45 protein-coding genes, 2 pseudogenes and 1 riboswitch (2 of these 48 only partly in view) are annotated in these 57,671 nt (G+C 65.9%); of the genes and pseudogenes, 25 read left to right on the forward strand and 22 right to left on the reverse strand.

Annotated features, from left to right (window positions below):
• Positions 1-2,237 carry the 5' portion of an FUSC family protein gene (locus J3489_RS05995; RefSeq protein WP_206996793.1) on the reverse strand. Its footprint begins 283 nt before the window's first position, so the window shows 2,237 of its 2,520 coding nt (coding positions 1-2,237); its start codon is at positions 2,235-2,237; the stop codon falls past the left edge of the window.
• Positions 2,238-2,474: 237 nt separating this feature from the next.
• On the opposite strand from J3489_RS05995, the gene recC reads away from it, so the two are divergent.
• Genes recC through arfB form a run of 4 tightly spaced genes read left to right on the forward strand, consistent with a single transcriptional unit; the run spans position 2,475 to position 12,425 of the window.
• The gene (gene recC / locus J3489_RS37430; protein ID WP_242539806.1) at positions 2,475-5,942 is read left to right on the forward strand and encodes an exodeoxyribonuclease V subunit gamma; all 3,468 of its coding nucleotides are present in this window, start codon (positions 2,475-2,477) and stop codon (positions 5,940-5,942) included.
• Positions 5,939-9,757 (forward strand): exodeoxyribonuclease V subunit beta, encoded by a 3,819-nt coding sequence (gene recB, locus J3489_RS06000; RefSeq protein ID WP_242539807.1) that lies wholly within the window; start codon positions 5,939-5,941, stop codon positions 9,755-9,757. The genes recC and recB overlap by 4 nt, the downstream gene beginning before the upstream one ends.
• Positions 9,754-12,006, forward strand: coding sequence for an AAA family ATPase (locus tag J3489_RS06005; protein ID WP_206996795.1), 2,253 nt, complete (start codon positions 9,754-9,756; stop codon positions 12,004-12,006). The genes recB and J3489_RS06005 overlap by 4 nt, the downstream gene beginning before the upstream one ends.
• Before the next feature lie 14 nt (positions 12,007-12,020).
• Positions 12,021-12,425 (forward strand): alternative ribosome rescue aminoacyl-tRNA hydrolase ArfB, encoded by a 405-nt coding sequence (gene arfB, locus J3489_RS06010; protein ID WP_206996796.1) that lies wholly within the window; start codon positions 12,021-12,023, stop codon positions 12,423-12,425.
• 47 nt (positions 12,426-12,472) lie between these two features.
• Here arfB and J3489_RS06015 read toward each other — a convergent pair whose 3' ends face one another.
• From J3489_RS06015 to thiC, 5 genes are all read right to left on the reverse strand, one after another.
• Positions 12,473-13,753, reverse strand: coding sequence for a sensor domain-containing phosphodiesterase (locus J3489_RS06015; protein ID WP_206996797.1), 1,281 nt, complete (start codon positions 13,751-13,753; stop codon positions 12,473-12,475).
• A gap of 297 nt (positions 13,754-14,050) precedes the next feature.
• Positions 14,051-14,980: a DMT family transporter gene (locus J3489_RS06020; protein ID WP_206996798.1), complete on the reverse strand. Its 930-nt coding sequence runs from the start codon at positions 14,978-14,980 to the stop codon at positions 14,051-14,053.
• Between the two features lie 247 nt (positions 14,981-15,227).
• Positions 15,228-16,829 (reverse strand): L-lactate permease, encoded by a 1,602-nt coding sequence (locus J3489_RS06025; protein ID WP_206996799.1) that lies wholly within the window; start codon positions 16,827-16,829, stop codon positions 15,228-15,230.
• 262 nt (positions 16,830-17,091) lie between these two features.
• The gene (locus J3489_RS06030; protein WP_206996800.1) at positions 17,092-17,535 is read right to left on the reverse strand and encodes a hypothetical protein; all 444 of its coding nucleotides are present in this window, start codon (positions 17,533-17,535) and stop codon (positions 17,092-17,094) included.
• Between the two features lie 170 nt (positions 17,536-17,705).
• A complete protein-coding gene (thiC, locus tag J3489_RS06035; protein ID WP_206996801.1) occupies positions 17,706-19,637 on the reverse strand; it encodes a phosphomethylpyrimidine synthase ThiC in 1,932 nt (643 codons plus the stop codon).
• Positions 19,638-19,708: 71 nt separating this feature from the next.
• Positions 19,709-19,836, reverse strand: a riboswitch (TPP riboswitch).
• Positions 19,837-19,992: 156 nt separating this feature from the next.
• Between thiC and J3489_RS06040 the strand changes: the two genes are divergently transcribed.
• The 5 genes from J3489_RS06040 to J3489_RS06060 all read left to right on the forward strand — a co-directional run bounded on the left by J3489_RS06040 (position 19,993) and on the right by J3489_RS06060 (position 24,417).
• Positions 19,993-20,490, forward strand: coding sequence for a hypothetical protein (locus tag J3489_RS06040; protein WP_206996802.1), 498 nt, complete (start codon positions 19,993-19,995; stop codon positions 20,488-20,490).
• A 228-nt stretch (positions 20,491-20,718) separates the two neighbouring features.
• Entirely contained in the window at positions 20,719-21,600 is an 882-nt protein-coding gene (locus tag J3489_RS06045; protein ID WP_206996803.1) for a DUF1223 domain-containing protein, read from the forward strand.
• Between the two features lie 66 nt (positions 21,601-21,666).
• Positions 21,667-22,308 carry a cytochrome b/b6 domain-containing protein gene (locus J3489_RS06050; RefSeq protein WP_206996804.1) on the forward strand — a complete coding sequence of 214 codons (642 nt, stop codon included), beginning with the start codon at positions 21,667-21,669 and terminating at the stop codon, positions 22,306-22,308.
• 17 nt (positions 22,309-22,325) lie between these two features.
• The gene (locus tag J3489_RS06055) at positions 22,326-23,123 is read left to right on the forward strand and encodes a molybdopterin-dependent oxidoreductase (protein WP_206996805.1); all 798 of its coding nucleotides are present in this window, start codon (positions 22,326-22,328) and stop codon (positions 23,121-23,123) included.
• 382 nt (positions 23,124-23,505) lie between these two features.
• Positions 23,506-24,417: an EamA family transporter gene (locus J3489_RS06060; protein WP_206996806.1), complete on the forward strand. Its 912-nt coding sequence runs from the start codon at positions 23,506-23,508 to the stop codon at positions 24,415-24,417.
• A 101-nt stretch (positions 24,418-24,518) separates the two neighbouring features.
• On the opposite strand, the gene J3489_RS06065 is transcribed toward J3489_RS06060, so the two are convergent.
• The 10 genes from J3489_RS06065 to J3489_RS06110 all read right to left on the reverse strand — a co-directional run bounded on the left by J3489_RS06065 (position 24,519) and on the right by J3489_RS06110 (position 36,177).
• Positions 24,519-25,727 (reverse strand): MFS transporter, encoded by a 1,209-nt coding sequence (locus J3489_RS06065; protein ID WP_206996807.1) that lies wholly within the window; start codon positions 25,725-25,727, stop codon positions 24,519-24,521.
• A gap of 176 nt (positions 25,728-25,903) precedes the next feature.
• Positions 25,904-26,731: a phosphodiesterase gene (locus J3489_RS06070; protein WP_206996808.1), complete on the reverse strand. Its 828-nt coding sequence runs from the start codon at positions 26,729-26,731 to the stop codon at positions 25,904-25,906.
• Between the two features lie 42 nt (positions 26,732-26,773).
• The gene (locus J3489_RS06075) at positions 26,774-27,835 is read right to left on the reverse strand and encodes an ABC transporter ATP-binding protein (RefSeq protein ID WP_206996809.1); all 1,062 of its coding nucleotides are present in this window, start codon (positions 27,833-27,835) and stop codon (positions 26,774-26,776) included.
• Between the two features lie 33 nt (positions 27,836-27,868).
• A complete protein-coding gene (locus J3489_RS06080; RefSeq protein ID WP_242539832.1) occupies positions 27,869-28,729 on the reverse strand; it encodes an ABC transporter permease in 861 nt (286 codons plus the stop codon).
• A gap of 61 nt (positions 28,730-28,790) precedes the next feature.
• Positions 28,791-29,615: an ABC transporter permease gene (locus J3489_RS06085; RefSeq protein WP_206996811.1), complete on the reverse strand. Its 825-nt coding sequence runs from the start codon at positions 29,613-29,615 to the stop codon at positions 28,791-28,793.
• 75 nt (positions 29,616-29,690) lie between these two features.
• On the reverse strand, positions 29,691-30,743 hold the full coding sequence (locus J3489_RS06090; protein WP_374193431.1) for an ABC transporter substrate-binding protein: 1,053 nt from the start codon (positions 30,741-30,743) through the stop codon (positions 29,691-29,693).
• Between the two features lie 155 nt (positions 30,744-30,898).
• Positions 30,899-31,921, reverse strand: a complete 1,023-nt coding sequence (locus J3489_RS06095; protein ID WP_206996813.1) for a substrate-binding domain-containing protein — start codon at positions 31,919-31,921, stop codon at positions 30,899-30,901.
• A 31-nt stretch (positions 31,922-31,952) separates the two neighbouring features.
• Positions 31,953-33,362: an MFS transporter gene (locus tag J3489_RS06100; protein ID WP_206996814.1), complete on the reverse strand. Its 1,410-nt coding sequence runs from the start codon at positions 33,360-33,362 to the stop codon at positions 31,953-31,955.
• A 672-nt stretch (positions 33,363-34,034) separates the two neighbouring features.
• Positions 34,035-34,892, reverse strand: coding sequence for an MBL fold metallo-hydrolase (locus tag J3489_RS06105; RefSeq protein WP_206996815.1), 858 nt, complete (start codon positions 34,890-34,892; stop codon positions 34,035-34,037).
• 361 nt (positions 34,893-35,253) lie between these two features.
• The gene (locus J3489_RS06110; RefSeq protein WP_206996816.1) at positions 35,254-36,177 is read right to left on the reverse strand and encodes a LysR family transcriptional regulator; all 924 of its coding nucleotides are present in this window, start codon (positions 36,175-36,177) and stop codon (positions 35,254-35,256) included.
• A gap of 302 nt (positions 36,178-36,479) precedes the next feature.
• Between J3489_RS06110 and J3489_RS06115 the strand changes: the two genes are divergently transcribed.
• The 7 genes and pseudogenes from J3489_RS06115 to J3489_RS37440 form a co-directional block, all read left to right on the forward strand.
• Positions 36,480-37,040: a cytochrome b gene (locus J3489_RS06115; protein WP_206996817.1), complete on the forward strand. Its 561-nt coding sequence runs from the start codon at positions 36,480-36,482 to the stop codon at positions 37,038-37,040.
• 8 nt (positions 37,041-37,048) lie between these two features.
• Positions 37,049-37,609 carry a YceI family protein gene (locus J3489_RS06120; protein ID WP_206996818.1) on the forward strand — a complete coding sequence of 187 codons (561 nt, stop codon included), beginning with the start codon at positions 37,049-37,051 and terminating at the stop codon, positions 37,607-37,609.
• 68 nt (positions 37,610-37,677) lie between these two features.
• Positions 37,678-38,256 (forward strand): YceI family protein, encoded by a 579-nt coding sequence (locus tag J3489_RS06125; protein WP_206996819.1) that lies wholly within the window; start codon positions 37,678-37,680, stop codon positions 38,254-38,256.
• Between the two features lie 21 nt (positions 38,257-38,277).
• Positions 38,278-38,883: an FMN-dependent NADH-azoreductase gene (locus J3489_RS06130; RefSeq protein WP_206996820.1), complete on the forward strand. Its 606-nt coding sequence runs from the start codon at positions 38,278-38,280 to the stop codon at positions 38,881-38,883.
• A 41-nt stretch (positions 38,884-38,924) separates the two neighbouring features.
• Positions 38,925-39,830, forward strand: coding sequence for an NmrA/HSCARG family protein (locus J3489_RS06135; protein ID WP_206996821.1), 906 nt, complete (start codon positions 38,925-38,927; stop codon positions 39,828-39,830).
• 48 nt (positions 39,831-39,878) lie between these two features.
• Positions 39,879-39,980 (forward strand): annotated as a pseudogene (locus J3489_RS38540) (pirin family protein); the annotation flags it as partial.
• 51 nt (positions 39,981-40,031) lie between these two features.
• A pseudogene (locus J3489_RS37440) lies at positions 40,032-40,331 on the forward strand (hypothetical protein); the annotation flags it as partial.
• Here J3489_RS37440 and J3489_RS06145 read toward each other — a convergent pair.
• From J3489_RS06145 to J3489_RS06155, 3 genes are read right to left on the reverse strand one after another with little or no spacing between them, the layout of a single operon-like run.
• Positions 40,295-41,824, reverse strand: coding sequence for a glycosyltransferase family 39 protein (locus tag J3489_RS06145; RefSeq protein ID WP_206996822.1), 1,530 nt, complete (start codon positions 41,822-41,824; stop codon positions 40,295-40,297). The pseudogene J3489_RS37440 and the gene J3489_RS06145 sit on opposite strands and share 37 nt — an antisense overlap.
• 28 nt (positions 41,825-41,852) lie before the next feature.
• Positions 41,853-42,047 carry a hypothetical protein gene (locus J3489_RS06150; protein ID WP_206996823.1) on the reverse strand — a complete coding sequence of 65 codons (195 nt, stop codon included), beginning with the start codon at positions 42,045-42,047 and terminating at the stop codon, positions 41,853-41,855.
• On the reverse strand, positions 42,047-43,039 hold the full coding sequence (locus tag J3489_RS06155; RefSeq protein WP_206996824.1) for a glycosyltransferase family 2 protein: 993 nt from the start codon (positions 43,037-43,039) through the stop codon (positions 42,047-42,049). Before J3489_RS06155 ends, J3489_RS06150 begins: the two co-directional genes overlap by 1 nt.
• Positions 43,040-43,364: 325 nt before the next feature.
• Between J3489_RS06155 and J3489_RS06160 the strand changes: the two genes are divergently transcribed.
• From J3489_RS06160 to J3489_RS06180, 5 genes are all read left to right on the forward strand, one after another.
• A complete protein-coding gene (locus J3489_RS06160) occupies positions 43,365-43,691 on the forward strand; it encodes a DUF4148 domain-containing protein (protein ID WP_206996825.1) in 327 nt (108 codons plus the stop codon).
• A gap of 399 nt (positions 43,692-44,090) precedes the next feature.
• The gene (locus tag J3489_RS06165; protein WP_206996826.1) at positions 44,091-44,408 is read left to right on the forward strand and encodes a DUF4148 domain-containing protein; all 318 of its coding nucleotides are present in this window, start codon (positions 44,091-44,093) and stop codon (positions 44,406-44,408) included.
• A gap of 504 nt (positions 44,409-44,912) precedes the next feature.
• The gene (locus J3489_RS06170) at positions 44,913-45,527 is read left to right on the forward strand and encodes a glutathione S-transferase family protein (protein ID WP_206996827.1); all 615 of its coding nucleotides are present in this window, start codon (positions 44,913-44,915) and stop codon (positions 45,525-45,527) included.
• A gap of 247 nt (positions 45,528-45,774) precedes the next feature.
• Positions 45,775-45,969: a hypothetical protein gene (locus J3489_RS06175; RefSeq protein WP_206996828.1), complete on the forward strand. Its 195-nt coding sequence runs from the start codon at positions 45,775-45,777 to the stop codon at positions 45,967-45,969.
• Positions 45,970-46,039: 70 nt separating this feature from the next.
• On the forward strand, positions 46,040-46,507 hold the full coding sequence (locus tag J3489_RS06180; RefSeq protein ID WP_206996951.1) for a metallophosphoesterase family protein: 468 nt from the start codon (positions 46,040-46,042) through the stop codon (positions 46,505-46,507).
• Positions 46,508-46,563: 56 nt separating this feature from the next.
• On the opposite strand, the gene proP is transcribed toward J3489_RS06180, so the two are convergent.
• From proP to argA, 3 genes are all read right to left on the reverse strand, one after another.
• Positions 46,564-48,036, reverse strand: a complete 1,473-nt coding sequence (gene proP / locus J3489_RS06185; RefSeq protein ID WP_206996829.1) for a glycine betaine/L-proline transporter ProP — start codon at positions 48,034-48,036, stop codon at positions 46,564-46,566.
• A gap of 621 nt (positions 48,037-48,657) precedes the next feature.
• Positions 48,658-48,933, reverse strand: coding sequence for an oxidative damage protection protein (locus J3489_RS06190; RefSeq protein WP_206996830.1), 276 nt, complete (start codon positions 48,931-48,933; stop codon positions 48,658-48,660).
• Positions 48,934-48,991: 58 nt separating this feature from the next.
• Positions 48,992-50,371: an amino-acid N-acetyltransferase gene (argA, locus tag J3489_RS06195; protein WP_206996831.1), complete on the reverse strand. Its 1,380-nt coding sequence runs from the start codon at positions 50,369-50,371 to the stop codon at positions 48,992-48,994.
• A 22-nt stretch (positions 50,372-50,393) separates the two neighbouring features.
• Here argA and hrpA point away from each other — a divergent pair, with 22 nt between their 5' ends.
• The 4 genes from hrpA to J3489_RS06215 form a co-directional block, all read left to right on the forward strand.
• Positions 50,394-54,425 carry an ATP-dependent RNA helicase HrpA gene (gene hrpA, locus J3489_RS06200; RefSeq protein WP_206996832.1) on the forward strand — a complete coding sequence of 1,344 codons (4,032 nt, stop codon included), beginning with the start codon at positions 50,394-50,396 and terminating at the stop codon, positions 54,423-54,425.
• A 148-nt stretch (positions 54,426-54,573) separates the two neighbouring features.
• A complete protein-coding gene (locus J3489_RS06205; RefSeq protein ID WP_206996833.1) occupies positions 54,574-55,596 on the forward strand; it encodes a YVTN family beta-propeller repeat protein in 1,023 nt (340 codons plus the stop codon).
• Between the two features lie 100 nt (positions 55,597-55,696).
• Positions 55,697-56,698: a sterol desaturase family protein gene (locus J3489_RS06210; protein WP_206996834.1), complete on the forward strand. Its 1,002-nt coding sequence runs from the start codon at positions 55,697-55,699 to the stop codon at positions 56,696-56,698.
• 198 nt (positions 56,699-56,896) lie between these two features.
• Positions 56,897-57,671: the 5' portion of an EI24 domain-containing protein gene (locus tag J3489_RS06215; RefSeq protein WP_206996835.1), read on the forward strand. It continues 50 nt past the right edge of the window; only the first 775 of its 825 coding nucleotides appear in the window; the start codon lies at positions 56,897-56,899; its stop codon lies beyond the right edge, outside the window.

The raw sequence follows: 57,671 nt of genomic DNA on the forward strand, positions 1-57,671 counted from the left end.
TGCTGCATGGCGTTGCGCAGGAGCGGGGCGGCCGCGGTGATTTGCGAGGCGAGCACGTGGCTTTGCACGAGCAGGTCGTTGAGTTCGGCAACGAAGTGCTGGTGCGCTTTCGGTTCCAGCATCATGCGCTGGAACGCCTGCCCAAGATTGGCAAACGCGACGTGCATGTGCTTGCGCGAGAGGCGGTAGCGGAAATCGCGTTCGTGCGCCGCGGTGGCAGGCGGAGTCGGCGTTGACTTGGGTGCGGCAGCCGATGCCGCGGCAGCCGAAGCCGGCGTTGCCGGCGCGGCATGAGCGGCAGCGGCCGCGGACGCGGACGCGGACGATCGCGAGGTTGCCTGTACGTCCGGCGCGAGCGCGTCCGATGGCGACGCGCTCGCCGCGGCGGCGGCCGCAAGGGTGCCGTGAGCCGGCAGCGCAAGCGCGCTTGCTGCCGTTTCGACCGAGTGAGCCCGGGTTCCATGTCCCGTCGCGACGGTGCCCGCTGCGGCCGCTCCCGCCGGCGCCGCAGCGGCGACCGGCTTGCCTCCCATCCACCAGCTCGCCTCGAGATACTGGCGCGTGGCCGAGATCATGTTCTCGACGAGCTTGCCCATCAGCCGGTACTCCCAATACGGGAACAGGCGGCTTGCGGCGATCGCGATCATGCAGCCGACGAAGGTATCGATCGCGCGTTCGCCGATGATGCGCATGCTGCCCGGCGCGAGCAGATGGAACAGCAACAGGACATACGACGACGTGAACACGACGCTCGCCGCGTAGTTGAAGAGCAAGAGGCTATAGCTCATCACCATCGACGCGAACATGACGACGAGCAGGATCGCCGGGTTTTTGACGAGCAGCATCAGCGCGATAGTCGCTGCGCAGCCGATCGCCGTGCCGACGATACGCTGCGCGTTGCGCTGCTTGGTGAGCGAGTAGCCGGGCTTCAAGATGATGACGCTCGTCATCACGATCCAGTACGCGTTCGTGAGCGGCAGGAGGCGTCCGAGCCAGAAGCCGACCGCCACGGCGATAGTCACGCGCAGCGCGTGCCTGAAGCTCGGCGAGGCCATCGTCAGATTCGAGAAGATCTGCCGGAGCGGCACGCGGCGGCTCGAGATGAAGCGCGAGAGCGTCTGGTCGATACGCATCTCGGTGTGCGTGGGAGCGTCTTCGCTGGAGAGGCTCTTCTTGATCTTGTCGATCAGGCGCGTGGCGCTCCACATGCGCCGGAACGATGCGACCACTGCGGCATAGGCTTCCGGATTCTTGTTCGGCATGTCGTGCTTGCGCATCAGCTCGAGCTCGTATTCGATCGCGCGCAGCTCGGCCTTCACGCTGATGCGCGTATGCGGCGGCTGGTTTTGCAGCACGGCGAGCCCGATCTCTTCGAGGTCGCGCGCTGCCTTGCGGATCAGGTCGCGATAGAAAATCATCAGGTCCGAGCCGCCGAACGTGTTGCGCACGAGCGGGTAGTCGGTGTGCGCGCCGACGAAGAGATCGTGCAGGTCGACCGAATTGATGAACAGATTGAAGAGAATCGTGCGGCGCGGGTCGAGCTTGCCGCTTCTGAGCTTCGGCAGGTTGCGCAGCACGATGTCGCGCGCGGCGTCCTGCATTTCGACGACGGCGATCTGCTTGGCGACGAGGTTGCGGTAGCACTCGTCGAGATCGGATTCGAGATCGTAGAAATCCGCGCGCGCGAGCAGATAGTTCGCGCACGCAAAGACACCTTCCGCGAGCGCCTGCTTTTCGATCCGGTAGGCCTGCCAGCGCGACACGAGCGTCGCCCAGTACGTGTACCAGAGGCCGCCCGCGAGAATCCACAACGCGTTGACGAGCGCCTGCATCGGCGTGAATTTGTCTTCCAGCGTCACGACCATCATGAACAGCGTCGCGAAGCTGATCTGCGGCCAGCGGTTGCCGTACACGACGATGAGCGACAGCACGAACGTCAACGGCACGACGGCGGCCCACAACGCGAGCACGTTGAAGGTGGCGAGGCCGGTGGCGAGGGCGGACAGAAAGCCGATCACGCTGCACGCGAGCATTTCGTTGTGCTTGTACTTGAGCGGGCCCGGCATATCGACGACACACGCGCCGAGCGCGCCGGTGGCGATCGTGAAGCCGAGCTCCTGATTCTTGAAGACGAGCAGGCACAGGACGGGCGGCAGCGAGACGCCAATGGCGATGCGCAGCCCGCCGAAGAAGTACTGGCTATATAAGAATTTTTTGATTTCGACCGAATAGCGCATCGATTTGGGGCTGGCAGACAACGGGGGCGGTAGAGCAAAGGAGCGGGCCTGCGGGGGGCCATATCCGGGACTGGCGACGAGTCTAACGTATTTTGCCGTGGCAAAGACCAGGCCGAAAGGCCGAGTGTTTCAGGCCTGCGCCCTTTGCTATGCTGGCGCTTTCGATCGGCGTGCGCGGCTGCGCCAAGGCGTCCTTCACGCTGTCCTTCCCGCGCCGCACGCTCTTCCAAAGGCCCCATGCTCCAGCTTTTCTATTCGAACCGTTACGAAACTCTGGTTGACGCGCTGCTCGACGACTTGCCGGCGGCGCGGTCCGATCCATGGGGCGCCCAGCAGATCATCGTGCCGAGCGCGGCGGTGCGGCGGCGGCTGGAACTCGATATCGCCGTGCGCCAGGGCGTGTGCGCGAACGTGAACTTCAGCTATCTGGCGCAGTGGCTGTGGGCGCAGATCGGCGGCGTGATACCGGTGCCCGCTCATTCGCCGCTCGCGCCCGACCGGCTCGTATGGCGCTGCTATCGCTTGCTCGGCGGCGACCATGCCGACGCCGGATGGAACGCGTCGCCGCGTCTTTCGACCTACCTCGCGGCCGCCGATGCGCCGATGCGCTATGAGCTCGCGCGCCGCGTCGCGACCGTGCTCGATCACTATCTGACCTATCGGCCGGAGTGGCTCACGCATTGGCAGCAGGGCGGATCGATCTTCGCGGGAGGCGGCGATGCGTCGGGCAGCGCCGAGAGCCGCGGACCGAATCTGCGCGGCGCGAGTGCCGCTGCGCGCGAGGACGAGCGCTGGCAGGCGGCGTTGTGGCGCGCGCTGCTTGCCGAGCTGGGCGGCGGCGCGGATGCCCGCTCGCTTGCAGCGGCCACGCCGCCCGCGTATCGCTTCCTCGCCGAGGCCCGTTCGCTCGATCTCGACGCCGTGATGCGCGCGCGCTGGCCCGAGTCGGTCAGCGTATTCGCTCTGCCGACGATGCCGCCGCTTCATATCGCGCTGTTGCGCGAGCTGTCGCGCTGGATCGACGTGCGTCTTTACGCAATGAACCCGTGCCGCCAGTTCTGGTTCGACATCGTGAGCGTTGGGCGCATCGAAGCGCTCGATGCGGCCGGCCAACTCGACTATCAGGAAGCCGGCCACCCGCTGCTCGCCGAGTGGGGCCGTCAGACACAGGCGCAGCTTCACATGCTGCACGAGCTGACCGAAAGCGCGGCGTCAGCCGAGGCGACGCGCTACGCCGAAAGCCCCGGGTCGACGTGGCTCGCGAAAGTGCAGAACGCGATTCTGGATCTGGAGCCGGAAGCGGCGGCGGCCGACGGCGAAATGCCGGGCGAGCGCGGAATCGAAGTTCACGTTTGCCACAGTCTGTCGCGCCAGCTCGAAGTGCTGCATGACCGTTTGCTCGCCTGGTTCAACGAGTTCGACGATCTGGCGCCGTCCGATGTGCTCGTCGTGTGCCCCGATCTGGCCGCCGCCGGACCGTTGATCGATGCGGTGTTCGGGACGACGGCGGGCGGCGTCGCGAGCGACGGGCGTCGAATCCCGTATCGGATTACCGGCTTGCCGCCGTCGCAGGCGAATCCTATCGCGCGCGCACTGCTCGACTGGCTTGCGCTTGCCGAGCGCAGCGTGGGCGCGCCGGAGCTGATCGAATGGATGCGGGTCGATGCGGTTGCGGCGCGCTACGGCGTCGATGCCGCCGCGCTCGAAACCGCACAGGAATGGCTCGCCGCAGCGGGTGCGCGGCGTGGCCTCGCGCCGGCGGTACCGGCAGACGATGCCGTGCCCGTCGCGCGCCATACGTTTTCGGACGCGCTCATGCGGCTTTTTCTCGGCTACGCGATGCCCGAAGGCGGCGAGCCGGTCGATGCGTGGCTGCCGGTCGAAGGCGCAAGCGGCTCCGAGGGCGAGCTGCTCGGGCGGCTCGCGCGGTTCGTCGACGATCTCGACGGCTTTGCGCGCCGTGCGTCGGAGACCTTGGCGCCGCAAGCATGGGGCGAGCTGCTGCTCGATGCGCTCGCGCGTTTCTTCGATCACGGCATCGCGTTTGCCGATTCGCTCGCCGACGTGCGCGACGCGGTCAATGCGCTCGTCGACGTGATGCGCGAGGGCGCGGAGCAGGTCGAGCTGCCCGCGGCCGTCGTGCGCGCGGCGCTCACCGAAGCGCTCGACGACCCGGCGCGCGGCGGCGTGCCGTGGGGCGGCGTCACGTTCTCGTCGCTCACGAGCTTGCGCGGTTTGCCGTATCGCGTCGTCTGTCTGATCGGCATGGACGACGGCGTGCTGCCGAGCCTCGCGCGCGCTGACGAATTCGATCTGATGGCCGCGTTCGGCAAGCTCGGCGACCGGCAGCGGCGCGACGACGAGCGCAATCTCTTTCTCGACTTGCTGCTCGCCGCGCGCGACCGGCTGTTCATTGCCTACACGGGGCGCAGCATCCGCGACAACGCAGCATTGCCGCCTGCCGCGCTCGTCGACGAATTGCTCGATCATCTCGCGCAGGTGTCGGCGGGGCAAGACGCGACGCCTGAGCAGGTCCAAGACGCGCGGCGCGTGTTCATCGTCGACCATCCGCTGCAGCCGTTCGCGGCGGAGTATTTCGACGGCAAGAGCGGGCTTTTCACGTACGACGCCGAGCGCGCCGTGCTGGCCGAACGCATCGCGAACGGAGACCGGGATCCCGCGCAGCCGTTCTTTGCCGATCCGCTGCCGCTCGAAGCCGCCGAATCCATCGCGTTCGACGAGTTCGAGCGTTTCTGGCGGCATCCGGCACGTGCGCTTCTGCGCGACAGGCTCGGCATCGTGCTCGCGGATGCGCAGGGCGAGTTGATCGACACGGAGCCGTTCGAGCTCGACTACGCAGGGCGCGATGCGCTTGCCGAGCGCCTGTTGCCGGTGCTGCTCGAGGCCGGCGACGACACCGTGGCGGCGCGCGTGCAGCGCGTGGCCGAAGCGAGCCCGGAGCTGCCGGGCGGCGCGACGGGCGCGGTCTGGCGCAGCCGCGAGTTGAGCGCGCTGCGACGGCTCGCCGGCAATGTGCGCAGCGAACTCGCGTCAGGCATCGAGCGTGTGCCGTTCGTGCTCGAACTCACGCCGCGCTGGCCCGATACGGGAGGCGTCGAAATATTCGGCGTCCATGACGCGGCGCTGCGCGAACGCCTCGAAGCCATCCGCGTGCCGCTGGCTTTGCACGGCACGTTGAACCTCCTCACCGAAACCGGACAAGTGATGTTTCGCTATGCCAGCGCGACCGCGCGCGACTATCTGTCCGCGTGGCTCGCGCACCTGGTCTATTGCGCCGTGCGGCCGGACGGACCGCGCCGCACCGTCTGGCACGGCGGCAAAGAGAGCTTCGAGCTGACGCCGGTCGCGGCCCCGCTCGATCAACTCGCGCCGCTCGCCGCGCTGTTTGCCGCAGGTCGCTCGCTGCCGTTGCGCTTTTTCCCGAAAAGCGCTTGGGCCAAGGCCAGCGACAGCGATTCCGCCGCGCTCGGCGCATGGGTCAACGACCGCGTGCGCGGCGAATCGGACGACCCGGCGTTGCGCATCGCGTGGCGCGGCGCGAACCTGTCGCTCGACGAGCCGTTCGGCACGCTCGCGCACCTCGTGTTCGATCCGCTGATCCAGCACCTGAGGAGCGGCATCGACGCCCCCCATGCTCACTTACGTTCGCTGCCCGCTCCCCCAAGCGGACGGGAGGCGTCATGAGCGATATCGGCTTTGCGTCATCCGCGCTGCCCGCCCGCGAACTCGACGTCTTCGCGTGCGAGCTCGACGGCGTGAATCAGATCGAGGCGTCCGCGGGCACCGGCAAGACCTGGAACATCTGCGCGCTCTACGTGCGCTTGCTGCTCGAAAAGAATTTCAACGCCGACCAGATCCTCGTCGTCACCTTCACGAAGGCCGCGACTGCCGAGTTGCACGAGCGGATTCGCGGCCGGCTCGCTGAGCTCGAGCGCGCGATCGACACGGGCAACGACGGCGGCGATCCGTTCGTCGCGCGCCTGTTCGAGACGACGCTCGCGGCCGGCGGCATCGAGCCGGAGGCGGCGAAAAAGCGCGTGCGGCGTGCGCTGCGAACGTTCGATCAGGCGGCGATTCACACGATCCACGCGTTTTGCCAGCGTGCGTTGCAAGAGGCGCCGTTCGCGGCCGCGATGCCGTTCGCGTTCGAGATGGAGACCGACGACGCGTCGCTGCGTTTCGAACTGGCTGCCGATTTCTGGCGCGAGCGCGTCGAGCCGGCGGCCGCGGCGCATCCCGCGTTCGCGTCGTGGCTCGTCGCGAAGCGCGCGGGGCCGGCGACGCTCGACGAGCAGCTTGCGCGCCGCTTGAAGAAGCCGCTCGCGCGCTTGCGCTGGGGCGGGCCGGACGCCGACGCCGCTTCGAGCGATGCTGGGCGCGCCCAGGAACGTTTCGACGCGGCCCGAGCGCTTTGGCAAGCGGAGCGCGACGCGATCGTGACGCTGCTCGGCGAGGCTCAAGCGGTACTCAAACAGACGACGCACAAACCGGACGCGGTAAGCGCCGCGATCGAAGCGTGGTCCGCGTATTTCGACGAAGGCGATTGCCATGCCGCGCCGCCGCGCGCCGCGTTGAAGCTCACTGCTCAGGCGCTTAGCAAGGCGACGAAGGTTAAGCTCGCGCCGCCCGAGCATCCGTTCTTTTCGCTTGCCGATGAATTGACAGCGGCGCTCGACGCCGCCGAAGCCGCGCATCGCGCGCGTTGGCTCGGCCTCATCGCCGCGTGGCTAGACGAGGCGCCCGCCGCGCTCGCCACGATGAAGCGCACGCGGCGCGTCGCGTCGTTCGACGACCTGCTGTCGAATCTATACGGTGCGCTCGCCGCGCACCCGTGGCTTGCCGACGCGTTGCGCACCCGCTATCCCGCCGCGCTCATCGACGAGTTTCAGGATACCGATCCGCTGCAGTTCGCGATCTTCGAGCGGATCTTCGCGCAGGGTCCCGGAACGCCGGGGCCGCTGTTTCTGGTCGGCGACCCGAAGCAGGCGATCTACAGCTTCCGCGCGGCCGATCTGCACACGTATCTGGCGGCGCGCGCATCGGCGTCGGCGCGCTACACGCTGGCGGTCAACCAGCGTTCGACGCGGCCGATCGTCGACGCGTGCAATCGCGTCTTCGGCGCCAATCCGCAGGCGTTCGTGCTCGATGGGCTCGACTATCAGCCGGTGCGCTCGGGCTCGCGCGAGCGGCCGCCGCTGGTGGATGCCACGCGAGGCGCCGGCGACGCGGGCGACTTCCGCGTTTGGCTGCTTCCCGGGGGCGACGCCGTGCTGCAAAAGCGCGAAGCGCAGCGGCAGGCGGCCGAGGCGTGCGCGGCCGAGATCGTGCGGCTCATGCGCGGCGCGCGCAACGGCGCCGTGACGATCGGCGGCGAACCGCTGGCGCCCGCTCGCATCGCCGTGCTCGTGCAGACTCACAAGCAGGGCAGTCTCGTGAAGCGCGTGCTGGCCGCGTGGGGTGTCGGCAGTGTCGAGCTGGCGCAGGCGTCGGTGTTCGGAACGCTCGACGCCGAACAGATCGAGCGCGTGCTGGCCGCCATCGATGCGCCCGGCGACTTGAGGCGTCTGCGCGCCGCGCTGGCGACGGATTGGTTCGGGCTCGACGCGGCTGCGCTGTGGCGTCTCGAACAAGCTGCCGATGCCGCCGATTCCGCGCGGGCTTTCGAGCCATCCGCAGCCGCCGATGCCGCGGACGCCATGGGCTGGGCCGAGCGCTTTTCGCGCTACCGAACGCTGTGGCACGAGCGCGGTTTCGCCGTCATGTGGCGCACGTTGATGCGCGAGCTGCGCGTCGGCGAGCGGCTCGTTGCGGGCGCGGACGGCGAGCGGCGTCTGACCGACGTCAATCACCTGGCGGAGCTCGTGCAGGCGCGCGCGGCCACGCAGCCCGGGATCGCGCCGACGCTGCGCTGGCTTGCCGCACAGCGCGAAGCGGGCGGCGGCGACGACGCGCAGTTGCGGCTCGAATCGGATCGCAACCTGGTGCAGATCGTGACCGTTCACAAGTCGAAGGGGCTCGAGTACGCGGTGGTGTTCTGCCCGTTCCTCAACGACGGGGCGCTGCGCGAACCGCGCGCTTCGGGCCTGCCCGATGCGCGCGAGTATCACGACGAAGCCGGCGTCGCCGTGCTGCACTACGGCTGCGACGGCGAGGAGGCCGAACGCGCCGAGCGCGACGCCGCGCGCGAGCAAGCCGCCGAGCGCGCGCGGCTCGTCTATGTGGCGCTCACGCGTGCCGTGTACCGCTGCTATCTGGTGGCGGGCACCTATCAATCGTCGCGCTCGACGAAGGAGTCGCGCCGCAGCGTGCTGAACTGGCTCGTCGCCGGCAGCGGTCGCACGTTCGATGCCTGGCTCGCCGACCCGCCCGAGGAGAGCGCGCTCGCCGCGAGCTGGCAGGCGCTTGGCGGCGGCCCGATCACGTCGGTTCCGCTGCCTTTGCCGCCACGGCGCGAACCGCTGCAAAACGAACAGGCTGGCGGGCGGCATTTGACGGCCCGCACGAGCCGCCGTGCGTTGCACGACCCATGGCGGATCGCGAGCTTCAGTTCCCTGATTGCCGCGGGGGCGCGGCATGAGACGAGCGGCGCCGAACTCGACGAGGCTCGCCCCGATCACGACGAGCTCGCCGAAGCGGCGGCGCTCGCGCGTTCCGATCAGAGTGGGCTTGCGGCAGGGGAGCAAGCGGCAGCGAAGACACCGGCCGCGCCTGACATTCCCGCCGACGACATCCTCGCGTTCCCGCGCGGCGCGGCAGCGGGCGAGTGTCTGCACCGGCTGCTCGAACTGGCCGACTTTTCGAACCCCGAATGCTGGCCGCAAGCGATCGAACGCGCGCTGCGCGAGCGTCCGGCGCCGGCCACGCAAGAAGAAGCGCGCCGCTTGCCGGAGATGATGGCGAAGTTCCTGGCGGAAATCGTCGCGGCGGAACTCGTCCCCGGCATGACGCTCGCCGCGCTGAACCCCGAGCGCCGGCTCAACGAACTGGGGTTCCTGTTTGCCGCGCCGGCGCTCGATTTCGCGGCGCTGCGGCGCTTGCTCGCGGCCAACGGCTACCCCGACACCGCGCTCGAACCGGGCGCGTTGGCCGGTTTCGTCAAAGGATTCATCGACATGATCGTCGAACACGACGGCCGTTATTGGATCGTCGACTGGAAGTCGAACCATCTCGGCACGACGCCCGAGCAGTATGGCGCGGCCGCGCTCGACGCCGCGATGGCCGAGCACGCGTATCACTTGCAGGCATTGCTTTATACGGTTGCGCTGCATCGCTATCTGAAGGCGCGCAAGCCGAACTACGACTACGACGCGCACGTCGGCGGCTACCTGTATCTGTTCGTGCGCGGCGTGCGGCCGGCGTGGCGCGACGGCGCTCGGCCCGCGGGCGTGCATGCGCGCACGCCGGGCCGTGCGCTCGTGGAAGCGCTCGACGCGCTGATGGGCGGAGGGGGAAAGATCGACCCCCACGCTCACATTCGTTCGCTGCGGGAGGCAACATGACCAGCGAGCTGCATCAGTCCACTGCGGGCGCTGCCTCCAGCATCAAGCAGGCTGGCGCCGCCGAGCCCGGCGATTTCGGCACGGCGCTTGCGGAGGGCTTCGCGCGGCGCATCGGCGCGCTGTCGCGGCGTCTGGGCGCCGCCGCGAGCAGCGTGCGCTGGGCGCAGCGCGCTGCGTTTGCCGCCAGCCGCGCGACGAGCGCAGGACACGTCTGCGTGCCGCTTGCGAGGCTTGCGCGCCGCTATGGCGAATCGCCAGCAGACGTGCGCGCGGCGCTGCACGCGAGCGGGGTCGTCTCCAGCGGTGCGGAGGACGCGGCGGCGCTGCGTCCGCTCGTGATCGACGAGGCGGGCCGCTTGTATCTCGCGCGTTACTTCGACTATGAACGGCGGTTAGCGACGGCGCTCGTCGAGCACGTGCAGGCACGCGGATCACGGGATCGTTCGGGGTCCTCTGCACAAGCTGCCGGCGGGCACGAGGACGCCCGGGCGCTGCAGGTCCGCGTGCTGCGCTACTTCGGTCCGCCGCAGGACGATGAAGTCGACTGGCAGCGTGTTGCAGCCGTCGCTGCGTTATCGGGGCGCCTCACGATCGTGAGCGGCGGTCCCGGCACCGGCAAGACGACGACGGTCGTCGGCGTGCTCGCGTGTCTGATCGACGAAAACCCAACCTTGCGCATCGCGCTTGCCGCGCCGACCGGCAAGGCCGCGCAGCGCATGCAGGAGGCCTTGCTCGCGCAGTCCGGCAAGCTGCCTGCCGAGATCGCGGCGCGCCTGCCGCAGACCTCGCACACGCTGCATCGGCTCTTGGGCTCGGGGCCGAATGGGCGCTTCAGGCATCATCGCGGCAATCCGCTGCCGTATGACGTGGTGGTGGTCGACGAGGCATCGATGATCGACGTCGCGATGGCCGTGCATCTCGTCGATGCGCTTGCGCCCGATACGCGCCTCGTGATGCTCGGCGACAAGGACCAGCTCGCGGCGGTCGAGGCCGGAGCGGTGTTTGCGGAATTGAGCGCGCAGCCTGCGTTCAGCGCGTCCGGCGTGACGCGGGTCGCGCAAGCGCTCGGGATCCCTGAAGAACGGTTCGCGGCGGCGCTGGCGGACGGCGCCGACGCTGCGAAGCAAGCCCCCTTGGGGGGCGCCGCGAAGCCAGTCCTCTTGGGGGATGCAGGCGAGCCGTATGCCGAGGCGGCGCCATTCGGCGACGAGACGTTCTTCGCGGCGTTGGACGACGTTGAGGCATTTGCCTGGTTCGACGAGCCGGATGGGGCACGCATCGGCAACAGCATCTCGGAAAGCGCTGAGGATGCCTCAACACCTGCAACCGTCAGTCACCGCGCACCCGCGTCCACGCCGTTGACCGACTGCGTCATCTGGCTTGAACGCAACTATCGATTCGGACTGGATTCGCCGATCGGGCGGCTGTCGGTGGCGATTCGGCGCGGCGACGCCGGCGGCGCGCTCGACGCGTTGTCGATCGATCCCGAGACGCCGAGCGCCGCTGCGCTATACGAAGACGCGGGAGCGACGCTCGCGGAGCGCACCGTGGCGCGGCTCGCGCAAGGCTTTGCGCCGTATGCGCAAGCGCTCGCCAAGGCGCTGGCTCAACGCACGCCCGACCCCGCGCCGCTCTTCGACGCGCTGAACCGCTTTCGGGTGCTGTGCGCGACGCGCGCCGGCGCGCGCGGCGTCGATCAACTGAACGCTTTGATGGCCGCGCACGTGCGGCGCGCGGCGCACGTGCCGCTCGGCGCCCCACGAGGAGACTTGCTTCGCAGCGCCCCCCAAGGGGACTTGCTTCGCAGCGCCGGCGCGAGCTGGTTCGCGGGCCGTCCGGTGATGGTCACGCGCAACGACTACGCGCTGGGCCTCTTCAACGGCGATATCGGCATCGCGCTGCCTGCCGCGGGAGCGGGCGCAGACGGCGCGCTGCGCGTCTATTTCCGCGCTGCCGACGGCAGCCTGCGCGCCGTGTCGCCCGCCGCGCTGCCGCCGCACGACACGGCGTTCGCGCTGACGGTTCACAAGTCGCAGGGGTCCGAGTTCGATCACGCGGTGCTGGTGCTGCCGGGTTCGGCGAGCCGTGTGTTGTCGCGTGAGCTGGTGTATACCGCCGTCACGCGCGCGCGGCGCGCAGTGCAGGTGATCGGCTCGCGTGCGGTGCTGAGCCAGGCGATCGCAACGCCGACGCAACGCGTTTCAGGCCTCGCTGCGCGGATTGCGGCGGCGCTGCGGGAACCAACGTAACGACTAACCCAGCCATGACTCTCCGCTACAGCATCGCACCGAGCGAGATCGAATTGACCGCCGTGCGCGCGCAAGGCGCGGGCGGGCAGAACGTCAACAAAGTGTCGAGCGCGATTCATCTGCGCTTCGACATCCGGGCGTCGTCGCTGCCCGACGTCCTGAAGATGCGGCTGCTCGCGCTGTCCGATCATCGGATCACGCGCGACGGCGTCGTCATCATCAAGGCCCAGGAGCATCGCACGCAAGAGATGAATCGCGCGGCGGCGCTCGCGCGTCTCGACGAGCTGATCCGCAGCGTGAGCGTGACGCGCCGCGCGCGCGTCGCGACGAAGCCGACGCGGGCCTCGACGGCGAGGCGTCTGGAGGGCAAGACGCATCGCGGCGCGATCAAGGCCGGGCGCGGTCGCGTGATTGAATGACTCGCGAATGCCCCGCCCGATCGAGAGGCATTCAGGCGGCGTGCCAATCAAGTCCCGTCCGCATGCACGGGCGTACGCGCTTCCATCAGGAAGTCGACGCAAAACACGTCGAGTGCGCCGTTCAACGTGACGGCGACGGCCGCGGTGTAGCAATCCTTGCCGTCCGACGGCGAGAAGTGCGGGCCCATCACTGCGACGCGGCCGGGCGTCGCGAGCGCGCGCTTAAAGTACGCGCGCCGCGACCAGTTGCTGTGGATGTCGGGAAAGAGCGGCGCAAGGCGCTCGGGCCGCGACGCGCCGGCCGCGGCAATCGACGGCCGCTGCTGCTCGCCGTGCGCGTCGATCACGAACACGCGCCGCGCTTCGGGCACGCGAAACGCGCGCTCCGCGGCACGCGCAAGATCGCCGGTCGCCTCGTAGGCACGCGCACCGGCCAGCACCGCTTCTTCGAAGCCAGCGCACGAACGCGGCTGGTCGCCCGAATGGGGCTTCGCCCGTGCGTTGAAGTGCTGCCACATCGATTTGATGAGCGCGGGCGCTGCCGCGTTCGCAGCGTCGATCGACGCCTGCGGGCGGCCGAGCCAGAAGCCCTGCACGAAATCGATGTCGGCGCTCATCAGCGTCATCAGCTCGCCCTCGGTCTCGATGCCTTCGGCGAGCACCATCGCGCCTGCACGATGCAGCATCGTGACGAGATGCGTGCCGAACTGATGGTCGGTGCCCGTGCTCGCGATCCGCGTGACGAGCGAGCGGTCGAGCTTCACGATGTCCGGCCGGAATTGCCAGACGCGATCGAAGTTCGAGAAGCCCGTGCCGAAATCGTCGATGGCGATCAGGAAGTCGCGTTCGCGCAGCAACTCGACGGTGTTCGCGAGGAGCGCTTCGTCGTTGGCGGGCTGCTCGAGCACTTCGATCACGATGCGGCTGTGGGGCAGGCCGAAGTGTGCGCACAGTTCGTCGACGAAGGTGCGGTGCGGCCAGCCGAACTGGAATAGCCGCGGCAGCGCGTTGACGAAGAGCCAGTCGGTCGTGACGTTCTGCTCGGCGAAGTTTGCGAAATGCACGCAGCGCGTGAGCCGTTCCAGCGTCAGCGCGGCGCCGAACGACTGCGCGGCGCCGAACAATTCGTCAGGCGTGATCGCGCGGCCGTCGGCGCCCGTTGCGCGCAACAAGGCCTCGTAACCGACGATGCGCTTGTGCGCGATCGAGAGCACCGGCTGAAATGCCGATCGCAAGGTGACCGAATCGTAGGTGGCGTACCAGCCGGTTTCGTCGCGAGCCAGTCGCGGAAGGAGGCCGGCGAGCGTGAGGTCGCGTCTTGTGGTCATAACAATGCGCGCCGAGAGACGTGAAGAATTCGGAAACCGTCCCGGCCGGCGGCATAAGGGCGGCAGCACGTGACGCGGGCCACGTGGGCATTTAGTTCGTACGAGAACTCGTGAATGAAGAGGTGAGCCATGCCGGACTTCGCTGATTCACTCGAATCGAGTGTAACAAAGCGCGCTATCGATGCATGTCAGGGTAAGGCCGGAATCGAACGAATATATGTGCGATCGGGTACGGTGGCGGGGGATTGGCGGATGGAGGAAGGGTGTTTCCTGGTGCGGCAGCGAACCGGAAAAGCGTTATGACACTTTTCCCGGCTCGCGCCGCCACGGCAGGCCTTTGATGAACCCCGTCGCGAGGGCGGTGCCGATGAGCACGATGGCGCAGCCTTCGAGCATCGCGGGCGAGACGCGCTCGGCGAGGAACAGCGCGCCCCAGAGAATGCCGAAGATCGGGATCACGAAGGTCACGGTCATCGCGCGCGCGGGACCTGCCACATTGAGCAGATGGAAGTAAATGAAGTATGCGATGCCCGTGCAGGCGATGCCGAGCGCGAGGACCGCGCCCCACGCATGCGACGAGACCGCCGCGGACGGCCACGTGAGGAGCGCGAACGGCAGCAGCACGATCGTCGAGCCGGTCATGCTGCCCGCCGCGAGCGTGAGTGCATCGACGCCGCTCAAGTGGCGCTTCGTGTAGTTCGCGGCGATGCCGTAGCACAGCGTCGCGCACAGTGCGGCAGCGGCAGCCAGCGCGCTCGCCGCGGGTGTCGCGGCGCTGTTGCCGTGCGATGTCGCGATCTGATCCCACACGAGCGTCAGCACGCCGGCGAAGCCGATTGCGAGGCCGAGTGTACGCGGCACGTTCAAGCGGTCCTTCAGCCAGACAAAGGCGACGAGCGCGCCCCAGAGGGGCGTCGTCGCATTGATGACGGACGTCACGCCCGCCGACAGCGTCAGCTCCGCAAACGCGAACAGACAAAACGGCGCGCCCGAATTGAGCACGCCGAGGATCACGAGCGGCACGGCGCGCTTGCGCAACACGCTGACGGCTTCACGCGGCGGCTTGCGCGCGAACAGCAGGCCGAGCAGGAAGAGCGCGCCGATCGCGACACGCAGCGCCATCAGCGGCGCCACGCCGAATTCGGCCACGCCGACGCGGATAAACAGAAACGACGCGCCCCACAATGCGGCGAGCACCATGAGCTGGACAACGTTTTGGACTTTCATCGAGGAGGCGTATCGACGTGATCGGGAGGGGATGCGCACGCATCTTATCACCGGCTCGCCGCCGATATTTCACGCCGCGATGAAACAGCAAGAAACGGCAAATTTCGCTGCAAAGGGACTTGCGAGCGACGCGCGAAGATCGGGCCGAATAGCCCAGCCAGCAAGGCTGCGCAGGAAGAGGAGGCCGGTTTGCGCGATCCGCTTCGGACAGCGCAAACCGGCCTGGAACGACCCGGACAACCGGACATCAGTGCGGAGGAATCATCCCGCTCAACACGTTTTGCTGCAGCCACACGAGGATGCCGAGCAGCACCGTCAGCAGGATCGAATGCTTGAAGGTCTTCGCGAACACGAGACCTTCCTTGCCTTTGAGTTCGGTAGTTGCGACGCCGGTCGAAATGTTCTGCGGCGAGATCATCTTGCCCATCACGCCGCCCGACGAGTTCGTCGCCGCCATCAGCACCGGGTTCAGGTTCGCCTGATGCGCGGCCACGACCTGCAGGTTGCCGAAGAGCGCGTTGCCCGACGTATCGCTGCCCGACAGGAACACGGCCACCCAGCCGAGGAACGCCGATACGAGCGGGAAGAACGCGCCGACCGACGCCACGCCGAGACCGAGCGTGTAGTTCAAGCCCGAGTAGTTCATCAGATAGGCGAGGCCGACGATCGTGGCCACGGTGAGTATGGCGATGCGCGTCTGCACCCAGGTATCGACGACCGCGCAGAAGAACTCGCGAACGGAAAGCCTCACGATGAGCGCGGTGATGATCGACGCGACGAGAATCGCGGTGCCGGTCGCGAGCGGCTGGAAGTCCCACACGGCGCCATACGGCGTGTTGTACAGGGTGATATAGACCGCCTTGTCGAGCCCCGGCCACGGCACCTTGATGTCGCCGATCGCAAAGATCTTCGCGATGGTCCAGACGATCACGACCGCCGACACCACAAGCCACGGAATCCACCCCTGCCAGCCGCCGACCTTGCCGCGCACTTCGCCGACGCGCTCGACGTTCACGGCGAACTGCGGGTCCGCCGCGGGCTTCCAGGTGCGCAGGAAGCCGATGGTCAGGATCAGCGACACGAGCGAGGACAGCACATCGGTCAGGCTGTAGTTAATGAAGTTGGACGTGACGAACTGCGTGAGCGCGAAGCTCGCGCCCGACACGAACAGCACGGGCCAGATCCGCAGCATGTTGCGGATGCCCGCATAGACGGCGATCACATAGAACGGCAACAGCAGCGCGAAGAACGGCAGTTGCCGGCCGACCATCTTGCCGAGCGCATCGACGGGCAAGTGCGTGACCGCGCCGAGCACGGTGATCGGCACGCCGAGCGCGCCAAACGCGACCGGCGCAGTATTGAAGATCAGCGTGAAGGTGAGCGCTTCGAGCGTCGGGAAGCCGAGCAGGATGAGGAGCGAGCTCGTGATCGCTATCGGCGTGCCGAATCCGGAGATGCCTTCGAGCAGCGCGCCGAACGAAAAGCCGATGACGACGAGCACGACGCGCCGGTCGTTCGGGAGGTTGTCGATCATCCACATGCGGAACGCGGCGAAGCGGCCGGAGCGTTGCGCGATGTTGTAGAGAACGATCGCGTTGAAGACGATCCACATCACCGGCCAGACCGCGAACACCGCGCCCGCGAAGACTGAGTTGATCGCGAGGCCGACCGGAAACCGCCAGCCGGCGATCGCAATGATGAGGCCCAACACGAGGCCCGCGAGCGATGCCTGCCACGCGGGCCGCCGGGCCCAGCCGAGCAGGACCAGGACGAGGACGATGGGGAGGACCGCCACGATGAACGACGGCAATAGGGCATTGCCGATCGGGGTGAGCAATTGATGGAACATCTCGGCTCCTTCGTTGTTGTTCGATGCCGGTTGTGTGCCGCTGAATAGACTTGTGGTCTCTTGGTCTTTTACCGCGCTTCCAAGCATAGAAGGCGAGGCGGCTCAGTCAAGGCGGGTAAGTACGGCCTTAAAGAACACGCTCGGGACGAGCCGAAGGGCGCCGCAGCGGGCTTGGCGCACGCCACGGAGAACAATTGTCGGGTTGGGAAAGGATGAGGATGCGGCATGCGGAGCATGCCGCCAGAAGCGTGCGCGCCGCCTCTCAGTGATGGCCGTGCCACCCGCCGCCGCCGTGCCAGTGGCCGCCATGGCCGCCGCCCCAGCAGCAGCCGCGGCCGCCCCACCAGCCGCCGACGCCGATCGAGACGGACGGTCCCCACCAGTACGGATAGCCGTAGTAGGCGGGGTAGGCCGGGTAGGCCGGGTAGTAAGCGGGATAGGCGTAGTAGCCCGGAACGTCCGCGACGGCGTATTGCGCGGGCGGTGCCGCCGCGTAGGCCGAAGCGGGCGGAGGAGGCTGGTTCGGCGGCGGCGGGGTTGCCGCAGCACTCGGCGGGGGCGCGACGGGAATCGCTTGCTGCGTTGCCGCAGCGGGCACCGTCGGGTAGTAGTAGCCGCCGTACGGGTCGTATCCGTAGGGTCCGTAGTAGCACCCGGCCAACGACATGGCGCCGGCGAGTGCCGTCGCTGCCAACTTGGTGTTCATGAAACGCATCCCAGAATCGAGGCGTCCGGCTTGCCGGACGCGAGCCGGACATCGTGCGACCACTGTACGCCAATGCGAAAGCGCCGGCACAGCAAGCCGGTTACGGATCGTTTCAAACAACAAAAAGCCCGCACGCGGCGGGCAATTTGTCTCAGCCAAGCTCAGAGCGCTTACTGTTTCTGATAGATTTCCGCGCCGCTCTTGACGAACTCGACGGCCTTCACTTCCATCCCTTTCTGCAGCGCCGCCTCTTCCGTCACGCCCTGCGCCGCAGCGAACTCGCGCACGTCCTGCGTGATCTTCATCGAGCAGAAGTGCGGGCCGCACATCGAGCAGAAGTGCGCGACCTTCGCCGAATCCTTCGGCAGCGTTTCGTCATGGAATTCGCGCGCCTTGTCCGGATCGAGGCCGAGGTTGAACTGGTCCTCCCAGCGGAACTCGAAGCGCGCCTTGGAGAGCGCGTTGTCGCGTACCTGCGCGCCCGGGTGGCCCTTCGCCAAGTCCGCTGCGTGCGCCGCCAGCTTGTAGGTGATGATGCCTTCCTTTACGTCGTCCTTGTTCGGCAGGCCCAGGTGCTCCTTCGGCGTCACGTAGCAGAGCATCGCGGTGCCGAACCAGCCGATCATCGCCGCACCGATGCCCGACGTGATGTGGTCGTAGCCGGGAGCGATGTCGGTGGTGAGCGGCCCGAGCGTGTAGAAGGGCGCCTCGTCGCACCAGTCGAGCTGCAGGTCCATGTTCTCTTTGATGAGCTGCATCGGCACGTGGCCCGGGCCTTCGATCATCGTCTGCACGTCGTGCTTCCAGGCGATCTGCGTGAGTTCGCCGAGCGTCTTCAGCTCGCCCAGCTGCGCTTCGTCGTTCGCGTCGTAGATCGAGCCGGGACGCAGGCCGTCGCCGAGCGAGAAGCTCACGTCGTAGGCCTTCATGATTTCGCAGATGTCCTCGAAGTGCTCGTAGAGGAAGCTTTCCTTGTGATGCGCGAGGCACCACTTCGCCATGATCGAGCCGCCGCGCGAGACGATGCCCGTCATCCGGTTCGCGGTGAGCGGCACGTAGCGCAGAAGCACGCCCGCGTGGATCGTGAAGTAGTCGACGCCTTGCTCGGCCTGCTCGATCAGCGTGTCGCGGAAGATTTCCCAGGTCAGGTCTTCGGCTTTGCCGTTGACCTTTTCGAGCGCCTGATAGATCGGCACCGTGCCGATCGGCACCGGGCTGTTGCGAATGATCCATTCGCGCGTTTCGTGGATGTGCTTGCCCGTGGACAGGTCCATCACGGTATCGCCGCCCCAGCGGATCGCCCACGTCATCTTGTCGACTTCCTCGCCGATCGACGACGTCACCGCCGAATTGCCGATGTTCGCATTGACCTTCACGAGGAAGTTGCGGCCGATGATCATCGGCTCGCTTTCCGGGTGGTTGATGTTCGCGGGGATGATCGCGCGTCCGCGCGCGACTTCCTCGCGCACGAACTCAGGGGTGATCTCGGTCAGCGCATTCGGGCCGAACGCAGCGGCGCCGAACGCCTGGCCCGCATGCTGGCGGCCCATCATCGCGGCAAGCTTCGCGCCGTTCGGGCCGCTCGCCTTCAGGCTCTCGAGATACTCGGCGCGGCGCTGGTTCTCGCGGATCGCGATGAATTCCATTTCCGGCGTGATGATGCCGCGGCGCGCGTAATGCATCTGCGTTACGTTCGCGCCGGATTTGGCCTGGCGCGGGGTGCGGTGCAGGCCCGGAAAACGCAGTTGCGCGGTGGCCGGGTCGGCCGCCCGCTCCCGTCCGTACTGGCTCGTCAGGCCCGGCAGCGTTTCCGTGTCGCCGCGCTCGTCGATCCAGTTCTCACGCAATGCGGGAAGACCCCGGCGTACATCAATCTGATTTTTGGGATCAGAATACGGGCCAGAGGTGTCATACACGTAGATAGGCGGATTCTTCTCCCCACCGAAGGCGGTCGGCGTATCGGCCTGAGTGATTTCGCGCATCGGCACCTGGATGTCGGGGCGCGATCCGCTTACGTAGACCTTTCGGGAGTTAGGCAGTGGCGCGACGGCGGCAGCATCGACGTGCGCGTCGGCGGAAATGAATTTGGGGTTGGCGTTCATGCATATCTCCTGATGTGGGGCGCTAAGCAGGAGACGAGAGGAAGGTAGGGCAGGTCCGGCGCGGTGAATTGCGGTGAAGCCCGTACGCTTCCCTGCGCTGGCATTATCCAGATCAGGTTCAAAGGGTATTTCTCACCCGCGCAACGCCATTGCTATGAACTATCAGCTCTAGCGCAACACAGGACCCCCGCGTTAGCAGCGCACAAGATACACCGGGTCGCCGCAGATTGGCAACCGGCATTCTCGGACGTTGCGCTGCGCGGCAGTTTGACATCCTCCGAATTTCGAGACAGAGCCGATAAACCGTTGTGAACAACCATTCAGCCGCCACGCGGCAGCCAACCGGGAGTCCATGATGAGCGCGCGCACCTTTCACCCCTCGACACTGCTAGCCGCCGCATTGTGTGCGGGGGCGGCCGCGACGATGCCGATGCCCTCGTCGGCGGCCGGTTCGATGAGCGGGCCGGGCGGCACCATCACGTTCGTCGGCCGCATCGTCGGGCCGAGCTTCGCCATCAGCACCGCGCCGATCTCGCCGGCCGCCGGGGCGGACACCCCGGCGGTCGCACGCACGAGCCATGGGCTGAAGGTTACGTTCTCGGCGCCGAATGCCGACGCGCCGGGCGCGGACGTGTCTTTTGTCGCGAACGGCGCGGCGCAGTCGACGATCGGGCCGAATCCGAAGAACGATGTCGTGACGAACTTCGTCGATCCGAAAGGGCGGGCCTTTCCGTGGCGGCCGGACGGGCGTTACCACTTGCGCCCGGAAGGCGGCGTGCTGTCGTTGTCCGTGCCGCGCGGCAATCTGCAGGCGGACCCCAAGCCGGTCACGTTGGTCATGAGTTACGACTGAGGCGCGGCCTCGCGGTTGTCCCCTGTTAAAAATATTGCCGGCGCTGTCATCTCTCGCGCGTGCGCTCGACTAACGTACATCTCGTAGGTCGAGAGGCGGCTGCCGTCCACGGCCGGCTTTGCAAAGCCGGCCGGCTGCGCAGGCGCGGAGCAGTGCTCCGCGAATTCCCTGCTCCGCCCTTTGGGGCGGCCCGGGGCCCCGCAGGAAGTCTGGGGCACAGGAGGCATCATGCACACCAGGACGCACACGAAAGCGATATGGCAGCGGGCGGCGTGGGCGATCGCGTTGACGGCTTGGCTCGGCGTCGCGAACGGCCTCGCGCTGGCCGGCGAGGCGTGCAGCGCGCACAGTCCCGCGCATCGCGTCGCGCTCGTCGAGCTTTACAGCAGCGAGGGCTGCAGCAGTTGTCCGCCGGCCGACCGGTGGCTCAGCCAATTGCATGACGGCAGCCCGGGCGCAGGCTTCGTGCCGCTCGAGCTGCATGTCGACTACTGGAACAGCCTCGGCTGGGCCGACCGCTTTTCGCAGCATCGCTTCACCGTGCGCCAGGAGCGTCTCGCCGCCTATGCCGGCGGTCACCTGATCTATACGCCTGAGGTGTTTGTCGCCGGCCGCGAATTGCGCGACTGGGCCGCGGCGGACTTCGACGCGCGGCTTCACGAGCTGGCGGCGCAGCCCGCGCAAGCCGATGTGTCGATCCTGTTATTGCCCGCCGGGCCGGGCCCCGCGAGTGAGGCCGGCGCGGGAGGCGGCTCCGGCTTGGGGGCCGGGGCGGACGCGCTCGCGCTCGGCGTCGACGCGCAATTCACCGCGCGCTCGAGCGTGCCGCACACGCTGAATGCCTATGTCGCGGTCTATGAGAACCAGCTCAGCTCGCAGGTCGGCGCGGGCGAGAACCGCGGGGCGACGCTGCATCACGACCGCGTCGTGCGCGAGTGGCTGGGCCCGGTGCCGCTCGTCGGCGGCGTCGCGCGAATTCGCCGCGATGTCGTGCTTGCCGCGGACGCCAGCGACGCCGCGCCACCCGGCCGCTTCGGCGTGGCCGCGTTCGTCGAGGACGCGGCGACCGGCGACGTGCTGCAAGCCGCCGATCTGCCCGCGTGCCGCTGATGTCACGCGCACCCTGCCGCGCAGCGGGCCGCCGGCCTGCGCGCGGCGCAATCGAAGGAGGCCACGATGTCCACTTCACAAGCTCGCGCAAGACCCGCCGAGGGGCCGGATGAACGGCGCGGCGCACCCGTGCATCCGGCCTGGGTCCGCATCACGCACTGGCTCAACGCGCTTGCCGCGATCGCAATGATGCTCTCGGGCTGGCAGATCTACGACGCGTCGCCGCTCTTCACGAGCTTCATGTTCCCGCCCGAGATCGCGCTCGGCGGCTGGCTCGCGGGCGCGCTGCAATGGCACTTCGCAGCGATGTGGCTGCTCGTCTTCAACGGGATCGTCTATCTCGTGCTGAACCTCGCGAGCGGCCGCTTCTTTCGCAAGTTCTTCCCGCTTTCGCCGCGTGCGGTGATCCGCGATCTCGCGGGCGCGCTGACCGGCAAGCTCTCGCATGCCGATCTGCGCCATTACAACGCGGTGCAGAAGCTCGCCTACCTGGTCGTGATCGCCGATCTGATCGTGCTCGTGCTGTCGGGCCTCGCGATCTGGAAGTCCGTGCAGTTTCCGCTGCTGCGCGAACTGTTGGGCGGCTACGACTCGGCGCGCGTCGTGCACTTCTGTGCGATGTCGGTGCTGTTCGCGTTTCTCGTCGTGCATCTGGCGATGGTCGTACTCGTGCCGCGCTCGCTGATCGCGATGCTGCGCGGACGATAGGGCAAAGGTAAATCATCATGAAACCAGCCGATCCCAACCTCGCAAAGGCCGCGGCCGATGGCGCCGCGCTCGATCGCCGGGCGATCCTGACGGACGTGCGGCGCGAACTCGCCTTGCCCTCCCGCCGTGCGTTCGGCAAACGCGTGCTGACCCTCGGCGGTCTCCTGATGCTGACGGGCTGCTCGCTGACCGACGACAAATCGGTCAACGCGTTCCTGATGAAGGTGTCACGGATGAACGACCGCGTGCAGGCTTGGCTCTTCGATCCGCAGCGGCTCGCGCCGACCTACTCCGAAGCGCAGCTGACGCGGCCATTTCCGTTCAACGCGTACTACGGCATCGACGATGTGCCCGATGTCGACGGCAGCGACTTCAAGCTGCAGTTGAGCGGCCTCGTCGCCGGCAAGCGCACGTGGACGCTCCCCGAGCTTTACGCGCTGCCGCACGCGGAGCAGATCACGCGGCATATCTGCGTGGAAGGGTGGAGTGCGATCGGGCATTGGGGCGGCACGCCGTTTTCGGATTTTCTGCGCCGCGTGGGGGCGGATACGAGCGCGAAATATGTCGGCTTCAAATGCGCGGACGACTATTACGAGAGCATCGACATGCCGACGGCCCTGCATCCGCAAACGCTTCTCACGTTTCAATACGACGGCCAGACGCTGCCGCCGCAGTACGGCTTTCCGATGAAGCTGCGCATGCCGACCAAGCTCGGCTACAAGAACCCGAAGCACATCATGGAGATCTTCGTGACCAACACTTACCCCGGCGGCTATTGGCCCGACCAGGGGTACAACTGGTTCGGCGGGTCTTGACGCGCTCATGCGATTCGCCTGGCGATTTATCGATGCGGCTGCCGGTCGAGCGTTGAATTGCGCGGCGCTGCTTGAAGGTGCCAACTGAAGGTGCCAACCGAAGGCGCCGACTGTCGCTCGCAAACATCACTTACATTTCTTCCGACTGGCTCGGCGTTCGTTTGCGATTCCATATTGCATAATGCTGCCGGTACGCGACGGGCGCTCTAAAAGCGCCCGTCATCTCTTTATGGGCCGCGAATTCCGGCCTTCTTGCTTTATCTGTTCGACATGCCGTCCTGTCTTGCCCGGTTTGCCGCGTCCGCGACGCGGCGCACGCGCTCAAGCCGTCTTGCGACTCCCGCGTGTGCTGAACGCCTACCGGTCCGGGCGGGCTAAGCGCATGACACCGCGTTTCTCTCTTGCGTTCCGTCTGCGTCTGCCGCAATCGCGCAACGGCCAGGTTGCGCTTGCGCTCGCCGTCGTCTATCTCGTGTGGGGATCGACCTACCTCGCGGTGCACGTTGCGCTCGAATCGTTCCCGCCGCTCTTGCTTTCCGGGCTGCGCAATCTGTTTGCCGGCATCGGCCTCTTCGTGGTCGCGGTGCGGCGCAAACCCGCCATGCCGACGCTGCTCGAAGTGCGCAACGCGGGGATCGTCGGCACGATGCTCGTCGGGCTGTCGAGCGGGCTGCTCGCGCTCGGCATGCGCAGCGTCGGCACCGGCACAGCGGCGGTCATGGTCGCGACCGTGCCGCTCTTCGCGACGGTGATCGCGGCCGTCGCCGGCCGGCAGATCGCGAAAGGCGAGTGGGCGGCGGTGGGCCTCGGGCTCTTCGGGATCGTCGTGCTCAACCATGGCGATGCGTCGCCGAGCTCGACGCTCGGCACCATCGTGATTCTCGGCGGCGCGCTTTTCTGGGCGGGCGGCGCGCATCTGGCGGGGCGTCTGAAGCTGCCGTCCGATCTGTTTCTGTCGACGGCGCTGCAGATCGGCCTCGGCGGCGCGATCTCGACGGTCGTCGCGTGGATCGTGGGCGAGCGGTTTCTCGCCATCCAGTTCTGGCCGGTCGTCTCGTTTCTTTACCTGATGCTGGTCGGCACGATGTTGGCGTATATCGCGTACGGATTCCTGATCCGGCACACGAGCCCGATCATCGCGAGCAGCTGCATGTACGTGAATCCGGTGGTCGCGGTCGCGCTCGGCGCGTTGATCCTCGGCGAGCCGGTCACCCGCTGGACCGTGATTGCGACCGGCGTGATTCTCGCGAGCGTCGCGCTGTCGTTCCGGTTCGACCGGCGCAAGGCCGGCTGATTTTGCCTCGGCGTCGCCCTCGTGTGCTTCGTGATCGCGCATCGGCTGGCGTTTCACGCATCGAACAGCGGTGCGGACGACGAGGATGTCTGAAGTCTGAACTAAGCGGTTTGCCGCGCGGCAGCCGGCTCGCGCCGCGAGTGCACCCACGCGGCGAGCGCCGCGAACAGGAAGCCCGCAATGCACACGCCGGTCCATCCGAAATTGCGCCACACGACGGCGCCCACCGCAGAGCCGGTCGCGCCGCCGATGAAGTAGCAAACCATGAACACCGTATTCACGCGGCTGCGCGCTTCGGGCTTGAGCGCATAGATGCGCGACTGGTTCGATATCTGCGCGGCCTGCACGCCGACGTCGAGGATGATTACGCCGGCGATGAGTCCCGCAATGCTCGCTCCGGAAAAAACAAAGATCACGAACGCCATCGCCACGAGCCCGATCGAGAACGAAATGATCGCGCGCGGTCCGCGCTTGTCGGCAACGCGCCCGGCTAGCGGTGCCGCCATCGCGCCCGCCGCGCCGACAATGCCGAACAGGCCCGCTGCCTGCGGTCCCAAATGAAACGGCGCGCCCGCGAGCAGAAACGTCAGCACCGACCAGAAGAGGCTGAAGGCCGCGAAAATCGCCGCGCCCGTGAACGACGCGGCGCGCAACCCATGCAATTCGACGACGAGGTGCCACATCGAGCCGAGCAGCTTGCCGTAGGGCAGCGTCGAGGTCGGCTTGCTGCTCGGCAAGCGCATCACGACGACCGCCGCGAGCACGACGAGCGCCGCAACCGACGTGCCGAACACCGCGCGCCAGCCGAAGTATTGCGCGACGAAGCCCGCCGCCGTCCGTGCGAGCAGGATGCCGAGCAACAGCCCGCTCATCACGGTGCCGACCGCGTGCCCGCGCTGCGCAGCGGGCGCGAGCTCTGCCGCGAACGGCACGGCCTGCTGCGCGATCGTCGAAAGCACGCCGATGGCGAGGCTCGCGGCCGCGAGCACGACGAGCGAAGGCGCCGCGGCCGCGAAGATCAACGCAAGCGACAGCCCCGCGATTTGCAGCAGGATGATGAGCCGCCTGTCGAAGCGGTCGCCGAGCGGTGCGAGAAAGAACATTCCGGCCGCGTAGCCGAGCTGCGTCGCAGCGGGCACCGCGCCGATCCACGGCGCGCCCGCCGGAAACGACGCGCGTAACGCGTCGAGCAGCGGCTGGTTGTAATAGATGTTGGCGACCGAGACGCCCGCGATCGTCGCGAGCAACAGCAGCATGCCGCGCGAATAGTGGATCGAGGCGTCGGAGTGGCGGGAGTCGGCAGCGGACATGGACGAGGCAACGCGTGCGAGCGAGTGGGGCGCCGCGCCATAGCACGACAAAAATCGTGCGGCAACGACACTGAGCGAGCGATCATACCGGAGCTTTTTCGAGTCTGCCGGGACCCCGCCGGTTGCCTCTCAACCGCCTTTCACCCTTCGGCGAGCCTGGCTCGCACGCGACTTCGTCAGTCGATCAGCGCGCCTGTCGGTTCGTAGAACGGATACGGTCCCTCGCCTTCGTCGACGTACGCGTGGTGCGTGACGAGCCCCGTCGCCGGCTCGTAGCGATGCAGCGCGAACGCGGGCGGCTCCATGCGGAACGCGGACGGTGCCTCGTCGCGCAAATCGAGCGCCACCTGATGCGCGGGAGCGGGGATGGCCGAGGCGATCGTGCCGGCGAAGCGCGTGAACATCGGCCGGTGGACGTGTCCGCACAGCACGCGCTCGACGTTCGGATGGCGGCTCACGATCGCGGCGAGCTTGTCGGCGGCAGCCGCATCGAGACGCATGCGGTCCATATGGCCGATGCCCGACACGAACGGCGGGTGGTGGAGCGCGACGATGACCGGCCGGCCGGCCGCGGCGTCGAGCTGTTGCGCGAGCCACTCGAGCCGCGCGTCGCACAGGTCGCCGCCGCTTTGACGCGGCACCTGCGAGTCGAGCGCGATCACGCGCAGCGGGCCGACGTCGATCGCGTACTGCACGAATTCGCCGCCTTCGCGCAGCTCGGCGCGTTCGGCGAACACTTCGCGCAGCGCGGCGCGATCGTCGTGATTGCCGATCAGCAGGTAGTACGAGATCTGCAACGGATCGAGCAGCGTCTTCAGATGACGGTATTCCTCGGCACTGCCGCGGTCGACGAGGTCGCCCGTCACGAGCACCGCATCGGGACGCGGCTCGAGCGCATTGAGCCGCGCGACGCAACGCGCGAGACAGGCGGCCGTATCGACGCGCTGATACGCGAGCGCACCGGGCCGTTTGATGTGCAGATCGCTGATTTGAGCCAGCAGCATGTGGGGGTTCTCTCAGAGTGTCATGTGTTGTGGAACGGCGGACTACGCGAGTGCGATCAGCCCTTCGGGCGCGATCGAAATCCCGACTGCCGTGCCGCGCGCGAGCTCGACGCGGCCGGCGACGTCGATGAGAAGCGCATCGGGCGCCGCGCCGCCGATCGTGAGCCGCGTGCGCTCGCCGAGAAACGACACCGCTTCGATCGTGCCGCGCAGTTGCGCATGGGCCGGATCGGCCAGATGCGCGTCTTCGGGGCGGAAGAACAGTTCCGGTGTCTGCGTCGGGCCCGGTGCCTGGGTCCGGCTGACGCCTCGAGCGAGCACGATGCTGCCGCCCGTCGTTTCGAACGCGCCGTCGCGCCATTGTCCCGCAAGCCGGTTGATCGTGCCGACGAATTGCGCGACGGTCCGGTTCGCGGGCCGGAAGTAGATGTCGCGCGGCGTGCCGGTCTGCTCGATGCGGCCCGCGCTCATCACGACGATGCGGTCGCCGAGCTCCATCGCTTCGGCCTGATCGTGCGTCACGTAGATCGTCGTTACGCCGAGGCTGCGCAAAAGCGCGTTCATCTCGCTTCGCAACGTGTCGCGCAGGCGCGCGTCGAGCGCGGTGAGCGGCTCGTCGAGCAGGAGCACGCGCGGCTGCAGCGCGAGCGCGCGGGCGAGCGCGACGCGTTGCCGTTGACCGCCCGAGAGCTGATCGATCGGTTTGTCGGCGTGCGCGTCGAGCCGCATCATCGCGAGCAGTTCGTCGACGCGCTGGCGCGCGAGCCCCGCATCGGTCTTGTTGATCTTCAGGCCGTAGCCGATGTTGCCGCGCACGGTCAGGTTCGGAAAGAGCGCATAGCTCTGGAACACCATGCCGACTTGGCGGCGCTCGATCGGCAGGCGCGTCACGTCGTCGTCGCCGAAGCGCACTTGGCCGCCCGCGTCGGGCGACTCGAGGCCGGCGATGATGCGCAGCGTCGTCGTCTTGCCGCAGCCGGAGGGCCCGAGCAGCACGAGCGTTTCGCCGGCGCCGATCGCGAGGTCGAGCGGCTCGAGCACGCGCGTGCCGCGAAAGGTCTTCGCGCATTGCGTGAGCGTGATGGGAACGGGGGCGAGTTTCATCGTGGTCGGGTCGTTCGAGTTCGAGCGGGGGAGTCAGGAAGCGCGGGACGCCGGGCTTTTTTTGCCTGGTTTTTTACCTAAGCGGCGCTGGCCCGTCGCATCCACGCCTAGCCATTGCATCGCGACGAGCAGCGGCATCGTCATGATGAAAAAGAGGATCGTGTACGCGCTGCCGATTTCGATGCGCAGCGACGCGTAGGTATCGGCGAGGCCGACGGGGAGCGTCTTCGTATCGGGCGTGTGCAGCATCCAGGTCAGGTTGAATTCGCCGATCGAGAGCGTCAGCACGGCGAGCGCGCCCGCGACGATGCCGGGCCGCACGTTCGGCAGCACGATCGTCGTGAAGCGCTGCCAGAAGGTGGCGCCGAGGCTCGCCGCGCCTTCTTCGAGGGTGCGCAGATCGGTGCTCGACGCCACTGCGGCCACGGCACGCACCATGAACGGCAGCGTGAACACCACATGGCCGACGACGATGAAGGCCGCGCTCGTGCGAAACACGGTGATGCCGCCGTAGAGCACGAGCAGCGCGAGCGCCGAGGCGAGACCCGGCAGCGCGATCGGCAGCACGAGCAGTTCTTCGACGATGCGCGAGGCGCGCGTCTTGCTGCGCGCGAGCACGTATCCGGCGGGCACGCCGATGATGAGCGTGATGACCAGCGTGGCCAAGGCGATTTCGAGCGAGAGGAACACGGAGTCGCGATACTGCGTCCACACTTGGCCAAGCCACTGCAGCGTGAGGCCGCTCGACACGCCTCGGAAGTAGTTGACGGTCAGGCCCGCAAGGATCGACATCACGACCGGCACGATCAGGAACGCGCAGATCAGGAGCGTGACGGCCCACTGTCCGGCCGCCAGAAAATGGCGCAGCGAGACGCTGTCTTTGACGCGCAGCATGGCGCGGCGCAGGGCGGATGCTTCGGTGTGCGTCTCGAGTGTGGTGCTCATCGAGGTTTCCTCAAGCCGTGGCCGCAACGGCGGAACCCGTCACGTTGCGCGCGACGGCGAGCACGAGCCACGTCACGATGCCGAGCACGATCGACAACCCCGCCGCCGTCACCATGTTCGCGTTGAGCGTGAACTCGGTGTAGATCGTCATCGGCAGCACGTCGATATCGGTCGCGAGCGTGAACGCGGTGCCGAACGCGCCCATCGCAGTCGCGAAGCACACGGCTCCCGCTGCGATGAGGCCGGGGGAGAGCGCCGGCAGCACGATGTCGCGCATGATCTGCCACGGCGACGCGCCGAGCGAGCGCGCGGCTTCTTCGAGCGAGCGGTCGAGCTTCGTCGCGGACGCCATCACGGTCACGATCACGCGCGGAATCGAGAAGTACAGGTAGCCGAAGAAGAGGCCGGTCATCGAATAGGCGAACACCCACTTGTCGCCGGTGAGCCGCAGCGACAGCGCGCCGATCAAGCCTTGCCGCCCCGCGAGCATGATGACCATGAAGCCGACGACGACGCCGGGAAACGCGAGCGGAAACGTGAGCAGCGCGAGCAGCGTGCGCTTGCCGAAGAATTCGCGGCGCGCGAGGAGGAGGCCCGAGATGACCGAGAGCGCGAGCGTCGCGAAGGTCACCGCGGCGGACAACGCCACGGTCGCGCCGAGGCTCCTCATGTAGCGCGCGTTGGCGATCAGCGCGCGGTAAGTGTCGAACGCATGGCCGTCGGCGCTGACCTGGGCGAGCATGCCCATCGGCAGCAGCCAGAACGCGGCGAAGACGGCCAGCGCCGGCGCGATCAGCGCGATGCGCCAGCGCAGCGGAAACGTAATGTCGTGCATGGGGAAAGACGCTTCAAAGTGCGACGGCAGGGCGCCGCGTTCGTTCAAACGCAGCACCCTGCATCGCTGCTGCGATCAATGCATGATCTGCAGATACTGTTCGCCGAAGGCCTGCTGCTTCTCGGCCATCTTCGCGAAGTCCACGGGCTTGGCGCGCGCGTAGTCGCTCGCGGGGAGGAACTTCGAGGCGGCGTCGGCGCTCATCTGGTTCGCGCGCACCGGCCGCAGATACGCATTCGCCCACAGCTTCTGCCCCTCGTCGGAGAGCACGAAGTCGAGCACCTTCTTGGCCGAAGCTTCGTGCGGCGCACCCTTCACGAGGCTCATCACGTACGGCACCGAGATCGTGCCTTCCTTCGGAATCACGAATTCGACGTTCGCGTGATCCTTGTACTTCGCGCGGTACGCATCGAAATCGTAGTCCAGCAGGATCGGAATTTCACCGGACAATACACGCGCGTAGGCGGTCTGCTTCGGCACGATCGGCGCGTTCGCCTTCAACTGACGAAACCAGTTCAGGCCCGGCTCGAAATTGTCGAGCGAGCCCCCTAGCGCGAGGTTGACCGCGACCGCGCCCGCATAGCCGACGAACGCGCTCGACGGATCGAGGTAGCCGATCATGCCCTTGTACTCGGGCTTGAGCAGATCGGCCCACGAACGCGGTACGGGCTTGCCTTCGAGCGCGTCCTTGTTGACGAAAAAGCCGAGCGTGCCCGAGTGGATCGCGAACCAGTACCCTTGCGGGTCCTTCATGTTCGCGGGGATGTCGTTCCAGTGCGCAGGCTTGTACGGCTGGATCACGCCCTTGTCCTTCGCCTGGAACGCCGACGACACGCCGAGATACACCACGTCCGCCACCGGGCTCTTCTGCTCGGCCATCAATTGCGCGATCGCCTGGCCCGAGTTCTTGTTGTCGAACGGCACGCGGACGCCGGTCTTCTGCTGGATCGCCTGGATCTGGCTCGCCCAGTCGGCCCATTCGGGCGGGCAGTTGTAGCAGATCGCGGTTTCGTCGGCGTGCGCGGGCTGCGGCGCGGCGAAGAGCGCGACGCCGGCGGCGGGCACGGCCGCCTGGAGCACGGCAGCGGCCAGCGCGGCGGCACCGGCCCTGCCAAACAGACGGCGCAGGTGCGCGCGAACGGAAAGTGAACGACGTGTCACAGCGGGTCTCCTTGCTGGCAAAGGGATGCGGCTTATTGGTGTGGTGGTGTTGCGGGTGGTTCTGCTCGACGCGGCAGTTGATCGGACAGATCACGCGGCCGGTCAGGCGGCGAGCGGCCCGCTCACCGGTGGCCGACGGTATCGGAAATCGCGCAGAGCGTCTCGCCTTCGCGCAGCGTATGCGGCAGCGTGAGCGAGAGCGATTCGCCGTTGTCCGTGCCTTCGATGCGGTTCATGAGACGCTGCCACGCCGCGCAGCCGATCTCCCGGTTCGGCGTGCACAGGCTTGCGAGCGGCGGCGACAGCAGCTCGCCGACCGCGAGGCCGTCGAAGCCGAGGATCGACATCTGCTCCGGCACCGAGTACGACGCACGGCGCAGCCCGCGCATGACGACCATCGCGAGCAGGTCGTTGCTGCAGAAGAGCGCCGTGGGGCGGTTGGCGCCCGTCGTCAGATGCGCGAGCACCGAAGGCGCGAGTTCGTCGGCATTGAAATCGACTTCGAGCGCGGGGGCCGGCGTAAGGCCCGCTTGCAGCATCGCCTGCGAATAGCCGACATAGCGCAGCCGCGCGCGGTCCGACTCGGCGAGCGTGCCGGCCAGCATCAGGATGCGCCGGTGGCCGTGCGCGATCAGCATGCGCACGCCTTCGTAGGCGGCGAGACGGTTGTCGACCGACACCGCCGGACGGCGCACCGTGTCGTTGTGCATCAGCACGTAGTGCGGGCCCGCGCGGTCGAGCGCGTCGAGGAGCGGGTGCGTGTCGGCATCGGCGACCGTCAGGATGAGGCCCTCGACGCGTTGCGCGCGCAACGTTTCGATCGCGTGGCGCTCGCGCTCGGCGTCGTATTGCGTCGTCATCAACATGAGCCGGTAGCCTTGCGCCGACGCCAATTCGTCGATGCCTTGCAGGCATTCGGCGAACACGGGATTCGCCAGCGTCGGGAGCACGACGCCGATCAGGCGCGTGCGGTCGCTGCGCAATTGGCGGCCGAGCGGGTTGGGGGTGAATTGAAGGGCGTCGATCGCCTCGCGGATCTTTTCGAGGGTGACGCGGTTCACGGAATGGGGGGCGTTGATCGCGCGCGAAACAGTGGCGATCGAAAAGCCGGCATAGGCGGCGACATCCTTGATGGTGTGCTTCATCCTGGTCGTGGCCCTGATGTAAACGTTTTCGTTAAGGGGGATTATCTGAAAATAATATGTCCTTCACATGACGGCTTTGCGCACTGCTGGTGCCTTGGCGGGGGGAGCGGCGGGTCGTCCACCAAATCGCGGCGGCGACTGCCGAGACCGCGGCGACCACCCCGAGCGCCACGTTCATGGCCGCCTGGAACGCGTGCAGCGCCGAAATGAACGTGCCGAAGATCGCCACGCCGAGCGCCGCGCCGCTTTGACGCGCGGAATTCAGCACCGCCGCCGCGACGCCTGCGCGGCTTTTCTCGACCGTGCCGAGCGCGGGCGACGTCGCGGCCGGCGAAATGAAGCCCGACGCAAGACCGATCGCGAGCATCGGCGCGATGGCGGTCCAGTAGGGCGAATGTGCCGTCGACAGCGTCATGCCGAGCGCGCCCGCCGCATACAGGCCGAACGCCGCGCACATCGACCGGCGCTCGCCGAAGCGCTTGACGAGGCGGCTCGACGAGAGCCCGCCGAGCGCGACCATGACGGTCATCGGCAGGAACGCGAGCCCGGCATCGAGGGGTGAATCGCCGCGCACCTGCTGGTAGAAGAGACTGAACGTGAAGAGCATGCCGTAGAACACGAACGCCGACGCCATCGAGACGAACGTCGAGCCGCAGAACAAGGGGCTGCGGAAGAATTGCAGCGGCAGCATCGGATTGCGCCCGCGTGCCTCGATGAGGATGAACGCCATCCACGCGAGCGCGCAAACGACGATCCCCGCCAGAATCACGGGCGAGGTCCAGCCCAGCACAGCGCCTTCGATCAACACGGCGATCAGCGTGCCGAGCGCGACGATCGCGGCGGCCTGTCCGGACCAGTCGAAGTGGCGGCGCTTCGAGGCCGCGTCACGCTCGACCGACAACGTCAGCCAGAGGCCGGCGAGCCCGATCGGCACGTTCACGAAGAAGATGCTGCGCCAGCCGAGCAGATGGATCAGCAGCCCGCCGATCGGCGGCCCCGCCGCCATCGCGACGCCGCCGCAGCCCATCCACAGGCTCACCGCCGCCGCGCGCCTGGCCGGATCGGGATGCGCGTGATTGATGAGCGCGAGCGAGCACGGCACGAGCATCGCGCTGCCGACGCCCTGCAACGCGCGCGCAAGCGTCAGCGCCGCGAGGTTCGGCGCGCAGCCGCACAACGCGGAAGCAGAGGCGAACACTGCGAGGCCGGCGAGATAGACGTTGCGCGAACCGAACCGGTCGCCGAGTGTGCCGCCCGTCAACAGGAGGCTCGCGAAGGTCAGCGTGTAGGCGTTGACGACCCATTGCAGGCCGGTCACGTTGCTGTCGAGCGTATGGCCGATCGCCTTCAGCGCGACGTTGACGATCGACGCGTCGAGCAACACGACGGTATAGCTGATGCTGGTCGCCGCGAGGACGCGGCGCGCGGTGGGGTGGGTCATCGAAGTTTCCGGTCGGATGAAATTCGATAACCAGCGTAGCAGCGGACATCGGCCGATGTTTCGACGCGGATCGAAGCGTGACCCGGGTGTTCGCGATGCGGCCGCGACCTGAAACGGAACGGGCGATCAGCCTCGGTTTCCTTGGCATGCCGGTGCGTTCCGGCGCGCAGTTGGTGCAGCGGCGGGGCAATGGTAGAATCGCGTCCGCCCTGCCCGGGTGATGAAATTGGTAAACATAGCGGACTTAAAAAATTGAGTGCCCGAGCCGGAAACGGCCGGTGCAGAACCCTTCAAATTCGGTGAAACCCCTGGTTCCCCATGCGCTCGCGAACGATACGCGCCGCGCTTTTGACCGAGGCAACGCCGAGCCAAGCCCGATACCGGCCGCGACGGCCGCTTCTGGAAGGTGTAGAGACTAGACGGGGGGCGCCTACCGCTCGCTGCGCGAAAAGCTCGTGCGGCATGCCATGGCGAAGGCATAGTCCAGCGCACGAACGGCGATGTGCGCGTCGCCGGCTTCGAAAGATTCAGTGTGACGAAAATCCGCCGCTTAACGGCTTGCCGGTTCGAGTCCGGTCCCGGGCACCATGAATTCTTCCGACAAGTTCCGTGATGAGCTTGAAGCCGACGGATTCGAAACGCGTCATGCCGGAAGGCGGTATTCCGGCGACTTCAATCCTTTCGCATGCGCGCAACTAACGCGAGCAAGCGAGCACTCATTTCCTCGGCTGGCAAGTGCGCGAGCCAACCGTGACCCGGAAGCAACCATTCGAAGCGATACGCGGCCAGCTTGCTCAGCGATTCGGTGAGCTCTGTCCATGAGTACCAGCACGCGTCCCGGAATGCGACGAGGTCCCGCTCGCGCGGGCTCCAGGCAAGCGAATCACCCGAGAACAGCACGCGATCATCGAGCAGGTACACGACGCTACCCCGAGTGTGCCCGGGCATAGGGACCGCGCGCACGCCGGCCGCGATGCTCGGTGCTGACCCGTCGTCGAGCAGATCCGTAGCATATGGGGCAGCCGACAAGTCCTCTCGGTGAATCCAGACGCGCGCGCCGAATCGACGCGCGTATTTATCTGCGTCTGCAACGTCGTCACGATGCGACAGAAGGATGTGCGCAATACCACCGATGTCGTCAAACCATTTCACGAGCTCCGCCGCATAGCGCGGCGAGTCGATCAGCAGATTGCCGTCCGGACGCGCGGCAAAATAAGAATGTGCGCCGAACGACGACCGTGCGTTGAATCCGCAGCGCCACACACCCGATGTGATCTGCTGCGGAAAGATCGCGGCGTTCGGACGAGGCTGTTTCGCCTCGCTGCGTACCGATGCTGTAGGACATACGAGCACCGCACGCCAGGCAGCAAGCTGCTCTTCCGGCGTGACGGGCTGCCGAGCGAAGACACTCTTGTCGTTTCGTTCGACAATCAGCCCAGGCGCGACGTGACGCGATGCACCACAATTGATGCACGCTGTGTCGATGTACCAGTCCCCTGGGACGGAGTCGGTATTGCGTGTGGGCTTCATTTGATGCTCCAGGTCCGAGATAACGCCGTATTGGTGTCCTGTCGGCCGCAGCCCGCGATACGGCTACTGGCTCGACCCGCATGCGCACGTCGCCGGTGCTGGCGCGCGCCGCCGCCGGCTCGACGATCGTGGGCGTCTCGCGGTCCTCGGAGCGATTGTCACGCGACCATTAAAGTACAGTTGCTCGCATGGTCCAGCTCGTGTTCCGCGGGTGTGTCAGTCAATATAGCGCTAACGCCTCAACTCCTTACTACCGGTCGGCACAAGCTTGAACCGTCGTATCGCCGACATGAGCGCGCGAAGATCTGTTCGGCGGTGAATCGACTCTTACGCGTCGCCCGCCCAGGGTAAGGCGACGAACTTATCGGTTGGCATGGTTCTGTGAGGGGTCCGTCATCGCTTCGCCCAGTTTCTCCAATAGAAATTCGGCAAAGACCGCTACTGCGGGCGGCACCGGTGGGCGGCTCGTGTAGACGAGCTGCAGGCCGAGGCCGGTGCTCGTGCGCCGATAGGTCGGCAGCACGCGCACCAGTTTCCCCTGCGCGATGACTGGCTCGACGATTAACTGCGGCAGTAACGCAATACCCAGTCCAGCCATACAGGCCTGCGCCAGCACTCGCATGTCGTTGACCGCGAACCGGCTGTTGATCGACACCTCCTGACTTCCGCGCGGACCCTGTAGACGCCACGTGTTGCGACCCTGGCGATTGGAAATCGTCAGACAGTCGTGTGCGGCCAGTTCGCGCAGCGTGCGTGGTGCTGAACGCCGTTCCAGATAGGCCGGACTCGCCGCGAGGATCATTGCACTCGGCGCCAGCCGACGTACCTTAAAGCCGCTACCGGTCTCGATGCCCATGCGCAAGGCCAGATCGATGCGCTCGGAGATCAGATCGGTCGGCGTATCGTCGAGCAGGAAGTCGAGGCTGATGTGTGGATAGCGCATGTAGAACTCGACCAGCCATTCCATGCCGATGAGTTCGAACAGGCCTGCCATCGAGGCGACGCGAACCGAGCCGGAAGGTGCCTGCTCATCCGCATGGAGCCGCCCGATCTCGAAGATCTGGTCAAGCGCCGGCGCATAGCGCTCGAACAGCGTCTGACCTTCCGTGCTCGGCGCGAGTTTGCGTGTCGAGCGATGCAGCAGACGTGTGCCGAGCTGCCCTTCGAGTTGATCGATGCGCCGGCTCAGCGTATTCGCCGGCATGCGCAGACGGCGCGCCGCCTCGGAGAAGCTGCCGGCGCGGACCACCTGGACGAACATTGCCAGATCATTCAGATCGAGCATGGTATTTCTCCATAAATGGATTAATCAAATCCTATTTTACCGTCTAGTGCGAAACGCGTTAAATCCCCATACTGGCGGTGTCACGCAATAGGCGGCCGCTTCCAGACTGCAGGCAAGGCAGGTCAATTCGCGATCGAGCTCGCCGGCACGCGCCATCAGGGTGAACTGATCGCCAAGACGGCGAACAAGCTGTTCGGCTGAACGTCACTCGCCATTCGACACCGTCGGCGCGTGACCGAGCCAGCCAGACGGGAGACCGCCCGGCCGACACGATCGCGACCTTTCGCTAAATTGAGGAACTCATGGCTTCGAATTCTCCGTCGACCGCGCGGCCCGGCTATACGAGGACCGCGGTCGCGCTGCACTGGCTGATCGCGCTGCTGATCATCTGCGGCTTCGCGCTCGGCTGGGTGATGACCGACATCCCCGGCTTCACGCCGACGAAGCTCAAGTACTTCTCATGGCACAAGTGGATAGGCGTGACCGTGTTCGCGCTCGCGATCGTGCGTGTGATCTGGCGCGCAACCCATGTGCCGCCGTCGCTGCCGTCCGATATGCCGGCGCTGCAGCGGATCGGTGCGCACGCGGTGCACGTCGTGCTGTACGTGCTGATGTTCGTGATTCCCGTGACCGGCTACCTGTACAGCTCGGCGTCGAACATTCCGGTCGTGTACCTCGGCGTCGTGCCGCTGCCGCGCCTGATCGCGCCCGATCCGGTGCTGAAGGAAACCTTCAAGACGCTCCACGTGTTCTTGAATGACGTGTTGCTTGCTCTTGTCGTGATGCATGTGCTCGCGGTGGTCAAGCATCAGGTGTTGGACCGTGACGGCCTGCTGTCGCGGATGCTTCCCTTTACCAAATGAAGGATCCCATGAAAGTGACTTTCTTCCGCTCCTTGGTGGCGGCGTTCGCTGCGGTGTCGCTCGTCGCATCGGGTGCGGCGCTGGCCGACGTCGATCTGTCGAAGAGCAAGGTGTCCGCGATCTCGAAGCAGATGAACGTGCCTACGGAGGGCGTGTTCAAGAAGTTCGCAGCACAGATCAAGTTCGACCCGGCGAATGCCGCGCAAGGCAGCGCGCAGCTGTCGATCGACATCGCGAGCTTCGACCTCGGCGACAAGATGTACAACGACCAGGTCGCCGGCAAGGACTGGTTCGATGCGAAGACCTATCCGCAGGCGACCTTTGTGTCGTCGGCGATCGCGCCCGCGGGCGGCACCAAGTACAACGTGACCGGCAAGCTGACGATCAAGGGCAAGGCCGAGACCGTCACGGTGCCGGTCACGATTACGCAGAGCGGCGCGACGCAGACGTTCGACGGCGTGCTGCCGATCAAGCGCTCGGTGTTCAACGTCGGCACAGGCGAGTGGAAGGACACGTCGGTCGTCGCCGACGACGTGCAGATCAAGTTTCACATCGTTGCCACGAAGTAAGCGCGGCAGCGTTGCATCACCCGATACCGCGCACGGGCGCGGCAACTTGACGTTTCAAGGAGATTGATTTGAAGAAGCATCTGACGATCGCGGCCGGTGCACTCGCCGCCTCGCTGTCGTTTTCGGCATTCGCCGACATGTCGACGTACCGGCTTGATCCGGACCACACGTACCCGAGCTTCGAGGCCGACCACATCGGCGGTCTGTCGGTCTGGCGCGGCAAGTTCGACAAGTCGCAGGGCACGGTGACGCTCGATCGCGCGGCAAAGACCGGCACCGTCGAAGTGACGACCGACATTGCGTCGGTCCACACGGGTAGCACGAAGCTCGACCAGGACCTGCAGTCGGATCAGTTCTTCGACGCGTCGAAGTTCCCGGAAGCGACCTACAAGGGCACGATCAAGTTCAAGGGCGACCAACCGGCCTCTGTCGTCGGCAATCTGACGATCCACGGCGTGACCAAGCCGCTGACGCTGAATATCGACTCGTTCAAGTGCATGCCGCATCCGATGCTCAAGCGCGAAGTGTGCGGCGTCGACGCGGTGGGCGAATTCGATCGCAGCGACTTCGGCGTCGACTTCGGCAAGGCGTACGGCTTCAGTATGAAGACCAAGCTGCTCATCTCGGCCGAAGCACTCAAGCAGTAATTCCGTTCGGAGATAAATCTCATGAAACTGCTACACGTAGATTCCAGCATCCTCGGGCAAGGCTCCGTCAGCCGTGCTCTGTCAGCGGATGTAGTCGCGACCTTCCGGGGCCGCCATCCCGATCTCACGGTCACTCGTCTCGACCTTGCCGCCACACCGATCGGCCATCTGACGGCAGCACACCTCGCCGCCGCGCAAGGCGCTCCGGTCGACGATGCCTTGAAGTCCGACGTTGCCATGGGCCAGGTCGCGCTCGAGGCGTTCCTGGCAGCCGACATCGTGGTCATCGGCGCGCCGATGTACAACTTTGGCGTGCCCTCTCAACTGAAGGCCTGGATCGACCGCATCTCCGTCGCCGGGAAGACGTTCCGCTACGGGGAGCACGGCCCGGTCGGACTGTGCGACGGCAAGAAGCTGGTCATCGCCTCGTCGCGCGGCGGCGTTTACAGCGAAGGCTCGCCAACCGCCCTCTTCGATCATCAGGAAACCTATCTGAAGGCGGCCTTCGGCTTTCTGAGCATCACGGATATCACATTCATTCGCGCGGAAGGTGTGGCGATGGGTCCGGAGGCACGCAGCGGGGCCATCGCCTCGGCGAAGAAAGAGACCGCCGCGCTCGCTGCGTGAGGTAGCACCGCCCCAACAAAACACTCACTGGAGAGCAAACCATGTCGAACGCCCGGAAGCTCATCGCCGTCGTCGGCGCAACCGGTCAGCAAGGCGGCGCCGTTGTGCGCGCGCTGCAGGCGAGCGGTCAATTCAAAGTGCGCGCGTTGACGCGCAATCCGGCCAAGCATCCGAATCTGGGTGACGAAGTCGTTCTGGCGGATTTCAATCGTCCGGAAACGCTTAAAGCCGCGTTTGCCGGAGCACACGGCGTTTTCCTGGTGACCAATTCTTGGGAGGCAGGTGCGGACGAACCCAAGCAGGCACTCGCCGCAGTCAACGCGGCGAAAGACGCCGGTGTACGGCACTTCATCTGGTCGACGCTTCCCAATGTGGAGACGATCAGCGGCGGCACGATCAATGTCCCGCATTTCACGGCCAAGGCGAAAGTCGAACCCATCGTGAGCGAAGCCGGATTTGCGTACCACACGTTCGTGATCGCGCCGTTCTATTACCAAAACCTGATCGGTCTAATGGCTCCGCAGAAGCAACCGGATGGCGCCGTGGGTTGGGCGCTGCCGCTTGATCCGGAGCGGCGTGTCATCCATATGGGCGACATCGCTGAACTCGGTCGCCTCGTGGTCGGCGCGTTCGCGCAGCCGGAACTCGCGGGGCGCGGCGAACATTTGGCGCTGGTCGGCGATTTCCTGAGCTTCAACGAGATCATCGCCACCCTGAATCAACAAGGAAACACGCTCTCGTTCAAGCAAGTCCCGCGTGAGGTTTTTTCCGGCTGGTTTCCGCACGCCGACGGAATCGCGGCGATGCTCGCTTACTTCGAAGCGCACACGTATCTCGGCCCGGATTCGCTCGACGCGATCGCGCTCGCCAACAAAGTCGCCGGCCAGCAGCCGACGAAGTTTGCCGCATGGGCCAAAGCGAACTTCGCGATCCCGGCAGCCGCCTGAAAACACACCTCTCCGAACGAGAAGGCTCCATGAGCTACGCAAGAGGCGATTGGCCAACAGGGTTTCGGCTGGCATCCGCATTCGGGCATCGCCACGTTGACCTTGGCGATGGAAGGGCAAAGTCGCTTTATGGAATCCATCGGCCACGAAGGAACGATGGTGGCGAGCTGCGCGCCAAGGGCGTGGTGCGTTGATCCGCCCTCGGGCGTGGTCAACACGTCGTTCATGATGGGCGGCGCGCTGGGCCTGGCCACCCTGGCGAGCCTGGCGGCCGCGCGCACCGACGGCCTGGCCGCTGCGGGTGCCGATGCCGTTACTGCACTCAACGGCGTGGATAGGGTGCTGATATTCGAGTCCGGTCCCGGCGCCAAGCGCCTCGACGGCGCCTCCATGACGCCGGAAAACCCGCAACAGCCGAGCGCTTTGCGGGTTTCGTTGGGATTTCCCTCGGGATTTCCCTTTAGTCAGCCCCGGCGCGGCATCATCAGGAACACGTCGTAATCGTGTGCCGGGAGCGTCATATCCCAGGCTTTCTTGCGGACCTCGACAGCAATCGGCTTCGTGTTGCTGAACGCCGCCGCCGCCTTCAGGCATGCCGTATCGCCGCTCGGGCAGACGAGCGCCGCGCCCTGCCGGGCGACATCGGCCGCGCTCAGCCACGGTGTCGCATCGGGATCGGCGATGTCCCAATAGCGGGTGTTGCCGTCGCTATAGAAAGCGACCGACTCGGCCTCGTGGGTCGCTCCCGCGACGATCGGCAGGTCGGTCCCGGTGCGCTCGCGCCAGAGCGTGTGAACGGTCGCGGCCAATTCCGCGCGCGGCTCGGCCGCGTCATCGGTGTTGCGCTTGGCGCCGGCGTACCCGACGACAGCGGTGGCGGCGAGCACGAGAACCCAGTAGACGCCGAGCACTCGCGTTGCGCGTCCCGGTTGCAGACCGATCTTCGCGCGATCCAGGGCGGCAAGCCAAAGCGGCACGAGCGCAAACCATTCGGCCATGCCCCACACGGACGCCATCTGCGTGCGGCTCGCAACGGCGATGATGCCGACGACGATAAGCGGCCCGATGGCAAGCCACCAGAGGTCCCGATGCAAGGAGGGCCGGAAGTGGCTTAGTGCGATCAGCTTGGCGGCGCGCAGACGTTGCCGCCCGACGAGCAGCAGGACGAATGCAAAGGAGAGCAGCAGATAGCCCGCTTGCGCAAGCGTATAGATGCTAAAACGCAGCGCCGCGGCCGGCAGCGTCCCTCCGGTTCGCCGCTCTGCGTATCCGAAGGTCGGGAAGTGGTTCACGACGAGCCAGTGGAAGTGCGCAGACAACACCAGAAGGCCTGCGGCCGCGACCAGCAGCGTATTGACGTTGACGAGCCTCGCACGCCATTGCGGCCGCGCAAGCGAGGCGCCTGCGAGGGCCACGATGAGCACGATGGAAAAATACTTGCCGAGGATCGCGAGTCCGGCGCAGGCGCCCAGAGCCAGGGCCGGCCAGCGCTTGCCGGTCTGCATGCAGCGGACGAAGAAGTACGCGGTCCACGGCCACACCGACAGCAGCACGGCATTGGCGTTGAATTTGATCGCCAGATTCGAATAGAGGGGGGAAACGGCCATCGCAAGCCCGGCCGCCACCGCCAGCGGACGCGGCAGGAACCGCCCGGCCAACGCGACGATGCCGAGGAGCCCCGCCAGCGCATTGACCGCCGACAGCGCGAAATAGGCGAAGTCCGTATGCGGAAAGACGTGGAACCACGCCGCGGTGATCCACGCGAAGAGCGGCGGGTGCTTCGAGTAGCCGGCCTGCCATTCGGCTCCCCACGCGTAGTTTTCGATCATGTCGCCCTGGACGTCGAGGTTGCCGCGCGAGAGCCACGCGGCCAGCGTCCAGACGAGCGCGTGAATCGGCAGAAGGGCAATGAGCGGCGAAGCGGCGGAGACGGCGTCGGCTTGGGTTGGCAACAGGCCGGAGCCGGGATGGAGTGTGGCGGTGGGTTCTGCCATTGAGAAGTGGGAAGAGCCGTTGTTGGATTCAGGTGAGGAGGTCCGGGCTTGCCGGCCGTCGTGCCGTCGCGCTTGGGAATGTCGAGTTCGTGTTGGCGCGGCCGGTCAGCGCCAGCACGCCGAGCGTCGGGAAGGATCGAGCGGGCGGCAAGACGTACTGCACGCCTGTGCCTGCCGCGCCGACGAGAACGCAGGCGAGAAACTGCAAGACCCGGCCGCGCATCAGGTACTGCTCTGTCCGTGGATCTTGCGCACGATGTAGACCGGCCGGCGCTTGCTCTCGATATAGATGCGGCCCAGGTATTCGCCGATCACGCCGATGCCGATGAGCTGGATGCCGCCGAGAAAAAGCACGGCGGTGATGATCGACGCGTAACCGGGGACGTCCACGCCCCGCACGATGGTCCGCAGAAACAGATATCCCGCGTAGGCAATGGCGAACGCGGCGGTCCCGCAGCCGACGTACGTCCACACGCGCAGCGGCAGCGTGCCGAAGCTCGTGAGCCCTTCGAGCGCGAAATTCCAGAGCTTCCACGCGGAGAATTTGGTCTTGCCGGCGCAGCGGGCGCAGCGCACGTACTCGATCTGCGCGGTCTTGAAGCCGATCCACGCGAACAGGCCCTTCATGAACCGGCGGTTTTCCGGCAACTGCCTGAGCGCATCGACGGCTTGCCGCGACATCAGGCGGAAATCCCCGGCGTTTTCCGGGATCCGGATCTCGGAGATGACGTTGTGCACGCGGTAGAAGAGTCCTGCCGACACGCGCTTCAGAAACGCGTCCGTATTGCGTTCGGCGCGTATTGCCAGGACCACGTCGAACCCTTCGCGCCACTTGGCCACCAAGCGCGGGATTGCTTCAGGCGGGTCCTGAAGATCGGCGTCGAACGGGATCACGGCGTCGCCCGACGCCGCGTCGAGTCCCGCGGTCATGGCGGATTCCTTTCCGAAGTTGCGGGAAAGGTCGACGACCTTGATGCGCGGATTGTCGGCCCGGGCGGACAGCAGAAGGCCTAGCGTCGGATCGGTGCTGCCGTCGTTGACGCAGACGATCTCGTAGTCGGCATCGACGATGCCTTGCAGCACCGGCGGGACTGCGCGAAAGAAGGCATCCACCACGGCCGCTTCGTTATAGAAGGGTACGACGAGCGAAATCAGGTCTTTTGTACCCGAATCGTGCGAGGTGGTGGGAGTCCCCGCGGGGGGCAAAAGCGCCATCCCCTCTCCCGCTACGTGCTTCATTTTTCAGGCCTTATTTCTAAATTTTGCGAATGTTACCAAATTGGAAACAATTATTTCGAAAAATTTTCTTGACGTTTTCTTGACATTGCGTTTTGCACGCACGCGCGAGTGATCGCTGTTAGCGATGGCTTACCGTGAACGCGGGGCGTTCGCGGCATTGTCCGCGATTGAAGAATAGTGAATTCATAATCTAGGTATTTACCCTAGATCGAAGCACTCTTAGACTGGCCTTCAACCGCTGCAGACGAGACGAACCCACGAGTTTGCGGCTTCGGAAGTCAAAACTATGGAGGTATCGATCATGAAATCGCTCGTCAAGGCTGTCGCCCTCGCTGTCGTTCTCGCTGCTCCCGTTGCGTCGTTCGCCCAATCGAACCAGCCTGTGACCCGCGCGCAAGTGCGTGCCGATCTGGTCCAGTTGGAGAAGGCCGGCTATCACGCAGGCAGCGACAAAACCGCCTATCCGACCCATATCCAAGCGGCCGAAGCCCGCGTCGCTGCAGCAAACGGCGCAGCGCAAGCGAATACGAGCGGCTTTGGCTCGGAAGCGAACGCCACGTCGCAATCGGGCCAGCGCACCGACGAGGTGGTCAGCAGCTATTCGGCTCCGATCTATGTGCATCGGTAATCGGCAGTCCGGCGGGTTTCGAGCTGGCATCGGCGCCCGCGCGGGCGCCCGACATCGAATGAATGCGAAGCAGGCCGAATTGTTTTAGGGCCTGCTTCGCAACCTGCGTGGAATCTCCGTCGCTTGCCCTGGCGACTTCGCCCAGTCTGATTTCGGACTGGGCTTTTTTGTTTTGAGGCCCTTTCCCTTTGTCGGCGCGGTCGGCGGCGCGCATCGACACGTCGATCGCGCCGCCACGGAATGCGTGTGAAAGCGATTTGTCATTCTGACGCTGCCAACAACAATGTTTTCTCCAATTAGGTATTAACCCTTAAGGATCGCGCGACTAGACTGTCTTCATCGGCTCCGAACACACCTGTTTGCGGGCCCCGACAAGACAATCTTTGGAGGTAGTTCATCATGAAATCGCTGATCAAAGCCGTTGCCATCGCCGCCATCCTTGCTGCTCCGGTTGTGTCGTTTGCCCAGTCGAATCAGCCTCTGACGCGCGCGCAAGTGCGCCAGGAACTCATCGAGCTCGAACAAGCCGGCTACAACCCGGCCCGGGCGGACGACTACAACTATCCGGCCGACATCCAGGCCGCCGAAGCCCGCGTCGCGGCGCAAAAGGCCGGTGGGGCGCAGGCGACCGGCTACGGCCCGGCCGTGAGCGCGTCGTCGCAATCGGGAAGCCACGCGGCGGCGGCCGGCACGAAGCCGATCTTCTTCGGTCAGTAAGCAGTTGAGGCCGGGATGCTCTCCCGGCCGTTGAAGCTTCCGGTACGCACATCGCTTAGCTGCGCTCCGGAAGCGAGAAATACGAAGCCGGCCCGCAGTCGATTCAAGCGCTTCAAGAAGGCTGGCTCGCGAAATTTGCAGTTACCTCCGCCGCCGGCAATCCGGTGGCTTCGCCCGGTCGGTCTGTCCGGGCGCTTTTTCCCGTTCCGAACTCCGAATCGAATGCGGCTGTACTGGACCGTCTCCAGCGCGCTGTATCGGGTAGGGCGCTCGTTCCGCTTTTAAGATGCGGTTTTTCCAACTGGCTGAGCAGGCGTACGGCGAAGAGACGCACGGCTACAACGAAGGCCTGCTCGTCGCGAGCGGCGCCGGCAAACCTTTTCACAAAGCCGCATTCGCTGCTACAGTCATCCTCCCTTCACTCTGAAGAAACGAGGCCCGAATGAACGACCCTCACGCTCACTATCGTTCGCTGCTCCCTCCCTCAAGGGGACGGGAGGCATCATGAAATTAGTTGGCATGCTGGATTCCCCGTTCGTGCGTCGCGTCGCTATCTCGATGGCGGTGCTCGGCATTCCGTTCGAACATCGCAGTCTGTCAGTGTTTCGCACGTTCGACGAGTTCGCGAGTCTGAATCCGATCGTCAAGGCGCCGACGCTCATCGAAGACGACGGGACCATGCTGATCGAATCGACGCTGATTCTCGATCATCTCGACCATAAGGTTCCGCCCGACGCGCGCCTCATGCCCCAGCGCGGCGCCGACCGCATGCGCGCGCTGCAATGGGTCGGCTATGCGCTCGCGGCCGCGGAGAAGACGGTGCAGATCGCGTACGAGTGCGAGCTTCGACCGCTGGAGAAGCAGCATGAGCCGTGGCTCGTGCGGGTGCGAGGGCAACTGGCCGCCGCCTACGACCTGCTCGAGAAGCAGATCGGCAGCGCGGACGGCTGGTTCGCCGGCAACCGGATCATGCAGCCCGACATCACCGTAGCGGTTGTGTGGCGCTTCACGCAGTACATCCTGCCCGGCGCGATCGATTCCGCGCGCTATCCGGCACTGGCCGCGTTTTCGGCGCGTGCCGAGGCGCTGCCGGAATTCATCAACGCGCCGCTCGAATAGCAGGGCGTCCGTTCATTGAAGTTCAACGCGCACCGGTCCGCACGAACCGGTGCGCGATCCGCCTCCGGGCCCGCCGCCGCGCGCTTTCGCGCGCCCGTCCAGGCGGCCGCAGCAATTGTTCGCTTGCCCCGACAAGTGACTTCCACTTTCGCGCATTTATCCGCGTGGCCCTCGTCCCTAGAATTGAGCCTATCGAAATACGGCAGGCGTCGCGGCCCGAAAAACCGCACAGCGCGAAGGGGCGGAAATGAGGGACCTGATCGAAAAGCAGTTGTACAACCCGTCGGTGGTGCTGCCGATGGTCGCGCTGATGGAAATGCTCGTCTCGACGGATTTCAGCCTTGGCCGCGTGAGCCTCATGGTCGCGACGAAAGGCGCGCAGGCCGCACTGACTCGTTCGCGCGAATTCATCTGCGCGCATCATCACGGCGCGCTGTATTGAATCGAAGTGCGCGTAAGATGGCGGGACCTTGATTTCGCAGCTCATTTCGCAACTGAGCGCGACGAACGCGATGAGCGTCTCCCGCATCGGCCTGATTTCCGACACCCACAACCTCGTGCGTCCCGAAGCGCTTCAATGGCTCGCGGGATGCGACGCCATCATTCACGCGGGCGATATCTGCGCGCCCCACGTGCTCGACGCGCTCGCGCAAATCGCGCCCGTGACCGCGGTGCGCGGCAATAACGATTTCGGCGAATGGGCCATGCAATTGCCGGTGTCGACGACACTCGAAGTCCAGCGCGTGAAGATCCACGTCGTGCACGACATCGCGGGCTTGCATGCCGATGCGCTGGCGAGCGGCGTCCGCGTGGTCGTCACCGGGCATTCGCACCAGCCCCGCGTCGAAGCGCGCGGCGGCGTGCTGTTCGTCAATCCCGGCAGTGCGGGCCCGCGCCGCTTCAAGCTGCCGATCTCGGCGGGGATGCTGACGGTAGACGGCGAGCGCGCCGAAGCGTCGCTGCATACGCTCGTCGCGTAAACGACAAAAGGCGCTGCGCATCGTGCGCAGCGCCCGTCTCGCTTCCGGCTGTGTCGTTACGCGCTGACCGTTGCCACCGGCGCGTAGACGCCGTCGTCCATCTCCTCGGCTTCACGCGCCTGGCGCACGAGCGCATGCGCTTCGGCGCGCGTCGCCACCGCGGGCGGCGAGCCTTTGAGCGGCTGCTTCGCTGTCTCCGCGAGCGCGACCACCGACACGATGCCGATCACCGCCGCGCCCATCAGGTAGTACGCGGGCATCATCAGGTTGCCGGTCGTTTCGACGAGCCAGGCGGTGACGAGCGGCGTCGTGCCGCCGAACAGCGACACCGACACGTTGAAGCCGATCGCGAGCGCGCCGTAGCGGATCGTGGTCGGGAAGAGGGCGGGCAGCGCCGACGGCATCACGCCCGTGAAGCACGACAGCAGCGCGCCGAGGATCATGAGGCCGCAGAACACGGGCAGCGTGTCACCGGTCTGGATCAGGAGCAGCGCGGGAATCGACAGCACCAGCAAACCGACGCAGCCCGCGAGCATCACCGGCTTGCGTCCGATGGCATCCGACAGGCGTCCCGCCGCGAGCGTCAGCGGCATCATCAGCACCATGACGATCAGCACGAGGAAGAGGCCGTGGGTTTCGTCGAAGTGCAGCGTCGCCGACAGGTAGCTCGGCAGGTACGACAGCGCCATATAGTCGGTGACGTTGAAGATCAGCACGAGGCCGACGCACAGCAGGAGCGGCTTCCATTGCGTGAGGAGCATCTTGCCGAACGACTGCTTCGGCGCGGCCTTGTCGAGCGCCTCGCGTGCTTCGGCTTCGCGCTTGAACGCGGGCGTTTCCTCGAGCTTCATGCGGATGTAGAGACCCACGATGCCAAGCGGCCCGGCGATCATGAACGGCACGCGCCAGCCCCAGGAGAGCATCGCGTCTTCGCTGAGCGTGGCCGTCAGAAGCGCGACCGTGCCCGCGCCCAGGATGTAGCCCGCCAGCGTGCCGAACTCGAGGAAGCTGCCCATGAAGCCGCGGCGCTTGTCCGTCGAGTATTCGGCGATGAAGGTCGCGGCGCCGCCGTACTCCCCGCCGGTCGAGAAGCCCTGCACGAGACGTGCGAGCAACAGCAGCGCGGGCGCGAAGATGCCGATCGTGCCGTAGCTCGGGATCAGGCCGATCGCGAACGTGCCGGCGGCCATCATGATCATCGTCATCGCGAGCACGCGCTGGCGGCCGATGCGGTCGCCGAGCGGCCCGAACACCATGCCGCCGATCGGCCGCACGAGAAACGCGGCGGCGAACGTGCCGAAGGTCGCGATCAATTGCGCGGACGGGCTGCTCGACGGGAAGAACACTTTGCCGAGCGTCACGGCGATGTAGCTGTACACGCCGAAGTCGAACCATTCCATGGCGTTGCCGAGCGCCATCGCGCCGACTGCGCGCTTGAGAAGGCTTTTATCGACGACGGTGACGTCGTCTGCCTCGAGGAGGGCTTGTTGTCGTTGGTTTGGCGCGGGGCCGTTAAGGGAAGCGGTCAAGGTCGAAAACTCCTGTGACTGAGCCGAATCGGGATGCGATTCGCCACGGTTGCCGTAAAAGTGCACGCTCGCGAGTTCGAGCCGGCCACGGACAAATCGAAGAAAAAGAAACGCCCGTGCCTCGCGCCGAACACGCGAAAGTGCACTCGAGAGAGATGCTGCTGGTGCGGCGCCTGCCCGCTTGGGAGAGCAGATCGAACCGGCGGCTGACGGGGCGAATTCCCCGGGGCCGGCACACGCCGTGTCAAGGCTTGGAACGAAAAAGGCCGGATGAGCGATGCGCTTCAGCGCGCTGCAACCGACAAGCCTTTCTGTGTCAAAAGTTATTCAATTGCGCTTCGCCGCAAATGAGGCGTGTACGAAATTGAACGCGAATGAAGGTGAATTGCTGTTGGAACGACGCAGATAGTATCACGATGTAAGCGTTCGCTGCAAATCGGGGCTCGGCGGCGGGCCGGGTGAAGCGCTCGATCGGTTGCTGGACGGGGAATTGAGGCGGGAGGAGGGGCGGCGATCGGGAACGTGCGGAAAGGCGTTGGCGGTCCTGTCGGAAGCCGGCTTGTCACGGACAAAAAAACCGGCTCGCGAGCCGGTTTTTTTGAGCCGTACCGCTTGAGAAGGTCAGCTTTGCGCGGGCGGCACGTAGCCCGAAGCCTGGTCGGCGCCTTCGCCGAAGAAGAACTTCTCGGTCTGCTTCATCAGGTACTGTCGCGCGCGCGGATCGGCCATGTTCAAGCGGTTCTCGTTGATGAGCATCGTCTGATGCTTGAGCCACGCTTGCCACGCTTCCTTCGAAACGCTTTCATAGAGGCGCTTGCCGAGCTCGCCCGGCAGCGGCGGGAAATCGAGGCCTTCGGCTTCCTTGCCGAGCTTCGCGCATTGAACCATACGGGTCATCTTGTGCTTCTCCTGTAGTCGATGGGGGGACAGCGTAGCGTGACTTGGACGCCGTCGCTCAGAGCTGCTTCATCAGCACGAGCGATTTGCGCTGCCAGTTATAGAGGCGGCGGCGGTCTTCGGGCAGGTCGTCGACCGTGGCCTTCACGAAGCCGCGCTTCAGGAACCAGTGTTCGGTGCGCGTCGTCAGCACGAAGATGCGCGTCAAGCCGCGTGCCCGGGCGCGCTGCTCGACGCGCTTCAGGATCCGTTCGCCGTCGCCCGAGCCTTGCGCTTCGGGCGCGACCGTCAAGCACGCCATCTCGCCGATGCGTTCCTGCGGATACGGATAGAGCGCCGCGCAGCCGAACAGCACGCCGTCGTGCTCGATGACCGAGAAGTGATCGATGTCGCGCTCGATCTGGTGCCGCCCGCGCCGCACGAGCGTGCCGTCCGATTCGAGCGGCTCGATCAGCTGGAGAATGCCGCCGACGTCGTCCGGCGTCGCTTCGCGCAGGCTTTCGAGGTTTTCGTACGAGATCATCGTGCCGACGCCGTCGTGCAGGAACAGTTCTAGCAAGAGGCTGCCGTCGAGCGCGTAAGGAACGATGTGCGCCCGCGCGACGCCGCCGCGGCACGCGCGTACCGAATGCTTCAGATAGAAGCCCGCGTCGCCCTTGACTTCGCCGCTTTCATGCAGCCTGTACGCCTCGTCGAGCGACATTTCGGCAATCAGCTCGCCGTTCTCGTACGTCAGGCCCTGGGTCTCCGTGAGAAAGACGATCTTGTCGGCGCGCAGCGCGATCGCCGCAGCGGACGCCACGTCTTCCATCGAGAGATTGAACGCCTCGCCCGTCGGCGAGAAGCCGAGCGGCGAGAGCAGCACGAGCTTGCCGCTCGCGAGCGAGTGGCGGATCGATTCCGCGTCGACCTTGCGCACAACGCCGGTGTGCTGAAAATCGACGCCGTCGAGAATGCCCACCGGGCGCGCCGTCACGAAGTTGCCCGACACGACGCTGATGTGCGCGTGCGCCATCGGCGTGTTCGGCAAGCCCTGGCTGATCGCGGCTTCGATATCGAGGCGGACCTCGCCTGCGGCTTCCTTCGCGGATTCGAGCGCGCGCGCATCGGTGATGCGCATGCCGTGCGAGAACTCCGACTGCACGCCGTGCAGGTTCATCTGCTCTTCGACCTGCGGGCGCGAGCCGTGCACGAGCACGATCTGGATGCCCATCGCCTGCAAAAGCGCGATGTCGGACACGAGTGCGTTGAGCAAGCCCTCGTGTACGACTTCGCCGCCGAAGCCGACCACGAAAGTCTTGTTCCGGAACTTGTGAATGTAGGGAGCGACCGAACGCATCCAGTCGACGAATTGCGCGTGTTCGGAGACCGTTTCCGATGCCGGCGGGGGGCTCGGAACGGGCTCGGGCGCAGAGATGAGGTCGGTTTGAGAATTCATGCCGGGATTATAATGCGCCCCCATGTCGAATGTACCCAAAAAGCCTGCCGCGGCGCGCGAGCGCGGGCAGCAAGGCGCACGCCCGGTGCGCCGCGTCGAGCCGAATCCCGTTCCGCCGATCGAATTTCCCGAAGCGCTGCCGGTGTCCGGCCGGCGCGACGAGATCGCGCGCGCGATCTCCGGGCACCAAGTCGTGATCGTCTCCGGCGAGACCGGCTCGGGCAAGACCACCCAGTTGCCGAAGATCTGCCTTGCGCTCGGACGAGGGCTCGGCGCGGGCGGCACGGGCCTCATCGGCCACACGCAGCCGCGCCGGATCGCGGCGTCGGCGACCGGCCGCCGCATCGCCGAGGAACTCGGCACACCGTTTGGCGAAGTGGTCGGCTACAAGGTGCGCTTCACCGACAACCTCGCGCCAGGCGCGTCCGTCAAACTGATGACCGACGGCATTTTGCTCGCGGAAACGCAGACTGATCCGCTGTTGCGCGCGTATGACACGCTCATCATCGACGAAGCGCACGAGCGCAGTCTGAACATCGATTTCCTGCTCGGCTATCTGAAGGAGATCTTGCCGAAGCGGCCCGATCTGAAGCTGATCGTGACTTCGGCGACGATCGACGCCGATCGCTTCGCGCGCCATTTCGGCAGTGAAGCGCACCCCGCGCCCGTGATCGAAGTGAGCGGGCGGCTCTATCCGGTCGAGGTGCGCTACCGGCCGATCGACGAGGCCAGCCCCGCGGTGAAGGCGGCCGTCGGCACGTCCGGCCGCGACCGCCCGAAAAGCGCGCGGGAGGCAGACCGCGACCTGATGGACGCGATCGTCGATGCCGTCGACGAGCTGGGCCGCGAGGGCTCGGGCGACGTGCTCGTGTTCCTGCCGGGCGAGCGCGAAATCCGCGACGCCGCCGAGGCGCTGCGCAAGCACCATCCGCCGCACACCGAGATCCTGCCGCTCTTCGCGCGCTTGTCCGCGGCGGAGCAGGAGCGCGTGTTCAAGCCGTCGAACGCGCGGCGCATCGTGCTCGCGACCAACGTCGCCGAAACCTCGCTGACGGTGCCGGGCATCCGCTATGTCGTCGATACGGGGCTCGCGCGCGTGAAGCGCTATTCGTATCGGAACAAGGTCGAGCAGTTGCAGGTCGAGCCGATCTCGCAGGCGGCGGCGAATCAGCGGGCGGGGCGCTGCGGCCGCGTCGCCGACGGCGTCTGCATCCGTCTGTACGAAGACACCGATTTCCAGACGCGCACGCGCTTCACCGATCCGGAGATTCTGCGTTCGTCGCTCGCGTCGGTGATTCTGCGGATGAAGTCGCTCCATCTGACAGAGATCGAAACGTTTCCGTTCATCGAGCCGCCGCCGGGCCGCGCGATCGCCGACGGCTACCAGCTCTTGAACGAGCTTGGCGCCGTCGACGACGACAACGCGCTCACGCCGCTTGGCCGCGAGCTCGCGCGCCTGCCGCTCGATCCGCGCGTCGGCCGGATGATTCTCGGCGCGCGCGATCAAGGCTCGCTTGCCGAAGTGCTGATCATCGCGAGCGCGCTGTCGGTGCAGGACCCGCGCGACCGTCCGATCGAAGCGCAGGAGCAGGCCGACCAGGCGCACAAGCGCTTCGCCGACGACCGCTCCGAATTCCTGCAGTGGCTCAAGATCTGGAATTGGTTCGAGGAAGCCGTCGCGCACAAAAAGTCGAACCGGCAGCTCGCCGACGCGTGCCGCGCGAATTTCCTCTCGCATCTGCGCCTGCGCGAATGGCGCGACGTGCATTCGCAATTGCTGACCGTCGTGCGCGAGCACGGCTGGCGACTCTCCGAGACCGAAGCCACGTTCGAGCAGATCCACCTCGCTTTGCTGACCGGCCTGCTCGGCAACCTCGGCCTCAAAGCCGACGACGAGCCGCACTATCTCGGCGCGCGCGGCATCAAGTTCTTCCTGTGGCCGGGTTCGTCGCTCGTCAAGAAGGCGGGGCGCTGGGTGATGGCGTCCGAGCTCGTCGAAACGAGCCGCCTGTACGCGCGCTGTCTCGCGAAAATCGAGCCCGAGTGGATCGAGAAAGTCGGCGCGCATTTGCTCAAGAAGTCGCTTTCCGAGCCGCACTGGGAAAAGCGTGCGGCGCAAGTGTCGGCGTATGAACGCGCGGTGCTGTACGGCCTGCCTGTCTATCACCGGCGGCGCGTCGCGTTCGGCAAGGCGGACCCGCGGCGCGCGCGCGAGCTGTTCATCCGCGGCGCGCTGGTCGATGGCGAGTTCGATACGAAGCTCGCGTTCTTCGCGCACAACCGCAAGCTCCTCGCCGATATCGAGCAGCTCGAGCACAAGTCGCGCCGCCAGGACGTGCTGGTCGACGACGCGCTGATCTTCGCGTTCTACGACCAGGCCCTGCCGCTAGGCATCTGCACGGGCGCGGCGTTCGAGCGCTGGTATCGCGACGAAGTCCGAAAGAGCGGCCAGCCGGAAGACAAGCTGCGGCTCCTCTACTTGTCGCGCGACGACTTGATGCGCCACGAAGCGGCCGGCGTCACGACCGATCTGTTTCCGAAGCGCATGACGATGGCGGGGGTCGAAATGGGGCTCACGTACCACTTCGAACCGGGCTCGCCGCGCGACGGCGTGACGCTCGCGGTGCCGCTCTTCTCGCTGAACCAGGTCGACGCGCGCCGGGCCGAATGGCTCGTGCCGGGCATGGTCAAGGAAAAGACGCAATTGCTGCTGAAGTCGCTGCCGCAGAAACTGCGCCGTCATTGCGTGCCGCTGCCCGAGTACGCGGCCGGTTTCGTCGAGCGCACGGGAGGCGAGCGCTTCGGCGCGGGCGGTCTTGTCGACGCGCTGATCGCCGACGTCCGCGATACGACGCAGGTCGCGATGAAGCAGTCCGACTTCAAGCTGGAGACTCTCCCGGCGCACTTGTTCATGAACTTCAAGGTCATCGACGAGCACGGCCGGCAGCTCGCGATGGGGCGCAATCTTGCGCAGTTGCGCGCGGAATTGGGCGGCGAGGCCCAGCGGCATTTCCAGAAGCTTGCGGCGGGCGCGACGTTGGGCGGCGGCGCGGCGCCGGGGGCTGGCCGGGGAGAAGGGGCGCGCGGCGCGGTTCGAGGCGGCCAGGACGAAGCCGCCGGAAAGCCTGCGCCAACCACAGCGTCGGCAGGCGGCGCGCGCGTCGCGCAAGGCAGCGCGCCGGGGACGGCGCCGGCCACCGCGCTCTACGACAATCTGTCCACGTGGAATTTCGGCAAGCTCCCGGAGCTGCTGGAAATCCGCCGCGGCGGACAGACGCTCTTCGGCTACCCCGCGCTCGTCGACCGCGCGACGCACTGCGACGTCGAGGTGTTCGACTCGCCGGAGGAGGCGGCGCGGATTCATCGCGCGGGCCTGCGGCGCCTCTTCGCGCTGCAGTTGCGCGAGCCGATCAAGTACCTGGAGAAGAACCTGCCGGGGCTGCGCGAGATGGCGATGCAGTTCATGCCGCTCGGCACGCAGGAGGAACTGCGCGATCAGCTGATCGACACGGCGCTCGATCGCGCCTGCCTGCAAGAGCCGCTGCCCGACGACGACGCGAGCTTCCACGCGCGCCGCGACGAAGGCAAGAGCCGCTTGAACCTGCTCGCGCAGGAGATCGCGCGGCTCGTCGGGCAGATCCTCGCCGACTATGCGGCGGCGGCCAAAAAGCTCGTGCAGGCGAAGCCGTTCGCGGCGGCTCACGCGGATCTGCAGAACCAGTTGAACGCGCTGATCGGCAAGCGCTTCGTGCTCGACACGCCCTACGTGCAGCTCGCGCATTTTCCGCGCTACCTGAAGGGCATCGCGCTGCGCGTCGACAAGCTCAAAGCCGACCCGGCGCGCGACACGCGTCAGGCCGCCGAACTGATGCCGCTCGTGCAGCACTATCAGCGCGCTTTGTCGCAGCGCGGCGGCGTGCCGGATCCGCGCCTCGCGGAGTTCCGCTGGCTCCTCGAAGAACTGCGGATATCGCTTTTCGCGCAGGAGCTGCGCACGCCGATGCCGGTGTCGGTCAAGCGGCTTCACAAGGTCTGGGAATCGATGCAGCGGTAAGCGTTCCCAAACCGCATCCGGCCGCCGTCCATTTCCGCCAAAACCGCGTCAAACCGGCGTTTCCGGACCGATTTTCTATTGAGGCAAGTCAACCGGACGCCCGCGTAAACGTTCTAGAATGGCGGCTGCAATTTTTTCGTAGGTTGATATGCGCAAATTTTTCCTCGCGGGCTCGAGCGGCATCTCCGGGGCATTCGCGGCGGGTGTGGCACTCGCGGCGGCAGCGGGCGTGTTTTCCACCGCCGCGCATGCGAACAACGTCATCGTGCTCAACTCCGGCGAAGCCACGCTGTCGCTGATCGATCAGGCGACCCACAAAGTGGTTGCCACCGTGCCGACCGGCAAGGAACCGCATCACCTGATGGCGACGCCCGACAACGCGTCGCTGATCGTCGCCAACTCCGTTTCGAACAACCTGATGTTCGTCGACCCGAAAACGGGCCAGACGCAGCGCTGGATCGAAAACATCGAAGATCCCTACCAGCTCGGTTTCTCGCCGGACCACAAATGGTTCGTGACGACGGGCCTGCGCCTCGACCGCCTCGACATCTACCGCTACGACGGCCACGATCCCGTCCTGGTGAAGCGCCTGCCGCTCGAAGTGATGCCCAGCCACATGGCGTTCTCGAACGACAGCAAGACGGTGTTCGTCACGCTGCAGGTATCGGGCGAGCTGGCCGCCGTCGATCTGCCGACGCAAACCGTCAAATGGAAGATGAAGGTCGGCAAGGTGCCGGCGGGCTTGTGGATGACGCCGGGCGACAAATACCTGCTCGTCGGCATGACGGGCGCCGATTACGTCGCCGTGGTGGATTGGCGCAATCAGAAGGTCGTCAAGACGATCCAGACCGGCAAGGGCGCGCACAACTTCCGCTCGCTCGACGACGGCCGGCACGTGGCGGTCAGCAACCGCGTCGCGAGCACGATCAGCATCATCGACGAAGAGACGCTCACCAACGCCGGCGACATCACCGGCCTCTTGCCCGGCCCCGACGACATGGAACTGACCTCGGACAAGAAGTACCTGTGGGTGACGTTCCGCTTCGCGAAGAAGGTCGGCATCATCGATCTCGCGTCGCGCAAGCTGATCGAGACCATTCCGGTCGGGCGCTCGCCGCACGGGATCTATTTCTTCGATCGCGCGCCGGTGACGGCGGCGAATGGCGCGTAAAGCCGCATAAAGCCGCATAAAGCCGCATAAAGCCGCATAAAGCCGCATAAAGCCGCATAAAGCCGCATTAGCCAACCGGACTCCAGCTCAGGCACCGCTCATGTTCCATCTGATCGTCTCGTCCCTCGACAGCTTCGTCTCGGCGGTGCAGACGCTGCTCTACGTCGACGTCGTTCAGCCGCTGCTCTTCAAGTTCGACTTGATGGACTACGACGAGGACACGTACGACCGGCTCTATTGGGTGATCGTCGGCGTGCTCACCATCGTCGCGATGTATGCCGTGCTGCGGCCGCTCGAAGCGCTGATGCCCGTCGAAAAGTGGCAAAACCGCAAGGCGGTGCGCGTAGACGTGCTGTACACGTTCATCGCGAAGCTCGGCGTCTTCAATCTGTTTTTCTTCTTCGCGTTTCAGCCGATCTTCGACAACTTCCAGGCGTGGCTGCGCTTCAAGAACATCTCGAACATCGACCTTGACAACCTGTGGCCCGGCGTCACGTCGCAGCCGATCGTCGCGTTTGCGATCTATATCGCCGTGCTCGACTTCGCCGGCTACTGGTATCACCGCTGGCAGCATCGCTTCGGCGTCTGGTGGGAGCTGCATGCGGTGCATCACAGCCAGCGGCAGATGTCGCTCTGGTGCGACGACCGCAATCATTTGCTCGACGACGTGATCCAGGCGTGCTTCTTCGCCGCCATCGCGCTCGCGATTGGCGTGCCGCCGGCGCAGTTCGTCGTGCTCACGGCGGTCACGAACTTCGCGCAGAGCATTCAGCATGTGAACGCGAAGCTGAATTACGGGTGGCTGCTCGAGCGCCTGATCGTGAGCCCGGCGTTCCATCGCCGGCATCACGCCGTCGGCTACGGACACGAAGGCACCAAGTACGGGTGCAACTTCGGCGTGCTGTTCCCGTGGTGGGACGTGCTGTTCAAGACCGCGTCGTGGAATCGCGCAGTCGAGCCTACGGGCATTCGCCAGCAATACGAGGGCGAGTCATACGGCGAAGGTTTCTGGTCGCAGCACTGGCTCGCGTTCGTGCGCATCGCGCGGCGCCTGTCGCCGAAGCGGCGCGCTTCCGGCGGCGGGGGCGCAGCTGCGGTCTGAAGCGGCCCTTTTGCGCGCTTGGGCGCGGCGGGTCGGCACGGGCCTCGCGCCTCGCGCGTGTTCTTGGCGAGCTTTCACGTTCGTTCGCCTTGCCCCTCTTCATCTGGATGAACCACGCTTAGCGGCGACGCCGAGAGTGGTTTATTCTGTCCGCGCAACACAGATCCTTCCTAAATCTCTACATTCGTTCTGGCTCGCATGAATGATTTGCTGCGCTCGTTCGGCCGGGCGCTCGCGAGTGCGCTGCACCCGCGCATGCTCTTCTTGACCTTCGTGCCATTTGCCGTGGCCTCGGTCGTCTGGGGCGTGTTCCTCTGGTTTTCGTGGCAGACGCTCGTCAACCGGACCCACGCGTGGCTCGACGGCTGGACGCTGACGAACACGCTCTACAAGATTTTCGATTGGGTCGGCTTCTCGGCGCTGCACACGGTGATCGCGCCGTTTCTCGTGATTGCGGCGGCGATTCCGCTGATCGTCGTGAGCGTGCTGTTGTTGATCGCGATGCTGTCGATGCCGGCGGTGATCCGCTATCTGTCGGCTCGGCAGTTCGCGGGCCTCGAGCTGCGCCGCGGCGGGACCTGGTTCGGCAGCCTCGCGCACGCGCTCGTGACGACGCTGGTCTGTCTCGTGCTGCTTGTCATCACGCTGCCGCTGTGGCTGATTCCGCCGTTCTTCGCGCTGATCCCGCCGTTCTTGTGGGGCTGGCTCACCTACCGCGTGATGACCTACGACGCGCTCGCGCTGCACGCGAGCCGCGACGAGCGGCGCGAACTCGTGCGCCGGCACCGCCTGCCGCTCTTGGTGATCGGCATCGCGAGCGGCCTGCTCAGCTCGCTGCCGACGCTGTTGTGGGCGTCGTCGGTATGGCTCATTGTGCTGTTCCCGGTCGTCACCGCGGCGACGATCTGGATCTATTCGTTCATTCTGGTGTTTTCGGCGTTATGGTTCGGCTATTACTGCTTGCGCGCGCTGC

The organism is Trinickia mobilis, assembly GCF_017315705.1.
Classification (GTDB): Bacteria; Pseudomonadota; Gammaproteobacteria; order Burkholderiales; family Burkholderiaceae; genus Trinickia_A; species Trinickia_A mobilis.

Excerpts from the sequence above, each read along its gene's own strand:
- J3489_RS06115 (WP_206996817.1), top strand. The coding sequence starts at position 36,480 with ATGGCTTCGAATTCTCCGTCGACCGCGCGGCCCGGCTATACGAGGACC.
- J3489_RS06070 (WP_206996808.1), bottom strand. The coding sequence starts at position 26,731 with ATGCTGCTGGCTCAAATCAGCGATCTGCACATCAAACGGCCCGGTGCG.
- J3489_RS06210 (WP_206996834.1), top strand. The coding sequence starts at position 55,697 with ATGTTCCATCTGATCGTCTCGTCCCTCGACAGCTTCGTCTCGGCGGTG.
- J3489_RS06030 (WP_206996800.1), bottom strand. The coding sequence starts at position 17,535 with ATGAACACCAAGTTGGCAGCGACGGCACTCGCCGGCGCCATGTCGTTG.
- J3489_RS06060 (WP_206996806.1), top strand. The coding sequence starts at position 23,506 with ATGACACCGCGTTTCTCTCTTGCGTTCCGTCTGCGTCTGCCGCAATCG.
- J3489_RS06050 (WP_206996804.1), top strand. The coding sequence starts at position 21,667 with ATGTCCACTTCACAAGCTCGCGCAAGACCCGCCGAGGGGCCGGATGAA.
- recB (WP_242539807.1), top strand. The coding sequence starts at position 5,939 with ATGAGCGATATCGGCTTTGCGTCATCCGCGCTGCCCGCCCGCGAACTC.
- J3489_RS06055 (WP_206996805.1), top strand. The coding sequence starts at position 22,326 with ATGAAACCAGCCGATCCCAACCTCGCAAAGGCCGCGGCCGATGGCGCC.
- J3489_RS06065 (WP_206996807.1), bottom strand. The coding sequence starts at position 25,727 with ATGTCCGCTGCCGACTCCCGCCACTCCGACGCCTCGATCCACTATTCG.
- J3489_RS06205 (WP_206996833.1), top strand. The coding sequence starts at position 54,574 with ATGCGCAAATTTTTCCTCGCGGGCTCGAGCGGCATCTCCGGGGCATTC.
- thiC (WP_206996801.1), bottom strand. The coding sequence starts at position 19,637 with ATGAACGCCAACCCCAAATTCATTTCCGCCGACGCGCACGTCGATGCT.
- recC (WP_242539806.1), top strand. The coding sequence starts at position 2,475 with ATGCTCCAGCTTTTCTATTCGAACCGTTACGAAACTCTGGTTGACGCG.
- J3489_RS06155 (WP_206996824.1), bottom strand. The coding sequence starts at position 43,039 with ATGGCGCTTTTGCCCCCCGCGGGGACTCCCACCACCTCGCACGATTCG.
- J3489_RS06045 (WP_206996803.1), top strand. The coding sequence starts at position 20,719 with ATGCACACCAGGACGCACACGAAAGCGATATGGCAGCGGGCGGCGTGG.
- J3489_RS06130 (WP_206996820.1), top strand. The coding sequence starts at position 38,278 with ATGAAACTGCTACACGTAGATTCCAGCATCCTCGGGCAAGGCTCCGTC.
- J3489_RS06165 (WP_206996826.1), top strand. The coding sequence starts at position 44,091 with ATGAAATCGCTGATCAAAGCCGTTGCCATCGCCGCCATCCTTGCTGCT.
- J3489_RS06020 (WP_206996798.1), bottom strand. The coding sequence starts at position 14,980 with ATGAAAGTCCAAAACGTTGTCCAGCTCATGGTGCTCGCCGCATTGTGG.
- J3489_RS06085 (WP_206996811.1), bottom strand. The coding sequence starts at position 29,615 with ATGCACGACATTACGTTTCCGCTGCGCTGGCGCATCGCGCTGATCGCG.
- hrpA (WP_206996832.1), top strand. The coding sequence starts at position 50,394 with ATGTCGAATGTACCCAAAAAGCCTGCCGCGGCGCGCGAGCGCGGGCAG.
- J3489_RS06175 (WP_206996828.1), top strand. The coding sequence starts at position 45,775 with ATGAGGGACCTGATCGAAAAGCAGTTGTACAACCCGTCGGTGGTGCTG.
- J3489_RS06075 (WP_206996809.1), bottom strand. The coding sequence starts at position 27,835 with ATGAAACTCGCCCCCGTTCCCATCACGCTCACGCAATGCGCGAAGACC.
- argA (WP_206996831.1), bottom strand. The coding sequence starts at position 50,371 with ATGAATTCTCAAACCGACCTCATCTCTGCGCCCGAGCCCGTTCCGAGC.
- J3489_RS06025 (WP_206996799.1), bottom strand. The coding sequence starts at position 16,829 with ATGTTCCATCAATTGCTCACCCCGATCGGCAATGCCCTATTGCCGTCG.
- J3489_RS06120 (WP_206996818.1), top strand. The coding sequence starts at position 37,049 with ATGAAAGTGACTTTCTTCCGCTCCTTGGTGGCGGCGTTCGCTGCGGTG.
- J3489_RS06180 (WP_206996951.1), top strand. The coding sequence starts at position 46,040 with ATGAGCGTCTCCCGCATCGGCCTGATTTCCGACACCCACAACCTCGTG.
- J3489_RS06015 (WP_206996797.1), bottom strand. The coding sequence starts at position 13,753 with ATGACCACAAGACGCGACCTCACGCTCGCCGGCCTCCTTCCGCGACTG.
- J3489_RS06095 (WP_206996813.1), bottom strand. The coding sequence starts at position 31,921 with ATGAAGCACACCATCAAGGATGTCGCCGCCTATGCCGGCTTTTCGATC.
- arfB (WP_206996796.1), top strand. The coding sequence starts at position 12,021 with ATGACTCTCCGCTACAGCATCGCACCGAGCGAGATCGAATTGACCGCC.
- J3489_RS06150 (WP_206996823.1), bottom strand. The coding sequence starts at position 42,047 with ATGCGCGGCCGGGTCTTGCAGTTTCTCGCCTGCGTTCTCGTCGGCGCG.
- J3489_RS06190 (WP_206996830.1), bottom strand. The coding sequence starts at position 48,933 with ATGACCCGTATGGTTCAATGCGCGAAGCTCGGCAAGGAAGCCGAAGGC.
- J3489_RS06170 (WP_206996827.1), top strand. The coding sequence starts at position 44,913 with ATGAAATTAGTTGGCATGCTGGATTCCCCGTTCGTGCGTCGCGTCGCT.
- J3489_RS06135 (WP_206996821.1), top strand. The coding sequence starts at position 38,925 with ATGTCGAACGCCCGGAAGCTCATCGCCGTCGTCGGCGCAACCGGTCAG.
- J3489_RS06145 (WP_206996822.1), bottom strand. The coding sequence starts at position 41,824 with ATGGCAGAACCCACCGCCACACTCCATCCCGGCTCCGGCCTGTTGCCA.
- J3489_RS06110 (WP_206996816.1), bottom strand. The coding sequence starts at position 36,177 with ATGCTCGATCTGAATGATCTGGCAATGTTCGTCCAGGTGGTCCGCGCC.
- J3489_RS06040 (WP_206996802.1), top strand. The coding sequence starts at position 19,993 with ATGAGCGCGCGCACCTTTCACCCCTCGACACTGCTAGCCGCCGCATTG.
- J3489_RS06080 (WP_242539832.1), bottom strand. The coding sequence starts at position 28,729 with ATGCTGCGCGTCAAAGACAGCGTCTCGCTGCGCCATTTTCTGGCGGCC.
- J3489_RS06105 (WP_206996815.1), bottom strand. The coding sequence starts at position 34,892 with ATGAAGCCCACACGCAATACCGACTCCGTCCCAGGGGACTGGTACATC.
- J3489_RS06160 (WP_206996825.1), top strand. The coding sequence starts at position 43,365 with ATGAAATCGCTCGTCAAGGCTGTCGCCCTCGCTGTCGTTCTCGCTGCT.
- J3489_RS06100 (WP_206996814.1), bottom strand. The coding sequence starts at position 33,362 with ATGACCCACCCCACCGCGCGCCGCGTCCTCGCGGCGACCAGCATCAGC.
- J3489_RS06005 (WP_206996795.1), top strand. The coding sequence starts at position 9,754 with ATGACCAGCGAGCTGCATCAGTCCACTGCGGGCGCTGCCTCCAGCATC.